Origin of the sequence: Aeromonas sp. R5-3 (assembly GCF_040908225.1) — a bacterium.
Lineage (GTDB): Bacteria > Pseudomonadota > Gammaproteobacteria > Enterobacterales > Aeromonadaceae > Aeromonas > Aeromonas dhakensis.
The window spans coordinates 1-55,245 of record NZ_JBFODH010000010.1 but is presented as its reverse complement, the minus strand read 5'-3'; the positions used below and the strand labels follow the sequence as shown (position 1 = coordinate 55,245).

Here is a 55,245-nt window from a genome sequence, read left to right as displayed (position 1 = left end):
CCGCAGCAGCGCCACCCCCATCGCCATCATCGAACGCGGCACCACGGCGCGGCAGCGCGTGCTGACCGGCACCTTGGTTGAGCTGGCCGAACTGGCCGCCCAGGCGGTGAGCCCCTCCCTTATCGTCATCGGCGAGGTGGTTGCCCTGCGCAAACAGCTGGCCTGGTTTGGCGAGACGGCGCAGGGGCAGGGGGCCGACAGCGGCCACGAGCTCAAACTGGTGAGCCTGGCCTGAGGCCAAGACACAAATCGATTTGACGGTGTTGCCATGGCGGCACCGACCTGAACCAAGACCGCGCACCGACCAGGCGCGTCAGCAATGAACCGAGGACCCAGACATGGACCGTGAAAGATTGACCCATTTGCAGCAGCTGGAAGCCGAGAGCATCCATATCATCCGCGAGGTGGCTGCCGAATTTGAAAACCCGGTGATGATGTACTCCATCGGCAAGGACTCCTCCGTCATGCTGCACCTGGCCCGCAAGGCCTTCTATCCGGGCAAGATCCCCTTCCCCTTGCTGCATGTCGACACCGACTGGAAGTTCAAGGAGATGATCAAGTTCCGCGACGAGACCGCCAAAAAGTACGGGCTGGATCTCATCGTCCACAAGAACCCGGACGGCCTCGCCATGGGCATCAACCCCTTCGTGCACGGCAGCGGCAAGCACACCGACATCATGAAGACCGAGGGGCTCAAGCAGGCGCTCAACAAATACGGCTTCGACGCCGCCTTCGGTGGGGCCCGCCGCGACGAGGAGAAATCCCGTGCCAAGGAGCGGGTCTACTCCTTCCGCGACAAGTCCCACCGCTGGGATCCCAAGAACCAGCGCCCGGAGCTGTGGCGCGTCTACAACAGCCAGGTCAACAAGGGTGAGAGCATCCGGGTCTTCCCGCTCTCCAACTGGACCGAGCTGGATATCTGGCAATACATCTATCTCGAGAACATCGACATAGTGCCGCTCTATTTCGCCGCCCATCGCCCGGTGGTGGAGCGCAATGGCATCAAGATCATGGTGGATGACGATCGCATGCCCATCGGCCCGGAAGACGAAGTGAAGCAGGAGCTGGTGCGCTTCCGCACCCTCGGCTGCTACCCGCTGACCGGGGCCATCGAATCCGCTGCCACCACCCTGCCGGAGATCATCGAAGAGATGCTGATCACCACCTCGAGCGAGCGGCAGGGGCGGCTCATCGACCACGATCAGGCCGGCTCCATGGAGCAGAAGAAGCGTCAGGGCTATTTCTAAAAAAATGTTCTAAGGAATCGCAACATGAACAACCACATTCAGACCGCCATCAGCGAACAGGGCATTGAAGCCTACCTGCACGCCCAGCAACACAAGAGCCTGCTGCGCTTTCTCACCTGCGGCAGCGTGGACGACGGCAAGAGCACCCTCATCGGCCGCCTGCTGCACGACTCCCAGCAGATCTATGAAGATCAGCTCAAAGCGCTGGAGTCCGACAGCCAGAAGCTCGGCACCACCGGCGAGAAGCTGGATCTGGCGCTGCTGGTGGACGGCCTGCAGGCGGAGCGCGAGCAGGGCATCACCATCGACGTGGCCTACCGCTATTTCTCCACCGCCAAGCGCAAATTTATCATCTCGGACACTCCGGGCCATGAGCAGTACACCCGCAACATGGCCACCGGCGCCTCCACCTGCGATCTGGCCATCATATTGATCGACGCCCGCAAGGGTGTGCTGGATCAGACCCGTCGCCACAGCTTTATCGCGAGCCTGCTCGGCATCAAGCAGTTCGTGGTAGCGGTCAACAAGATGGACCTGGTGGAGTTCAGCCAGGAGGTGTTCGAGCGCATCAGTGCCGATTACCGCGAATTCGCCAAGAAGCTCAGCGTCGACACCATCCACATCGTGCCGGTCTCGGCGCTGGACGGTGACAACGTGGTGAACCCAAGCGACAAGCTGGCCTGGTACGAAGGCGAAACCCTGCTCTCCCTGCTTGAAACCGCCGAGGTGGAACGCGAGCTGGAGCGCCATCCGGTGCGGCTGCCGGTGCAGTACGTGAACCGCCCGAACCTCGATTTTCGCGGCTTCGCAGGCACGCTGGCCTCCGGCATCCTGCGGGTGGGCGACAAGCTGGCGGTGCTGCCGTCCGGCAAAGAGAGCACTGTGACTCGCATCGTCACCTTCGACGGGGATCTGGAGTACGCCCTGCCGGGTCAGGCCATCACGGTCACCTTCGCGGACGAGATCGACATCAGCCGGGGCGACCTGCTGGTGGATGCGGCGAAAAAGCCCCAGGTGACCCAGAACGTGCTGGCTCACATCGTCTGGATGGGGGAGGAGTCCCTGCAACCGGGCCGGGTCTATGACGTCAAGCTGGCCACCAAGAAGAGTCGCGGCCAGGTGGAGGCCATCCGCCACCGCATCGAGATCAACAAGCTGGACCAGCTGGATGCGAGCGAACTCAAGCTCAACGAGATCGGCCTGTGCGAGCTGAGCCTGACCGACCCGGTGGCGTTCGACCCGTATCAGGAGATCCGCGATACCGGCAGCTTCATCCTGATCGACCGGCTGACCAATGTCACCGTGGGCGCGGGCATGATAGTGGAAGGGCTGGCGACCAAGGTTGTGGCAGGGCAATACAGCGAGTTCGAAGTCGAGCTCAACGCCCTGGTGCGCAAGCACTTCCCCCACTGGCAGGCGCTGACCATCAGCAACGATTCCGGCAAGGAGTAAGCCCATGACCTGGCAACAATCCCTGGTGCTGGGTCTGCTGGCTGCCCTCGTCGCCCTGCTGATCCAGGGCAAACTCCGGCCGGCGCTGCTCTTCTCGGGCGCCGTGCTCATCACCTACCTGAGCGGCCTGGCGGACATCAACGCCGTGGTGGCGGGCTACACCAACAGCGCCCTGCTGACCCTGGTGCTGTTGCTGCTGGTCTCCCTGGCGGTGGAAAAGACCCGGGTCATGAGCTGGTTCGCCAACCTGGTGGGCACCGGCTCCTTCAACAAGGTGCTGGTGAAGGTGTGGTTCTCCACCGCCTTCCTGTCGGCGTTCGTCAACAACACCGCCGTGGTGGCCTCCATGCTGGGGGCGGTCAAACGCAACCCCAACCATGCGCCCTCCCGGCTGCTGTTGCCCATGTGCTTCGCGGCGACCTTTGGCGGCGTGCTGACCCTGATCGGCACCTCCACCAACCTCATCGTCAACAGCTTCCTCATCAAGATGGGGGCCAAGCCGCTCGGCATGTTCGACTTCTTTATGGTGGGGGCGGGGACCCTGCTGACCGGCCTCATCGCCGTGCTGCTGTTTGCCCGCCACCTGCCGGAGCAGGATACCGAGATGAGCCGGGAATCCGGCTACTTTCTCGAGGCCAAGGTAGGACCCGGCTCGCCCATGGCCGGGCGCAGCGTCAAGGAGAACGGCCTGCGCAGCCTGAAAAGCCTCTATCTTGCCGAGATCATTCGTGGCAACCAGGTGATCTGCCCGGTGCAGCCGGAACACGAGCTGCACGAGGGAGACATGCTGCTGTTTTGCGGCGACGTGGAGAGCGTCGGCGTGTTGCAGGAGCTCAAGGGGCTGGATCTCTACGGCCAGCACCGGCTCAACGGCCAGCACCTGGTGGAGGTGATCGTCAGCCACAGCTCGCGCCTGGTGGGCCAGACCATCAAGGACGCCGAGTTTCGCACCCACTTCGATGCGGTGGTACTGGCGGTGCGCCGGGGCGAGACCCAGCTCACCGGCGGCCTCGGCCAGATTGAACTGCACGCAGGGGACACATTGCTGCTGGCCCCCGGCCCCAAGTTTGCGGGCAACAAGTCCCTCTCCCGCGAGTTCGTGGTGGTGAGCGGGCTGGAGGCCTCCACCCGGCTCGATGCCACGCGCAGCGCCGCCGTGGTGGCGGGGTTCCTCGGGGTGCTGACCCTGTCGGTGCTCGATCTGGTGCCGCTGTTCAAGGGGCTGCTGGTGATGCTGGTGGTGCTGCTGTTCTCCCGCATCCTGACCCTGGACGAGATCCGCCGCCGCTTTCCGCTGGATATCTGGCTGGTGGTGGGCGGGGCGCTGGCCATCGCCGATCAGCTGGAGCAGAGCGGGCTGGCCAAGCTCATCGCCGACTGGCTGATGGGGGAGTTCAACGGCGCTAGCCCCATCATCGCCTTTATCGGCATCTACCTGTTTACCCTGGTGCTGACCGAGCTGATGAGCAACAACGCCGCTGCGGCGCTGGCCTTCCCCATGGGTTACCAGCTGGCGCTCAGCATGGATGTTTCGACCATGCCGTTCATTCTGGCGGTGCTGTTCGGGGCGAGCTCCAGCTTTATCCTGCCCTACGGCTACCAGACCAATTTGATGGTCTATGCCGCGGGCAACTACAAGATGCCGGACTACCTCAAGCTGGCCCTGCCGGTCTCCCTGGCCTACAGCATCGGGGTGATCGTCATGGTGCCCCTGTTGTTCCCGTTTTAAGGCGGTGCAACTGGGCTTTGCAGGGAAGTAGGAATACACGATGACCATGGCACCCGTCAGTGGCGAGTGGCCAGAGGCTGAGCTCCAGGGAGCCAGACCGTTTCAGCATTGAGGCGCGCGCGCCAAGCAAGGAGTGTGAATGAGCAATATCGTGTGGCATGCCCATGCCGTGGGCAAAGAGCGTAGGGCCGAGCAGAAGGGACAGAAGCCGCTGGTGATCTGGTTCACCGGGCTCTCCGGGGCGGGCAAATCCACTCTGGCGGGGGCGCTGGAGCAGGCGCTGGCCGCGCAAGGCAAGCATACCTATCTGCTGGATGGGGACAATGTGCGCCACGGCCTCTGTGGTGATCTCGGCTTCGATGACGCCGCCCGTCAGGAGAATATCCGCCGGGTCGGCGAGGTTGCGAAACTGATGGTGGATGCGGGACTTATCGTGCTCACCGCCTTTATCTCGCCGTTCCGTGCCGAGCGGGAGCTGGTGCGCAATCTCGTGGGTGAAGGGGAGTTTGTCGAAGTGTTCGTCGATGCGCCGCTGGCCGTCTGTGAAGAGCGCGATCCCAAGGGGCTCTACAAGAAGGCGCGAGCCGGGGAAATTCGCAACTTCACCGGTATCGACTCCGCTTACGAGGCCCCTGAGCAGCCGGAAATCCACCTGCTCAACGCCGGCAAGCCGGTGGAAGCGCTGGTGGAGGAGTTGCTTACTGCTCTAAGGCGGCGGGGATTGATCGACTGAGGTTGATTATCTGGACTGAATATTGATAAAACTAAGGGGGGGGGGGCATTTCCCCCCCCTTCTTAATTGTTTTTCTACAAAATTTATTATTGTAGTCATTCATAGTTATAGCGTCGCAGTTCTTCTAGCCGTTACGTATCGCTTCGATGCATTTTCATTATATTTTTGTTTAGAATCCAGTGATGAATGAAGGAATACTAAGCGGTGGATATGACCGAAAGGTTGAAATTAGTAAGACAAACCAAATGCAAGACAAGGACACTCCAACCAATATCGGTATTTTACTTACCGAATATCGTTTCATAATTAGCTTGCCAGTAAATGAGGTGCCTTTACAGCGCAATTTGTTTTCGACAATTTGTCCATAACGTGCATGATCATCATGAAAAAGGGAAAGTAATAGTCTACGTTCGTTATCTGATCTTACAATGTGACTAAGCATACTTTTCTCTATGCGTGATAACGTTGACTCCCAGTATTCTTGCCAAAACTTAGCACCGCTAGCCATTCCTGTTTGGTAAAGCGAAACAAGCAACCCCGCTAAACAAAGCATAAAACTAACAATAGGTTTTGAGTGTGCTGATTGTGCTAGACCAGCAAAAGCAACACCTTGAAAAATCATGAAGAAGTTGTTTCTTTGTACTAATTGAGATATTTCAAAGTTTCTGGTTTCTAAGGCTATTTTATAAAGGCTCTTTAGTGCATCTGTGTCAGTTGAGCCATTTGAAGAAAATGTTCCTTGCGTAAAGTGGTAGTTCTCTTGAGTATAGAAATTATTCTGTGTGAACTTCTGATCTGTTTTGTTTATATTCTCTGGCATAGAGACTCTCGCACTGAATTTTATTAAGTTTAAATATAAAAGAATGATGTTGGTGATAACTGTAGTATGTGTTTATTCCTTATATGTATTTATCTAATATTTTACTTTCTATAGGGTGTATGAGCATTTTTATTTCATTGTTTTTTGAACGACTTATGTTGTATACATCCTCGTATGTTTCACAACCCCTAAAGTAGTGTGATAATTTCTTTACTATCTCATTTGGTAGACCTGAGTCCCTAAGAATTATCTCATGGTTTTCAGTAGTTCCATACTCCAGTTTTGCGATTACCATATCAAGGGAGATCAAAGGTTGGTTTTTCTCAGATGCCACGAAATTATAAATATTGGAGAATGTTTTAAGATATTTTGGCCATGCGAATTCAAAGTACTTAGACATTAAGTCAAACACATATCTTATGCGAGAGTTGTCGTTGTTTCTGGCTTTCTGTACTGTATCTGAAGTTAATAATTCTTTAAACGACGGCGAACGATATATATAATACTTAGTTAGGTTGACTAATATTGACTTGCCAATATCATTGTTGAAGTTTCTTCCCTTGTCGCGATCTGTGAATAAGAATTCATAACAACAAAATAAAATATTGCCCAGGCAGATTTTTGTTGGTATTTTTTCTTTGAAAAAATAGTTATCCAGATTATTCACTTCTCTTAAATGTTGAATTAATTTTATTTGTCCATCGATTTTTACAAACCTATTTTCCTTTATTATTAGTGGGTCAATATGAAGCTCAGAAAGAGAGTGGTTATAAAAATCTAATTTATCTATCTTACTTGGTGGTACATCATCTTGTTCTAGTTGAATTAAAGTTTCCAATGCGGCATTTGAATTGTCAAGATACTCTATTTCAACTGATGTTTCTCCATCATCATCATCTTGAGTTTCGAGATGAAATACGCGACCTATAAAGTGTTGCATAAATCGTCCAGCTCGGCCTTCGATATTTTTTCTGTCTAATGTATTTAATGGATCGCCTGAGCCAATCTTCTTATCGTAAATGACGACATTTTTTGCTGCTGAATTAATGCCCTCCGTAAGTGATGTAGTACAGAACAGGTAATTTAATCCATATTCACTATTGTCATTGAATTCATCAATTATTAGGTCTTGGATATGTCGTGGCATTGCACCATGATGAAATGCTATACCTCGCTTTATACAAGAAATTAAGTCCCAGTTGGGAGATACTGAGTTTGAAAGATAATCAATGAGCTTTTGGTTATGTGGTTTTACTGGCGATGTCCCTAAAAATTTTATAGCGATCTCCTCTACGAGATGCTTCTGATATCTGTATATCAAAAACTTACCGTCAATAGACTCTTCCGTCACCAGTCTAAGTAAGTTCTTAAACTTATCTCCAATAATTCGAATAAAACTATTTTCTACAGAATGCACCCCCTTGTTTTTATTATTATCTAGGGCATAGTAATCTTTTTGAACTATCTCGGTAGAGTATTTTTTTAACTCTACGTTAAATTTATCTCTGAAGCTTTTACTAAAATTAGATATATATGGGCCTGCAAGGTAGAAATCCGAGTCTGTTTTAGCTAAACGATAAAGAATGTCTGAAAAAATTCTAAACCTATCATCGTCAAGTTTATAATCTACCTTATATATCTCATCCATTATAAAAAAGTCTATTTTAAAATCAGGGTTTTCTTCAAGAAATGCTGACATTCTCTCTGGCGTTAAAACTAAGATATAGCTTTTATGCTCATCAATTTTAACTCTTGAGGATTTTGAAATTGTATATCCTTCAACGCTTTTTCTTAGTTCTTGATATTGTTCAGAGAGTAGTGAAACTGTCGGCATTATAAATGCTATGTTTTTATAATTATTGTGTAGTATTATCTCTCTTACAATACGTGTTTTTCCGAAAGATGTTGGGGCGCTTACTACAAGTCGTCTATTTTTTTGAAATGCGTCAAAAATTTCTTTTTGAAGCTTGGTTAATGTTGTGTTAGTTTTTTGACTGGTATAAAAATTTCTTAAAATATTATCTTGTGGTGAAATATCAGGAAGATAGTTTGCGTTGTTTTTTTTCAAAAGGTTGTCGTAGAGAAAAACTCTAGATTTAACTATGCAGTCATGTAAAAGTTGCTGCACCATTCTGTCACTTGAATTATAATTTGCTATATGACATATGGCTGAAAGACATTGATTGTAATCTTGTTCGATTTTTGAATCAAGTTGGCGATATACATCAATTAACAATTTTTCGAGAGCGTCAATACTAACGTCACTCTTGCGTTTTATTTTTTCAATGCCAGTGGCTATTTGCTGGTTCATATATTAACTCCAATCAAAATTTCATGGCATTTTCAACAAGCTCAATGTTTTCCTTTAGATCTGAAACAGATTCCAAGGGTACAATAAAAAACACAATTTTAATATTTTTCTTGGTTGGCCAGGTTTTTTTATAAATTTTCTGGAAGTTTTCTTCTAGTTCGATGCCTATTTTATATTTGAATTCGTCAGACTCAATATCACTATTTATATTGTTAGAGAATTCTTTTATGCACTTGCTATCATATGTACACAAAACAGGAACCGCGATATCAACTTTATCTAATGACTTTCCACCGGTAACATAGCTTTTAAGTAGTTCATACTTTTCAGTATCAAGTCTTTTATTTAGCTCTATTTCACCACCAAGTAACCTCAGTTCAGACTTTATTCTTTCTGAGTCGGTTAAGTGTTCTTCTAGTGATGTGAACGCTGAATTGATTGCACCACTAATATTTTGATGAAATTTGGCTTCGCCAAGCCATAGTGTGACTTTGTCGTTGCTAATAGAGAAGTGTGCACAATCAAAACCTTTAATCTGTTCTCTAGTCGTTGATCTTAATCTGGCTTTTGTTACGAATTTGGGAATGTCATAAAAAATACTTAGGATCAAAAATAGTAACAGCTCACCATAATCCCCTTTAGATTTTCTATTTGCATCAGATATTCGAGTGAAGCTGCTTTTATTCCAATCTGATCTATCTATTGTTGCAATTTCATCTTCTGTTAGCGCAAAAAATGGAACTGCATCTCGAATAAGACCAACCAACTCGTTTTGACGATATCTTCCATCTTCATAATCAAGAGTAAAGGAAGCATCATTTTCACTTGCTGATTTAATATCAATTTCAACCTTGAAAATTTGATTTAGTATCCTTCTTTTGATAGATAGGTCCATTATTTTAAATAAACTCCTGTGATTTTATATTTTTCGCAAGGTAGTGATTAGGTTAAAAGACAGTGCTAATCAGATAATCGAGCCATGAATATAAGACTGCTCTCTTCTAATCGTCATGAAAAAATAACTTTAGAGTATCCACTAACTCATGGTGTATGAATGCATTCGCGAGAGCTATGATTTGTTATCCACAATGTGTACAGTGAAAAAAAGTCAATCAAATCTTAATTGTCACCCTTCTGAGTAACGTAAAGCATGTAGTGATTGCTTACTTGTCATCAGACAAAGCTACCGCCCCTGAATTTCAGCCTCCAGCTTGCTGCTTTTCCCTGCGGTGTGGCTCCGGTCTGGTCCATGGCTGACTCCGACAAGAGGGGATCTGATGGCCATGTTACCGAACGGAGCTGGTTAGGGAAGGGGGAGTGAGTGATTTCTCGGGCAAGATCAATAAATTGAGCTGCCATGGGGGGGCGGGCGATAGGGGTATCTCAGCGTCCGTACTTTCTCAATGCTCGCTGCGCATTTGGACGGGGGAATGAACTGGGGGGCGTTACTCTGTTGAGTGAGTTGCTGAGCTGAAGCCAAGGTAATGGCATCAAGGCCGGGCCAGTGATGGCATGTGCATCCCAGCCCGCTCAGATCCGCGTTTCCCACCAGAGATAAATGGGCCCGCTGTCGGTGACGACAGGGGCCTTTTTTGTTGTTAGCGCACGGTCTCGGGATCAGCGGGCCAGCACCACCTGGCCGGCAGGGCTGGGATTGGCGAGTGGTGGAGAGGCGGGTTGTTGCTGGAACTGGCGTACCAGCCGATCCAGGTCACTCAGTTGCCGCACCAGCTGGTTGATGCCGTGGACGGCATGCTGACTACCTTGGCTTGAGTCATCGGCCAGGGTCTTGATGCTGAGCACGTTGCGATCGATGTCGGCAGTGACCTGAGACTGCTCCTGCACGGCCTGGGCTATCTGGCTGCTGCCAGAGGCGACCTGCTGCAACATGCTGTTGATCTGCTGCAGTATGGTGCCGGTAGCGGAGGCCTTCTGCTGGCAGCTGGCGGAGAGATCCCCCCCCTTTTCCATCGCCTGCTCGGCGTTGGCCGCGCTGGTTTGCAGCAGGTTGATCATCTTCTGGATCTCGCCGGTGGAGGACTGGGTCTTGATGGCCAGGGATCTGATCTCGTCTGCCACCACCGAGAAACCACGGCCCGCCTCACCGGCACGGGCCGCCTCGATGGCCGCATTGAGGGCCAGCAGGTTGGTCTGGTTGGCGATGCTGTTGATGACATCCAGGATGCCGTCGATATCCCGGCATTGGGTCGCCAGGGTGTGGATCACCGTCTTGGAGGTGGCGATCTCGCCGTGCATCCCCTCGACCGCCCCTATGGTCTCCTGCACGCTGCGGTTGCCTTCCCGGAACAGGTCGGCGGTTTCATCCAGCAGGTCGGAGGCGGCGGTGGAGCTGTGGGACACCTCGCGGATCGACTCGGCCATCTGGGTGATGGCGGTGGCAACCTGATTGGTCTCGGCCTGTTGTTGTTGCAGGTTGCTGGTGATGGATTCGGCATTGCGCAGATCGCCCTCCGCCGAGTGCAGGATCCGGCTGCAGGTCTGCTGGGTGCGCGCCAGCACGGCGTTGAACTCGGCTTGATTCATCAGCATGGCGAGCTCGATGGCAGCGATGTTGTCGACCTTGTTGGTGTAGAGCAGCTGCATCAGCGGGTTGTCGAAGCGGCTGCGGGCCAGCTTGTCGAGCTTGCCGAGGCGACGGCTCAGGGCCTGGGTGATCATGGCCGCCAGCAGCAAAGGCAGCACGGCAAGGGCCAGCAGCCAGCCGGAGGCCTGCTCATACCCCAGCGCCATCATGGCCACCAGGCTCGGCAGCAGGCAGAGGGTGATTGCCTGCGTGTGGGAGAAGGCCGGCAGCCTGAGCGCCAGCGGCGCCTTGTCGGCGCGCAGCCCGGCATAGATGCGCTCGGCCCGCTGCTTGATCTCCTCGCTGGGGGCGGTACGCACCGATTGATACTCCACCACCTTGCCGTGGGCATCCTTGATCGGCGTGACGAAGGCGCTGACCCAGTAGTGATCGCCGTTCTTGCAGCGATTCTTCACCGGCCCCATCCAGCTCTTGCCGGCCCGGATATGGTGCCAGAGGTCGGCGAAGGCCTGCTTGGGCATGTCCGGGTGGCGCACCAGGTTGTGGTGCTCCCCCTGCAGCTCCTCCAGCGTGAAGCCGGCGATCTGGCAGAACTCCTCGTTGGCATAGGTGATACGGCTCTCCAGATCCGTGGTGGAGATGAGGTGCTGGTGTTCGGGATAGCGACGCTCATGCTGGGTGACAGGCTGATTGACTCTCATGGTGTGCTCCGAAACCGGGTTGTGGGGAAGGAGTCATCACCAATGCAAGGGCTGCACCAGAGGGGGCGAAAATCGTCGATCATGCGGCACTCATGCGGTACGGCGGGGGGTGATGGCCGGTTGTGAGCGGATCTGCGGGCGTGGGGCTGGCGAGTCAGAGGGGGGGGATTTGCATTTCAAGAACCGTTTTGGCAACGGTGGCGCCATTTCGCGAGCGGCGGCGGTAGGCGCAAAACAGCGGAGCCCTGACGGGCTCCGGAGGATCAGGGGGTCGGTTCGGCCGGGGCCGGCTCAGGCCCGGCGGGCGGGGTCAGCATCATGGTCTCGATCTGCAGCCCCTGCACCAGCACGGTTTTCAGATCCTGCAGGTACTCCTCCAGCGGCGGCTCCTGCAGCAGCTGGGCGAGCTCGTTGCCGACCGGGGTCAGCCGGTAGTAGAGCAGGGTGATGTTGGTCTGCTTGCGCTGCAGGCGCCAGCGCTGATCGCCGAACTCCAGCTCCACCCCGTCGGCGGGCAGCGGGCCGGATTCCAGCTCGCCGCGGTGCAGCAGGCCGAGCTCGAACAACTGCAGCAGGGCGTTGTAGGGGATGCGGTACTTGCCAAGGCCGAGCCGGGTCACCCGGGCGCGGCTGAGCAGGCTGGCCCCCTTGTGTAGCCCCAGCAGCAGCCGCTGCTCGTCGCTGCCCACGTAGTGGCAGGAGAGGGAGCAGATGCGCTGGAACAGCTGGGCCTCGCGCTGGGTCATCTCCTTGAGGGTGGTGAGCGCTCGGATGGAGAAGCGGCCCGGGGTAGCGATCTCGATGGCGAAGATGCGGCCCCACAGCTGCTGCATGGGCACCATGCTGATGTCTTCCGCCAGTTGCAGGAAGTGGGTCAGCCAGTCGCTGTCCATCTCGCCGCCGGCGGCGGTCTCTTCGCAGTGGCGGGAGGCCATCACCATGATGGATTCCAGGTTGCGCTGGCGGGCGGCCTGATCCGCCAGTTGGCGAAAAGCGGCGCGCTGCTCGAAGGTGCTGTCGCTGTTGCGGGTGAGCATGCCGTCGATGCCGCGGCTGCGGGCCAGGCGCAGGGTCTGCTCCTGGCTGCTCAGGATGGAACTCTCTTTCTTGGGCGGGGGCAGGTCAGCCATGCTGGCTCCGTGATCGCAAGGTCTAGCCTTGAATGTTACTCCAACCGGGATGGCGGGCAATCCCTCAGGCAGGGGCTGGCCGGGTTCTTGCCGTCGCGGATAACAAAACGGCCTCCCGTGGGAGGCCGTGTGTGCCTGGTTACTGCTCTTCGTAGACGCTGACTTCGACCGCCTCCAGCGAATAGGAGGCGGTGGCCATCTCGTGACTGGAGCTGACCGTGCGCATCTTGCCCTTCACCCAGATGGCGTCCCACAGGTCGTCCACCGGCGCCCCCTTGGGGTAGCTCACATAGACCACCTGGTTGGTGGGCGGGGGCGGCACATGGATGCAGGCGCCGAAGTAGGGCACCAGCAGGAAGGCGGTGATCTTCTTGGCATCCCCCTCCAGCGGTACCACGAAACCCGGGATACGCACCTCTTGGTTATCCAGCTTCTTGTTGACCCCGCCCACCGGCTGGGGCACGGAGGCAAGATTGCCATCGTGGCTCACCTGGGGTGGGGGCAGCAGTTTTTCACCTTCCGGAATGAGCACGTCCCAGTCGATGGTCTTGTAGTCGGCGGCCATGGCCGGCAGCGTCAGCAGGGCGGCCAGCAGCGCCACGATTTTCCACTTCATCATCTGTCCTTCTCGTTTTTTATGGGCGCCTGGCTAGACGCGAATGCTCATGCCATCGCTCAGGCTGTAGCGATAGGCGCGGGCGGCGGGCAACAGGCCTATCACCATGCCGGCCAGCCAGACCAGCCCCAGCAGTTGCCACTCGTGGGCGCTTGGCAGCCCCAGGCTCAATTGCAGGCCATAGTGACCGAGCAGCCAGGGGGTGGCAAGGGCTTGGCCCAGGTAGAGCGCGGCCACCCCGAGTGCGATGCCGGCGGTGGTGAGGGCCATCGCCTCCAGCGCCAGCAGCAGGAACAGATGAGAGGGGCCGGCGCCGAGGGAGCGCAAGATGGCGAGCTCCCGGCGCCGCTCGTTGAGGCCGGCCAGCAGGGTGGTCAGCATGCCGATGAGGCCTGCCACCACCACGAAGCCGGCGATCACCGACAGCGCCGTCTCCGCCACGCTCATCAGGCTCCACAGCTCCTGCAGGGCGGCCCCCGGCAGGATCGCCATCAGCGGCTCGCCCCGGTAGGTGTTGACGCTGCGCTGCAGCTGGAACGCCAGGATCCGGTTACTGAGTCCCACCATGAAGGCGGTGATGGTCTTGGGGGTGAGATCCTGTGCCAGTGCCTGCTCGGCGGTCACGTTCTTGCTGTGACGGCCGGTGTCCCAGCCCAGGTGGATCGCCTCGATACCGGCCAGCGGCACATGGATGGTGCGATCGATGGGGGTGCCGGTCGGTGCCAGGATCCCCACCACCTTGAACGGCAGGTTGTCGTGCTGGCTGAACGAGGTGTTGCCGGCGCCGTGGGCGATGACGATGGACTGCCCCAGGTGATAGCCGAGCTTCTCGGCCACCTGGGCGCCGAGCACCGCCTCGAACGGCGTGTCGAACGCTCTCCCTTCCCGCAGCTCCAGTGCCTGCTGCTGGCCATATTTGAGGTGGGTGAAGTAGTCGCCATTGGTGCCAAGCACTCGAAACCCCTTGTGGGAGTCACCAAGGGAAAGCGGGATGGTCCAGGCGATGCCGGGTTGTTGCTTGATGGCCTGATAGGCGTCCCAGCCCACGTTGTTGGTGGGATTGCCGATGCGAAACACCGAGTAGAGCAGCAGGTTCACCTGGCCGGAGCGGGCGCCGACGATGAGATCGGTGCCCGACACCGTGTTGGCGAAGCTCTCGCGGGCCTGATTGCGCACTCGCTCCACCCCGAGCAGCAGGGTGACGCTGATGGCGACGGCCAGCAGGGTGAGCCCGGCGGTGAGACGGCGGGCCCAGAGGCTTTGCAGGGCGAGTTTCAGCATGTTGCCCTCCTGTTCAGTTGTTGCAGGTTTTCCACCCGCGGAAAGAGCGGTTCGAGGTAGGGGTCGTGGCTGACGAAGATCAGGGTCGAGCCCTGCTTGTCGCACTCCTCGAACAACAGCTTGATGAAGGCGGCCCGGTTGTCGGTATCGAGGGCCGAGGTGGGCTCGTCGGCGATCACCAGCGGCGGTGAGCCGATCAGCGCGCGGGCGGCGGCCACCCGTTGCTGCTGGCCGATGCTGAGGGCATGGACGGGCCTGTGCAGCGCCTCCTCGGGCAGTTGCAATTCCCGCAGCAGGCGGCGTGCCTCCTCGGCCGGGCTGCCTTGCAGCCGGGCCCGCTTCTCGAGGGAGAAGGTGAGGGCGCTGGTGACGTTGTCCTGCACGGATAAAAACGGCAGCAGGTTGAACTGCTGGAAGATGTAACCCAGATTGGCCGCCCGGAAGTGGTCACGGGCCCGGCCAGAGAGCCGGGCCAGCGGTTGGCCCAGCACCTCCAGGGTGCCGTGGTTGGCGGTCTGGATCCCGGCCAGCAGGCCGAGCAGGGTCGACTTGCCCGAACCGGACGGTCCCTTGATGAACACCCGTTCCCCCTCGCCGATGGTGAGGGCGGGCAGATCGAGTACAACCTCGTGACCCGGCCAGGCAAAGGCCAGATCGCGGATCTCAACCACGGCATTTTTCATGGCGTTACCAGCTCAGTTTGTTGGCGGAGGGGGTCAGCTCGGCCGCGGTCTGGCCGCTGGGCAGGATGCCCTGCACGCTCAGCTTCTCCAGGCTCGGATAGACGCTGAACAGGGTGGCTTCCAGCCCGGTCAGTTTGGCTGGCTCCGCGCAGGTGTAGGTGTACATGGCACCCATGTCGGCGTGACCGGCATCGTCGTGCTGGTGTTCGTCGTGCTTGCCGTCAGACTTCTGGTGGTCATGGTCATGGTCATGGTCATGGTCATGGTCATGGTCATGGTCGTGATCTTCCTTGGCGGCCTGCAACGCCTGCTGGGTCAGCGTGCAGCCGGCGGCCGGGTCGAAGCGCAGCAGGGCATCGGGTTGCTTGAGCTGGGCCACGGCCTTGGCGTATTGCGCTTTCTCGTCATCGCTCTTGGCGGCGTGCTCGAAGCCCACCAGATCGGCGGCGGGGGCCTGCAGCTCGATCATCAGCTGGTTGCCGTCGAGCACCAGGTTGAGGTGGCCGTGGCCGTGTTCGTGGGCTCCGTGGCCGTGACTGTCGTGTTCATCGTGGTTTGCCTGCACGCCAAATGCGGCGGCCGCCAATAACAGGGTGACTGCTTTCATCGTTAATCCTTTGAAAAGTTTATTGAAAAATGGATTTAGCCGGATAAGCGATGAAGTGGTGGCGGTGCGCGAATGCGGCACTGGCCTGAGGGGGTGGCATGAGGTTTGGGCAAGGCGGCGTCAAGGAGCTTGCCGATGACGACCTGTGACGAGGGGACGATCTGGGTTGGGGTGAGTGCCAGCTTGCCATCCAGATGCAGGGCGCAGAGGACGCAGGCGTGGTTGTGGCCGGGCAGGTCGGCTTCCAGCGGATGTTGTGCCAGCACGGGTTGCAGCCACAACCAGCCCAGCAGCAGCAACCAGATTTTCAGCTTGGTACGACCCATAGACCCCTATCAAAGGGGCGCCATCAGCGCCCCTTTTCTCTGGCTTAGAGATGGGACTGGATGAGCCCCATCACGGTAGCGATATTGTTGGCATCGAGCTGACCGTCCTTGACGAACAGCACCTTGCCCTCTTTGTCCAGCAGGATGATGGCCGAGCTTTCCGGCGCCAGATCCCAGGCGTTGCGGGCCATGCCCTTGGCATCCAGCACCATGGCGGACCAAGGGAATTCCTTCTTGCTGTCTTCGGCACTGCTCTTCACAAAGCCGGAGGTACCCCAGATGGCGTCATTGCTGTTGATGATGGTGACGGTCTGGTACTTGTCGTGGGGCAGCTTGGCCGCCTTGATCGCTTCGATCATGGGGGCGTTGAGCTCCTTGGCGCTGGAACGACCGGCGATGTGCTGGATCAGAAAGACCTTGCCGGCCAGCACCTTGCTTTGCCAGGGCTGATAGCCGATCTCTTTCTCTTTCAGAACCAGTTCACCCTTGTCGCCGATGTTGACCAGCGGAACCTGGGCCGATTCCTTGATGTTGTGAGCCAGGGCCAGCGTTGGCAGCAGCGCCAGAGTAAGTACGAGATGTTTCATCCTGATGACACTCCTTTTGTTATGTTATAACGATTTTTGCATTGAGGGAATGGGGCCGAACTCATCCTAAACTGATCGGATCTGTTTAAAAAGTGTTAAATAAGAACCGGCATTGAGGCGTTTGACTGCCCGCCAGCACCGGGGCTGGCGGACAAAGGCGGCTAGGATGGCACGCAGTCGATAAAAATCAATTGCTTATCAACTGGTTTGAGGAGTCTGGCCGCGCTCTGCAGCCAGACTTGAGGAAGGGGATAGGCCTCAGTAGAGCGGCTCGCTCACCAGCGGGATCTTGGCCATGGTCATCTGCTGGGCCAGCAGGGGCGAGCCGGTCAGCAGTATGTGACGCTGATTGCCGATCACCACTGTATCCCCTTTCAAACCGCTGTCGGCGGTGATGGCCAGCCAGGCTGGCGAGACGCTGCCAATGCTGATGTTCGGATAGATGATGCTGAGCATGTACTGGGGGGCCAGCTCGGCCAAGAGGCTTGCCATCAGCAGCGCCTTCTCGTCGCTGTCCGCCTTGTTGTTCTGCAAGGCCTGCAGCGGCGGAGCGAAGTGGTCCATCTGTTCGGGCGGAGTGGGAATGCCACTCAGCCACTCCTGCAGCAGGCCGACACTGGTGGCGAGATCCTTGGCCAGGAACTGTTTCGCCAGGGGCCTCAGGTCGCCCTTGAACTGGTAGAACAGCTGGGAATAGTTAGGGCGCACGCAGGGCAGCTTGCGGTTGGCGGGGTGAACGCAGGGCACCACCCGCATTTGATAGAAGGCGTCGTCCTGATATTGCTGATAGGCCTGCCAGAACAGGGTCGACTCCATGCTGTCGTCGTGCAGGGTGAAGGCCTGCTCCAGATTGCGAAACTTGGTGGCGGTCTCAGGGCTGGTCTGGTTGATGAGGTTGATGCTGTTGTAGAGCCGCGGGCTGATGTAGGAGTAGAGGGTCTCCAGCGGATAGTTGAGGGAGGCATCGAGCAGGGTCATCTCGTGGCGACTGGCGGCGATGACTCGCTCGTCCGCGTTCAGTTGCAGATGCTTCTGCTGACCGTCGCTCGATTGCCACTGCCAGCTCAGGGTGACCTCGTTGGCCCCGGCCATGGACGCGAACACTAGACTCAACAACAGACCTTGTGCCAGTTTCATGATGTGCATCCTGCTCGGGGTGATAATAAACAACTAGGTGAGCTGGCCGATTTTGGATGAGTCTGGCATTTGTGATTTTGATAACAGATTGATCGGGCTTTTAATTTAATTCTGGAAATAAGTCATGCAGGAAACCGTCATGAAGCGAATCACACCCTTGTTGCTGCTGTTGGCCACGTTGCCGGCCGCGGCGGGGCCTGTCATCGTCAACCAGGGAATGTCCAGCGCGGATACCTTTGCCCTGCGCGACAAGCTGGCGAAGGAACATGAGTGGCAGGAGTGGCTGCGCTTTCAGCAGGCCATCAAGTGGCTTGAGGTGCTGCCGGTGAACTGCGAGCTGATGAGCGATGCTGGTGGCAGTTATCGCTGCGGGGGGAATTACTACCGGCCCTATCAGCAGGATGGACGCGACATCTATATACAGGGGGATCCCAGCGGTGTGACGCCGGGTCAGCCCCAGCAACAGCCCACGAAAAAGGCGCCCTGAGGCGCCTTTTTCACGAAGGTTACGCTTACTTGGCAGCGTAACGCTCGGCAGAGCTCTTGATCTCTGCTTCGGCAGCGGCCTTGTCGCCCCAGCCTTCAACCTTGACCCACTTGCCCGCTTCCAGCTCTTTGTAGCGCTCGAAGAAGTGCTGGATCTGGGCGCGCAGCAGCTCGGGCAGATCGTTCACATCCTGGATGTGGTCGTACTGCTTGGTCAGCTTGGAGTGCGGAACGGCCACGATCTTGGCGTCTTCGCCAGATTCGTCGGTCATCTTCAGCACGCCAACCGGGCGGCAGCGAATGACGGAGCCGGCCAGCAGCGGGTAGGGAGTCGGAACCAGCACGTCAACCGGATCACCATCCAGAGACAGGGTGGCGTTCACGTAGCCGTAGTTGCACGGATAGAACATCGGGGTAGACATGAAGCGATCAACGAAGATGGCACCGCTGTCCTTGTCGACTTCGTATTTGATCGGGTCGGCGTTCTGCGGGATTTCGATGATGACGTAGATGTCGTCGGGCAGGCTCTTGCCAGCCGGTACCAGATTCAGGCTCATGACGTTTCCTTTGAGTGTTGGAGTCAAGTTTGCAGGCCGATATTATAGCGATGTCGCGTCAAATGACCATATTTCAGGGCCACTGCGACAGAGTTGGTGGATACCGTGCAGCTTGGGTCTGCCAAATTGCCGTCACCTTGTTAGAATGCGCACTTCCCTTTACTGCGAAAGGAAGCGGTATGCATATTCACATTCTCGGGATCTGCGGCACCTTCATGGGTGGTCTGGCGGTGTTGGCAAAACAGCTTGGTTATCGGGTCACCGGCTCTGACGCCAACGTCTATCCCCCCATGAGTACCCAGCTCGAGCAACAGGGCATCGAACTGACCGAAGGCTACGATCCTTCCCAGCTCGATCCGGCGCCGGATCTGGTGGTAGTCGGCAACGCCATGAGCCGCGGCAACCCCTGTGTGGAGTATGTGCTGGACCGCAATCTGCCCTACATCTCCGGCCCCCAGTGGCTGCTGGAGCACGTGCTGCAGGATCGCTGGGTGCTGGCCGTCGCCGGCACCCACGGCAAGACCACCACCGCCAGCATGCTGGCCTGGGTACTGGAATACGCCAAGCTGGAGCCCGGTTTCCTCATCGGCGGCGTGCCCGGCAACTTCCCGGTCTCCGCCCGTCTCGGCTCGGCCCCCTTCTTTGTCATCGAGGCGGACGAGTATGACTGCGCCTTCTTCGACAAGCGCTCCAAGTTCGTCCACTACCACCCGCGTACCTTGGTGATGAACAACCTGGAATTCGACCACGCGGATATTTTCCCGGATCTGGCCGCCATCCAGCGCCAGTTCCACCACCTGATGCGCACCGTGCCGAGCAACGGTCGAGTGCTCTTCCCCAAGGGGGACGAGAACCTGGCCGCCGTGCGCAAGATGGGCTGCTGGAGCGAAGTGGAGCTGGTGGGTCAGGACGACGCAAAATGGAAGGCGGTCAAGCTGGCCGACGACGGCTCTGCCTTCGAGGTGTGGCTGGATGGGGTGAAGCAGGGCGAGGTGCACTGGGAGTGCATCGGCGAGCACAACGTCAACAACGGCCTGATGGCCATCGCCGCCGCCCGCCATGCCGGTGTCATGGTGGAGCACGGCATTGCGGCCCTCTGCCAGTTCAAGTCTCCCAAGCGGCGGATGGAGCTCAAGGGGGAAGTGGCCGGCATCAGCATCTATGACGACTTCGCCCACCACCCCACCGCCATTGAAACCACCCTCGGCGGCCTGCGTGCCAAGGTGGGCAAGGCCCGCATCCTGGCGGTGCTGGAGCCCCGCTCCAACACCATGAAGCTGGGAGTGCACAAGGAAGAGCTGGCTGGCTGCTTCGACGGCGCCGACGAGGTGTTCTTCTTCCAGCCGCCCAACATCGGCTGGGATCTCGGCGAGGTGACCGCCCACATGACCCGACCGGCCAAGGTGTTCAACGATCTGGAGACCCTGATCAACCGGCTGGTGGCCGAGTGCCGCGATGGCGATCATATTCTGATCATGAGCAACGGCGGCTTCGGCGGCATTCATGACAAGCTGATCGCCCGCCTCAAGGACTATCACGGCCAGCTATGAACAAAGCGATCACCCTGGCGCTGACCGGTGCCTCCGGCGCCCCCTATGCCCTGCGCCTGCTGGAATGCCTGGTGCAGGCGGACTATCGGGTTTATCTGCTCGCCTCCTCGGCGGCTCGTGTGGTGCTCAAGACCGAGCAGCAGCAGGAGTGGCCGGGCTCGCCAAAAGAGCTCTCTGCCTACCTCTGTCGCCAATATGGCGCCAAGGAGGGGCAGATCGTCGCCTGTGGCAAGGAGGAGTGGTTCTCGCCGGTGGCTTCGGGCTCGGCGGCGCCCAAGCAGATGGTGGTCTGCCCCTGCTCCATGGGCACCGTCTCGGCCATTGCCAACGGCACCTCCGACAACCTGCTGGAGCGGGCGGCGGACGTGGTGATCAAGGAGCGTGGCCAGCTCATTCTGGTGCCCCGCGAGAGCCCCTTCTCGGCGATCCACCTGGAGAACATGCTGAAACTGGCCCGCCTTGGCGTGACCATCATGCCGGCGGCGCCGGGCTTTTATCATGAGCCGAAAAGCATCGCGGATCTGGTGGACTTCATGGTGGCGCGGATCCTCGATCATCTGGGGATCGAGCACGCGCTGACCCGCCGCTGGGGCTACGCCAAAGGGTGAGATGAGCGAATAGCGGACAAACAAAAGCGGCGCCGACCTGAACAGTTCGGCGCCGCTTTTTTGCTGGAGCGGATCAGGCTGCCTGGATGGGGGCGGTTACGTACTTGAACAGAAAATCGGTCACCTCTTCCCGGCTCGGGCGTTGTGGCTGATTGATCATCTGCATCATGACGTAGCCGAAGCCGGTCAGGGAGCGGGCCAGATCCTGCGCCGACAGCACACTCTGGATCTCGCCGGCATCCATGGCGCGTTGCAGGTGAGGTGCAATGCGTTCCAGAGCCTTGTCCAGCAGCTTGGCGTAACGGGGCCAGACCTCTTCCCGCACCGATGAGCTCCACTCCAGCCAGATGCTGGCGTGGTCAGGCTGATCGTAGGCGGCGTCAACAAACAGCTTCACGTGGCGGCGAATGCTGTCGCTGACCGGGCCCTGGCCGGAGTAGGCCTGTTTCAGCATTTGATGCACGAAACGTTCGATCTCGGCCAACACTTCATCCACCAGCTCTTCACGGGTGTTGAAATAGTTGAACACGGTAGCAACCGAGACCTTGGCCTGTTCTGCGATTTCGGCGTGACCCGCACGGCCGATGCCGCGACGGGAGAACACCTCGATGGCACATTCCATCAATTGATTGCGTCGGGCCTCCGGCGAAAGCCGGGTTCGACGTCTAATTTCTGCGCGTGGTTCCATAGTTTTTTCATCTAATAGTTATTGATTATGGTGTTTATAGTATTGTCACCGATAATGCCCGAGGGCCTGCTAACTCTATCAATTAAAATAAGCCGATAAAAGCATCACGTATGCCTGACGCCCTCCGGCTTGAATGGTAGAATCATCGGTTTTGACGTTAATGAACGGCCAAATTTGCTTTGGCCATTATGGAGTAAGTGATGAAACACACTGTCGAGGTGATGATCTCCGAGGCTGAAGTCGCCGCCCGGATCGCCAAATTGGGTGAAGAGATCACCGCCCGTTACCAGGGCTCTGATGAAGTGGTCATGATCGGCCTGCTGCGCGGCTCCTGCGTCTTCCTGGCCGACCTGTGCCGCCAGACCCAGCTGCCCATCACCCTGGATTTTATGACCGCCTCCAGCTATGGCTCCGGCATGCACAGCACCCGTGACGTGCGCATCCTCAAAGACCTGGATGACGACATCAAAGGGAAGGACGTGGTGATCGTCGAAGACATCATCGACACCGGCTACACCCTCAACAAGGTGCGCGAGATCCTCTCCCTGCGCGAGCCGAAATCCCTGGCCATCTGCACCCTGCTGGACAAGCCGTCCCGCCGTGAAGTACAGGTGCCGGTGGACTGGATCGGTTTCTCCATTCCGGATGAATTCGTGGTGGGCTGCGGCATCGATTATGCCCAGAAGTACCGCAATCTGCCGTTCATCGGCAAGGTAATACCGCAAGAGTAAGCAAGGTTCAGGAATATGACGGGCAAGGTGGCAGAGCGCCATTTTCTGTCTGCAGGCGGCCTTGGCCGCCTTTTCTGTCTCGAGATGGGATGAGCCATCACAGGGGTTGCAATGAACGCACTGGAAATCAGCGGCCTGAAGAAGACCTATCAGGGGGGCGTCGAAGCCCTTAAAGGCATTGATCTCACTGTCAAACAGGGGGATTTCTTCGCCCTGCTCGGCCCCAACGGGGCGGGCAAGTCCACCACCATCGGCATCATCAGCTCGCTGGTGAACAAGAGTGCCGGCAAGGTGAAGGTGTTCGGCTACGACATCGACACCCACCTGGAAGAGGCCAAGGCCCAGCTCGGGCTGGTGCCGCAGGAGTTCAACTTCAGCCAGTTCGAGAAGGTGATCCAGATCGTCACCCATCAGGCCGGCTTCTATGGCGTGCCGCGGGCCGAGGCCAAGATCCGCGCCGAGAAGTACCTGCGCCAGCTCGACCTGTGGGACAAGCGCGACATGCCGGCCCGCACCCTCTCCGGCGGCATGAAGCGCCGGCTGATGATCGCCCGCGCCCTGATGCATGAGCCCAAGCTGCTGATCCTGGACGAGCCGACCGCCGGGGTGGATATCGAGATCCGTCGCTCCATGTGGAATTTCCTCAAGGATCTCAACGAGCAGGGCGTCACCATCATACTCACCACCCACTATCTGGAAGAGGCGGAGATGCTGTGTCGCAACATCGGCATCATCGACAAGGGGCGCCTCATCGAGAACACCAGCATGAAGAAGCTGCTGGGCAAGCTGGGCCGCGAGACCTTCATGCTGGATCTGGCGCCGGGCTCCGCCGTGCCGAACCTGCCCGAGTTCAACGGCCGCATGCAGGACGAACGCACCCTGGAGGTGGATCTGGACAAGAGCCAGTCCCTCAACAGCCTGTTCGATCAGCTGTCGAGCCAGCAGGTGCAGGTACTGAGCATGCGCAACAAGGCCAACCGGCTGGAAGAGCTGTTTGTCAGCCTGGTCGAGGAGGGGAGAAAAGCATGAACCTGACCACTTACTACATCGCCTTCAAGAGCATTCTGGCCAAGGAGATCAGCCGCTTCACCCGGATCTGGATCCAGACCCTGGTGCCGCCCGCCATCACCATGAGCCTCTACTTCGTCATCTTCGGCAACCTCATCGGCGGCCGCATCGGCGACATGGGGGGCTTCAGCTACATGGAGTTCATCGTGCCCGGCCTCATCATGATGTCGGTCATCACCAACTCCTACTCCAACGTCGCCTCCTCCTTCTTCAGCGCCAAGTTCCAGCGCAACGTGGAGGAGCTGCTGGTGGCGCCTGTGCCCAACTACGTCATCATCGCCGGCTACGTCGGCGGTGGCGTGGCGCGCGGCCTCTGCGTCGGCCTCATCGTCACCCTGGTGTCGCTGTTCTTCGTGCCGCTGCAGATCCACCACCTGTTCAGCGTCTGCTTCACCGTGCTGCTGACCGCCATCCTCTTCTCGCTGGGCGGCCTCATCAACGCGGTGTTTGCCAAGACCTTCGACGACATCAGCATCATCCCCACCTTCGTGCTGACGCCGCTCACCTACCTGGGCGGGGTGTTCTACTCCATCAGCCTGTTGCCGCCTTTCTGGCAGGGGGTCTCCCAGGTGAACCCGATCATCTACATGGTGAACGCGTTCCGTTACGGCTTCCTCGGGATCTCCGACGTGCCACTCGGCACCGCCTATCTCATCATCATCGGCTTCATCGTGGCTCTCTACGGTCTGGCCTGGTGGCTCATCTCCCGCGGCACCGGGCTGCGCCACTGATGCAATGCAACGGGCACCCTGGGGTGCCCGTTTCTTTGTTGCCTCTTTTACCTCTCCTGCGCTGGCCCCATTTCGAACAGGGCCAATAACCACCCTCTTATCAAGGTTTTATCTGGCACCTTGTGATCCACTGCAATTTTCAGATTACCCCCAAAGGTATAATTTCCGCGGTTGGAAGGTCTGCAAAATGGGCCCTCCGTCTCTTTCTCTCCTCACCAGGGCAGGATCGCCTATGTCACTGATCACCGAGTTGCCAGCCATTTTTGACAGTTTTTCAGATGCCCGCCGGCAGGGCTTTCTGGCCGTGATGGCACTCAAGGAGCGACAGATCCCCCTGGTCGGCACCTACTGCACCTTCATGCCACAGGAGGTGGCCATGGCCGCCGGCGCCGTGGTGGTATCGCTCTGCTCCACCAGCGACGAGACCATAGAGGAGGCCGAGAAAGACTTGCCCCGCAACCTCTGCCCGCTGATCAAGAGCAGCTACGGGTTCGGCAAGACCGACAAGTGCCCCTACTTCTACTTCTCCGATCTGGTGGTGGGGGAAACCACCTGCGACGGCAAGAAGAAGATGTACGAGTACATGGCCGAGTTCAAACCGGTGCACGTGATGCAGCTGCCCAACCGCGCCGATGACGAGGCCTCCCGCACCCTGTGGCGCAGCGAAATCGTCCGCTTCAAGGCGTTGCTGGAGCAGCAGTTTGGCCAGCCCATCGGCGAGCAGGCATTGCGCGACGCCATCGTGCTGAAGAACCGCGAGCGCCGTGCGCTGGCGGACTTCTATCGGCTGGGTCAGCTCAACCCACCGGCGCTGAGTGGCACCGATATCCTCAAGGTGGTCTATGGCGCCACCTTCCGCTTCGACAAGGAGCAGCTCATCAGCGAGCTGCAGGAGATGACCCGCCGCATCAAGGCCGACTATGCCGACGGCAAGCGGCTCGATGCCCGTCCGCGCATCCTCATCACCGGCTGCCCCATCGGCGGCGCCGCTGACAAGGTGGTGCGCCTTATCGAGGAGCACGGTGGCTGGGTGGTGGGTTACGAGAACTGCACCGGCGCCAAGGCGACCGAGCAGTGCGTGAGCGAGGAGGGTGACCCGTTCGATGCGCTGACCGACAAGTATCTGGCCATCGGCTGCTCCTGCATCTCCCCCAACCACCAGCGCATGAATCTGCTGAGCCAGATGCTGGAGGAGTATCAGGCGGACGGGGTGATCGACGTGATCCTGCAGGCCTGTCACACCTATGCGGTGGAGTCGCTCGCCATCAAGCGCCACGTGCGCGATCGCCACGGCATCCCCTACATGGCGGTGGAGACCGACTACTCCAGCGCCGACAAGGGACAGCTGGCCACCCGGCTGGCGGCCTTTATCGAGATGCTGTGAGGAGGCGCCGTGTCACTCACCATCGGGATTGACTCCGGCTCCACCGCGACCAAGGGGATCCTGTTCGACCACAGGGAGGGCGGGCGTATCGTCCGCCGCTTTCTGGTGCCGACCCCCTTTCGTCCGCTGGCCGCCATCGAGCAAGGCTGGGAGACGCTCTCGGCCGGGCTGCCAGAGCGCCCCCATCTGACCCTGACCGGTTATGGCCGCGATCTGGCTTCATTCGCCGATCGGCGGGTCACCGAGATCTCCTGCCATGGGCTGGGGGCGCGCCTGCTCTGTCCGTCGGTGCACACCGTCATCGACATCGGCGGCCAGGACAGCAAGGTGATCCAGCTCGATGGCGACGGCAACCTCACCGACTTTCTGATGAACGACAAGTGCGCCGCCGGTACCGGCCGCTTTCTCGAGGTGATCACCCGCACCCTGGGGGCGCGGGTCGAACAGCTCGACGAGCTGCTGGAAGGGGCAGAGCCCCATGACATCAGCAGCATGTGCACCGTGTTTGCAGAATCGGAGGCGATCAGCCTGCGCTCGGCGGGCATTCCGGCCGAGTCGATCCTGGCCGGCATCGTCCGCTCCATGGCCAGGCGCAGTGCCAACTTCATCGGCCGCCTCGGCGCCAGACCGAGCGTGCTCTTTACCGGCGGCGTCAGCCACTGCGCCACCTTCCGCCACTATCTGGCGCAAGGATTGGGTTGCGACGTGGCCACCCACCCGGACGCCCAGTTTGCCGGCGCGCTGGGGGCGGCCCTGTTCGGTGCGCGTGCCCGCACGGGAGGCAAATCATGAACGCAGAGTTCCTCTACCTGTTCCACTCCACCCTCGGCACGGTCAGGCTGCGCAAGCGGCTGGAGCAGCAGCCCCACCCGTTTCGGGTCTGCGACGTACCGCGCCGGCTCAGCGCCGGCTGCGGTCTCGCCATCCGCCTGCACTGTCCGCCCGAGGAGTGGCAGCAGTGGTGCCAGAGTGGCGAAACCGCCGCAGTCTTTCGCTGTGACGAAGACGGTGAGTATTGCGAACTGGCCCGCTATCCCAGCACCTGAAGAGCAGAGGGGCTCCCGTGCGGTAGCCCCTCTTGTTCATTGTCATTAGCGGACCGTTATACCTTGATGGCATGCTCCTTGAGCAACCGGGCGGTGAGCTCAAGTTTCTCATTGCGCTCAATTGTCCGCTCCGGCACGGTGACGATCCCATGCTCATCGACCCGCTCAAGCCCGAAGGTGTCATCGATGGCCTGGGCCATGGCGCTGCGGCCTGCGGCGATATCGGGATCGATAAGGCTCTCCTGCATCCTGATCCGGTTTGCACTGGTTGCCAGTTGCAACTCGTCAAGCTGTGACGTGAGTGTATCGATCCGGCTCTCGACTCGCTGAGCCAGCTCGAAGAGGCGGTGGTCGTTGCCGGAAGCCATCGCCAGCCCCTCAAGCATCTCCCCTTTGCGCTGATCAAAGGCATTCACCGCGCGGGCCGCCAGCTCCAGTGCATAGGCTTTGGTCGCCATGGCGTTGACGCTGCCTTCCCAGCCCACATCAGATCCTATCCCCAGCGTCACGCCGAGGGAGGTATGGAGTTTAGCCCCCTGAGGTCCGATTGCCGCGGTAGCTCCGGCCGATGCCCCGACGCCAACATTGGCTGATGCTCGCACCTTGGCCGAGAGACTATAGGCATCGGCATACTGGCTCTTGAGCAGATTGAGCTGGGCACTGCCTTCCGCCTTGAGGCCGGCAAAAGCCGAAGCATTGGCTGTGGCGCTCAGGATCGGGCCCGCCGGCGTCATAATTGCCGCCGCTCCCGCCTCCAGCTTGGCATTGATCCCAGCCTCGGCAGTACCTGCCAACTTGAGGTTGAGCAGATTGCCCACTGTCCAGCTGGCTTCGGCCGAGAGACCCAGCTTGCTTACCAGCTCGGCACTGGCGCCGATGCGTAGCAGGTTCACATCATGAGGGCCAGGCTTGTAGCGATCACCGTCGGTTTCACTCAGGATGCGGGTGGCTGGGTTGAATGCCAACGAACCTTCCGCCTTGCCCACCACCAGCTCGGCCTTGGCACTCGCCTTGTTCTCCTGGGTCAGTGCTACCTTGCCGCTAAACTCACCCACAGGGGTATCACGGCTACCTTCCCACTTGCCGATCTCGATTTTGGCGAAGGCTTCGACCAGTGCACTGGCGCTTACCAGACCAAGCCCGCTGAAGGCTTTCTGGCTTATTGGCTCGCCCGGTTTAAGCTCCTTGCCAGCAGTCTCTAGCGGGCTCTTGATCTCGGCTCGCCCACCGGTCTGGTAGTGCTTTTCTGACTTACCCTCTCTCTGCCAGAGTGCTTTATCCTGAGCCTCGCGTTCAAGCCAGGGCTCATCCAGGCCATCGACCAATGCCGTCAGCAGCTCGGTTCGAAGCAGGCCTATCTCTCCCTGTTGACTCACTTTCTGCTCCATACTGAGGGCCAACACCTCCTTGAGGTGGGTCAGCTCCAGCAACTGGCTGTGAGTCAGCAGGATATCGCGACCATTTTCCTCGGCGGTGGCCTGCGGCTTGAGCGTCAGCTCGGCAGGGAAGCGATCCCGCAAGAGGCCGCAGAAGCACTTCCACTCATGGCTGTCGACGACCTCTTCCCGAGTGGGAGCCCGCTCCAGCCGCCGTGCCGTCATGGTCTCGCTCACTCCGTACATCAGGTCGAGCCCCCTTTGCAGCTCGTGATGGAACAGATCGTGTGCCCCCTCCTTTTGCAGGCCGGCGAGTTCACTGCACCACTGGCGGATCTTCTGGTTGCTTTCAATGGGTTGATTGACCAATCCCTGTGCGTTACAGAGCCAGGACAGTTGGAACGCAGGGGCGTTTCCTGTTTGTCCCAACGCCTGCCGACGGGCGGCAATGTCGGCCACCAGTTGTTTCAGCACGGGATCCTGCTGGCGGGAGCGGTTTTTGCCTGAATCGATCCAGAACTGTAGCGCCTGCTCGATCTTGGTCAGCCCGGCCAACGAAGGTGTCTTTCCATTCTGGTACTGGCGTACGGCTTGTTTGACCGCTTTGAGTTCATGGCTCTGCATGTGGCCGATCCCGCGACGGATACCACGTTCGAACTCACGGTTGCCGGCATCCAGCAGTCGCAATCGGATGTTGCCAAGGTGCGCCGTTGCTGGCTGGGCTGGTTCGCCCCCGTTGGGCAGGGTGCGAGCAGCATTCAAATCCTGTGGTGCAATTCTCATCTCGGGCATAGCAGTGATCCTGACTTGGAAAGGGGGATATCTTCAGCCTACGCCTGCCCGACATTCTCCCCTGTCACTCTCGGCCCCCCTTTTTTAGGATTCGGACAGCCCCTTTAAAGATGCCTGCCAGCTCACAATTCCGGCATATCTTGCCCCTCAGCCGACACTAACCTAAAAAAAGCTGGCCTTAGGTGATAAGCAGCGACTTGCCGACCAAATAGGGTGTCCTTCTCTCCCCTAATCTGAGATTCATTCATGTATCACACTCTCATCTCCACCCTTTTTACCGAACTGGGTTTGCCCTTGCCTGCCAGCGGCCAGTCCGTCACCACCCTCGCCATCAACGAAGAGCTGGTATTGACGCTGGCAGAGGATGAGGGACATCTGGTGATCTATCTGTTGTTGCCGGGCCACGCCATGCCCAATGCTCCCCTGCTCAATCATCTTGGTGACGAACCGGCCTTTCTACTGGACCAGACCAAACAGGGTGAAACCCTTATATGGACCCGCGAGTGGCTCGATCACCTGACTTTGGAGAGCCTGCTGACATTGCTGGAGCGTGCAGTCGAGCTTGCCGCCGAGTTGCTGGCCCACCAGTACGATCGGGGGCAGTCTCAGGAGGCTGAACCGGCAGCCAGGCAAGCTGGCAACATCCGGGTGTAACCACTGCCTTACCGGTTCGCAGTCAGCAACAATCGGATTTGTCGTGGTTCCTGAGCCAGGTCATTGCGACCCCATCGGTGGTTGATAGAATATGCGCCTATCCATAAAGAGGTGGTCTTTGGCCGTGTATCTGCGGGTGTTGGCCAGGTTGGCGCTGGGGGGATTCTTCGTCGCCTCCGCCGGGTTCAAGCTGGTGGCGCCGGAGCTGTTCGCCGAGCAGATCGGCGCCTTCGGCCTGCTCTGGTCGCCGTTCATTCCCCTTGCCGTCTGGGGGCTTATCGGGCTGGAGTTCTGTGCCGGGCTTGCGGTGATCGCCAACCGGCGTTGGGGGCTCTGGTTGGTGGTGGCCCTCTTGGCCCTGTTTATTCCGGTGTTGGGCTATGGCATCGCCATCGGGCTCGACATCTCTTGCGGCTGTCTTGGCAGGGCTGATCTCGGCTCGCTGCCACAGGCGCTCTTGCGGGATCTGCTGCTGTTGACGCTTGCGGGCGCCTTGCTGCGAACCTCCCGCCCCGTTTTGACCGTTCCAAAGGAGCAGTGACATGATGAGATTGCAATCCCGCACCCTGATGGCCTCGCTGATTGCGGCCAGCTTTGCCCTCGGTGGCTGTGGCGACAACCAGTTCGAGCAGGAGACCAAACTGGAGCAGGCGGCGGTACAGCTCTCCCAGGAGACCCAGCAGGGGGGCTACCAGCTGCTGACCGTGGCCGAGCTGAAGACCCGGATGGACAAAGGTGAGGCGCTGGTGATCATCGACACCATGCCATTCGAGGACTCCTACAAGAAGGAGCATATTCCGGGGGCCAGGAATTTTGCCTTCGTGAAGGAGGCTAGGTCCGGCGATGACTGGAGCCAGATCGTCGAGGGGAGTGGCACGCCCGAGCAGCTGCTGGCCCTGCTGGGGGACGACAAGACCCGTCCGGTGGTGTTCTACTGCGGCTTCGTCAAGTGCGGCCGCAGCCACAACGGGGCCGCCTGGGCGGTCACCCAGGGTTATCAGCAGGTCTATCGGGTGCCGGGCGGCATCTTCGCCTGGAAAGGGGCGGGTTACCCGGTCAGCGCCGAATAGGCCGGAAACGCCCAGATACAACAAAGCCCGCACATGCGGGCTTTGTTGTCAGTGGTGCAACTGCTCAGGGGCGGGCCAGCGTCACCACCCGGTTGTCGATAAGGCGGGCCTTGCCGAGATACGCCGCCATCAGGATCACCAGCTGCTCGCTCTCATCGGTGGCCGCTTCCAGGGTGGCTGCATCGACGATGTCGATGGCATCGGTCCGAAAACCGGCCTTGTCCAGACGCTGGCTGGCCTGGGCCACCAGGGAGGGCAGGTGGTGGTCACCTGCTTCAATCTGCTCGGCGATCCAGTTCATGGTGCGCGCCAGCTCAGGGGCCAGGGCCCGTTCGGCGGCGGTCAGGTAGCCGTTGCGCGAGGAGAGTGCCAGCCCGTCTTCGGCCCGCACGGTGGGCACGCCGACGATCTCGATGGGCATTGCCATGTCGGCCACCATCTTGCGAATGAGCGCCAGCTGCTGGTAATCCTTCTGGCCGAAGCAGGCCACGTCAGGCTGCACCAGATTGAACAGCTTGGTGACCACGGTGCTGACGCCGCGGAAGTGACCCGGACGCAGCGCCCCTTCCAGCAGCGTGGAGAGGCCCGGTACCTCGACGAAGGTCTGGCTGGCCAGCCCCTGCGGATACATGATCTCCGGGGTCGGCGTGAACACCATATCGACACCGGCCGCCTCCAGCGCAGCGCAATCCTGCTCCAGGGTGCGCGGGTAGTTGGCGAGATCCTCGGCCTTGTCGAACTGCATCGGGTTGACGAAGATGCTGACCACCACCTTCTCGGCGTGGCTGTGCGCCTCCTGCACCAGGGTAAGGTGGCCCTGGTGCAGGTTGCCCATGGTGGGCACGAATGCGATGGCGCGCCCTTCACGGCGCCATTGGCCGATCTGTTCACGCAGAGCGGCGGGATTGTTAACGACCAACATCAACTGTTCACCTTCGAAAAGATCAAAGAGAGGCGGGCAGGAGCCCGTGCGGATAAGCGCGAAGTGTCAACGCGCGGCATCATCATCGGCGGTTACCTTGGGATGAATCATCAAAAGAGGGGGCTCACTCTGCCCCGGAGGGCGAAACGGGGGCGCAGGCCCCCGCTCTCGTCACGGCATCACATCAGTTGAAGCAGTGCTCCGGGCCCGGGAAGGTCCCTTCGCTCACCTGCTTCACATAGAGCCGGATGGCGGCGCGCATGTCGCCGGTCTCGGCCAGGAAGTTCTTGGTGAACTTGGGCACATAACCGGAGGTGATGCCGAAGGCATCGTGCATCACCAGGATCTGGCCGTCGGTGGCCGGGCCGGCACCTATGCCGATCACCGGAATGCGCAGCGCCTTGCTGATGCGCTCGGCCAGCGAAGTGGGCACGCATTCGAGCACCAGCAGCTGGATGCCGGCGGCCTGCAGCTCGAGGGCCTGACGGTAGATCTCCTGGGCCTGGAACTCGTCGCGCCCCTGCACCTTGAAGCCGCCAAACACGTGCACGGATTGCGGGGTGAGGCCGAGGTGGCCGCACACCGGCACGCCGTTGCGGGTCAGATGGCGGATGGAGTCGCACAGCCAGTCACCCCCTTCCATCTTCACCATGCGGGCGCCGGCCGCCATCAGGCGGGCGGCATTCTGATAGGTCTGCTCTGGGGTGGCATAGCTCATGAACGGCATATCGCTCACCACCAGGGCATTGGTCGTGCCGCGCACCACGCAACGGGTGTGATAGACCATCTCGTCCATGTTGACCGCCAGGGTATCCTGGCCACCCTGCAGCACCATGCCCAGCGAATCGCCGATGAGCAGCACGTGAGCGCCCTCGTCGTCGAACAGCTTGGCAAAGGTGGCATCATAGGCGGTGATGGCGGTGATTCGTTGGCCTTCCTGCTTCATCTTCAGCAGGTTGGTGGTGGTGATCTTGCTCATAGAGGCTCCTGTTCGTCTGCACTTGCGGCAATGATGGCAAGACCATTGCGCGGGCAGCGGGCAACCAGTTGTGCGAGCGGCGTGCCGCAGGGCAGCACCAGAGCGGGCGCGATTTCGGCCAGGGGCAGCAGCACGAACTCCCGCTCCTGCATGCCGTAATGGGGAACGATGAGGCGCTCAGAGTTGATCACCTGATCGCCATAGAGCAGCAGATCGAGATCCAGGGTTCTCGGCCCCCACCGCTCATCCTTGCGCACACGTCCTTGTTCCAGCTCGATTTTTTGCAGTTGATCCAGCAGCGCCAGCGGCGCCAGCCGGGTGTTGAGCCGGGCCACGGCATTGACGTAGTCCGGTTGATCAGCAGGGCCCATGGGGCGGCTGCTGTAAAGCGACGAGGCCTGCACCAGCACGGAATCCGGCAGGGTTGCCAGCGCGGCGATGGCGCGGCGAGCCTGGCCGACGGGGTCGGCCAGGTTGGAGCCGATGGCGACGAAGACCTCGGTCATCACGTCAGTTGTCACTCTGCCGCTTTCGGTTTGCGACGACGGGGGCGACGACGGTTGCGGCTGTTGCTGCTGCGTTTCTCGCCATCGTTGCTGCGGGCCGCACCGCTGGCCGGGCGGCGAGTTGCCTCCCGTTGCAGCTGCGGGCGCACGTCCGGGTTGGATTCCACGTAGCGTTCCCACCAGCTGGCCAGCTCGCCGAGGCCGCGTTCGACCCGGTTGCGCAGCAGCAGGAAGTCGAACGCCGCACGGAACTTGGGGTGTTCCATGGCGCGCTCGGGGTGGCGGCCCTGACGGCGGGTCAGCCGCTGCTGCAGGGCCCAGATGTCGCGCACATCTGTGGTGAAACGGCGGGGGACGGCGATGATCCGCACCTGGTTGTCCAGCACCTCGTTGATCGCCAGCATGAAGGCGTCATACCAGGGCAGGCCGCTCTCGTTCTCCAGCACCCGGCCGCGGGCCTCGACGCAGCCCCACAGCAGGGTGGCGTAGAGGAAGGCGGGGGTAACGCGCTTCTCTTCACGAACGCGAGTGTCGGTATCGATCAGCGCCTGCTCGATGAACTGTTCGTAGGGCGAGTTGCCGTGCGGGGTGAACAGCGCGGCTACCTGCGGGAACAGCTGCTGGAACAGGCCGTACTCGCGCAGCAGCTTGTAGGTGGCCAGGGCATCGCCGGCCAGGAACAGCTTGAGGGTCTCCTCAAACAGGCGGGCCGCCGGAATATCCTGCAGCAGCGGCGCCAGCTCCTTGATGGGGGCGGCGGTGCGCGGGCTGATGGTCATGTCCAGCTTGGCGGCGAAGCGCACGGCGCGCAGCATCCGCACCGGATCTTCCCGGTAGCGGGTCTCGGGGTCGCCGATGAGTTCCAGCTTGCGTTCGGCCAGGTCTTCCAGCCCGCCCTCGAAATCGTGCAGGGTGAAATCCTTGGCGCTGTAGTAGAGGGCGTTGACGGTAAAGTCGCGACGCTCGGCATCCTCTTCGATGGTGCCGTAGACGTTGTCGCGCAGCAGCATCCCTTCATCGGACTGGGCCGACACATGTTTGCTGGTATTGACCTGATGGTGGTGACCGCGGAAGGTGGCCACTTCGATCACGTCACGACCAAAGACGATGTGGGCCAGCCGGAAACGGCGGCCGATCAGGCGGCAGTTGCTGAACAGTGACTTGATCTGCTCCGGCGTCGCATCGGTGGCGATGTCGAAATCCTTGGGCGTCTTCCCGAGCAGCAGATCCCGTACCCCGCCGCCGACCAGGTAGGCTTCGTAGCCACCCTTGTTCAGGCGATAGAGCACCTTGAGTGCATTCTCGCTGATCTCTTTGCGCGAAATCGGGTGCTGGTCACGGCTTAAGGTACGACGTTGCCCGGCGACACGGGCCGGAATGGGGGACTCCACCGACTGCTCGCCGTCTTCCTTGCCGAGCACCTTGCGGCAAAAGTTTGCGATCTGGGAAAAAATGGTACACCTCGTTATGACTTCAAATTGACGGGAGGCCAAAAAAATAGCGGCCTATCATAGCTCACGCCTAACCAAATGAAAAACCGTGCTGGCAATTGATCCCGTTTGAATCAGTGTTGCCGCAAAAAATAGCGGTCTATTCAATAGCTCATGCCTAACCAGATGAAAAACCGTGCTGGCAATTGATCTCGTTTGACTCGGATTATCCCGGCTAAATCATCGCAAACCGCGCTGATTCACACCCAAATCCCCCCTGAACTGCCTATTCGTTTACGCCAGCTGTCAGCGTAATCTTCTCGCTGGCAGGCACCCGGGCCAGCTGCCAGTGGGCGATGCCCCAGTCGATGATCTCGTCGACCCGGCTCGCCATCAGTTCGGGGGGCGGACATTGACCTAGGAAGTACAGTGCTCGCCACAGGGCCGGGCGCACCTCGTCCTGTGCCAGCGCGGGTGCGTGATTCTGTTTGGAGAGCTTGTTGCCGTCGGCCTGCACCGCCAGCGGCAGATGCACCCAGGCGGGCACGGGGGCGCCCAGGGTCTGGTAGAGGGCAATCTGGCGCACCGTCGGCTCCAGCAGGTCGGCGCCGCGCACTATCTCGGTGATGCCGCAGTCCATATCGTCCACCACCACCGCCAGGTTGTAGGCGTAGAGGCCATCGCGCCGGCGCACGATGAAATCCTCCTCGGCCAGCGCCGCCGGTACCGCGATATGACCCTGCAGGCCATCCTCGAAGTCGTAGACCGGGTGATGCTGGCGCAGGCGGGCGGCGCAGCCCTCTGCGCTCAGTCCGAGGGTGCGGCAGTGGCCGTTGTAAAAACCGCCGCTCGCCATGATTTCGCGCCGGGTACAGCGGCACCAGTAGAGATCGCCGGCCCGGTAGAGCTGCTCGATGATCTCGTCGTAGCGGGCGTGACGCCGGCTCTGGTACATCACCTCGCCATCCCACCCGAGGCCATGGGCCTCAAGGGTCTTGAGGATAAGGTCGGCGGCCCCTGCCATCTCCCGCGGCGGATCGATATCTTCGATGCGCACCAGCCAGCGCCCCTGCTGTGCCCTGGCCTGCAAAAAGCTGCCGAGCGCCGCAATCAGGGAACCGAAGTGGAGCGGACCCGAAGGGGAGGGGGCAAAGCGGCCTATATAAGGGAGGGGCGGGGATGACGGGGTGGCATTCACGGACATGGTCATTCGGATAAAAAAGGCATTGAGGCAGCATTCTGGGACGACCCGGCCAAAAGCTCAATAAAAAAGGGAGCCCGCGAGCTCCCTTTTTTGTGTCATGCCAGAGGTCGGTATTAACCGGCCATCTGTTTTTCCTTGATCTCGGCCAGCGTCTTGCAGTCAACGCAGAGGTCGGCAGTCGGACGGGCTTCCAGACGGCGGATGCCGATCTCGATGCCGCAGTGTTCGCAGTAACCGAAGTCGTCGTCTTCGAGCAGCAGCAAGGTCTTCTCGATCTTCTTGATCAGTTTGCGCTCGCGGTCGCGGGTACGCAGTTCCAGCGCGAACTCTTCTTCCTGCGCGGCGCGATCCACTGGATCCGGAAAGTTGGCAGCCTCATCCTTCATGTGGTCAACGGTGCGGTCAACTTCCTGCATCAGTTGGTTGCGCCAGGCTCCCAGGATCTTGCGAAAATGTGCCTTTTGTTGGTCATTCATGTACTCCTCACCCGGTTTTTCCTGGTAAGGCGCCACACCCGCAATGGCCAGGGGGCCCAGAGATTTCCTGTTTTCGCCTGTTGGCATGCCCTGTCTCCTAATTCAGCACGCTACCCGTGCCATCCATAAATTGAGGGCGACATCTATAGCAGAAGGGTAACTTGGAGGCAAACAAGCCGTACCAATAATGTTACCCACTCCAACATTTATTCGCTGCCCTCGGGTAGCAGGTGACAAGATTCAAACGGGATAAAATCTTGTGCCACCATGCTCTGCACCCCAACATGGGGTCGATAGCATAAAATTTCAACCCCTGCCGCAATTGCTTGCTCAATAAGCAGACTATAGTGCGGATCTATATGCGCTGCCGGGCGCATTCTCACGATTCCGGAGTGCAAAACCATAAATAACAGCACGGCTCTGTGCCCTGCCGTCTTCATGGCCATTAATTCACGCAAGTGCTTGGCGCCACGGGTAGTTACCGCATCGGGGAAGTAGCCCATGCCGGGCTGCTCCCGCTCATCGAGCAGGGTCACCGATTTCACCTCGATGTAACAGGCCGGCCGGTGGTCATCTTCCAGCAGCAGATCGATGCGACTGTTCTCTTCGCCGTATTTCACCTCGGTGCGCAGCCTGGCATAGCCGCGCAGCGGGGCGAGGGCATCCTGCTCGATCAGCTCCCGGGCCAGCTGGTTGGCGCGGGCCGTGTTGACGCAGATGAAGTGACCGGCCGGGCTCTCGGCGATCTCCCAGCTGTGGGGCAGCTTGCGCTTGGGGTTGCTTGATGTGGAGTACCAGACCCGGGTACCCGGCTCGGCGCAGCCGGTCATGGCGCCGGTATTGGCGCAGTGGATGGTGATCACCTCGCCGTTGTCGAGCCGCACGTCGGTCAGGAAGCGCTTGTAGCGGGCGACCAGCTGCCCGGATTGCAGGGGGGGATCGAAGATCATGGTATGGCTCTCTTAATCGATGAGTCTGGGCATGGCAGCCGGTCAGGATGCCATCTTCTCTCTGGCCCGCAGCGGCCAGCAGGCGAGGGGCTGGTAGCGCACCCCGTCCGGGGTCGAGAGGGATTGATAGAGGCAGAATCGGTCGGCCCGCAGCACAAAGTCGGGGGCGGGCAGCAGCGCCGGCGGTTCGCTCGCCTTGCGCGACAGGGTGACGTGGGGGCGATAGCCCTGCTCGCCGTTGCCAAGCCCCAGCTTCTCGCCATGGCGACGCAGCGCCCTGGCCAGCACGGTCAGCTCGTTGGGCCACTCTCTCGGGCCAATCCAGGCGGCCTTGGCACGGCCGAACCAGCCGGTTTCATTGAGCGCTATGGTGAGCGGCGGACAGTGCTGGCGCTCGACGGCGGCCATCAGCTGTGCGGTGGTGGCCTCGTTCGCTTCGCCGAGGAAGGCCAGCGTCAGGTGGAGGTTGGCGGTGGGGACCGGCTGGCCCGGCCAGGGCAGTTGATCGCGCCAGGCGACGATATCGGCGGCCAGCGCCTCGGTGGGCAGGGCAAAGAAGAGTTTGGCCATTCGGGTGAGGGTGCCTCTTTGATGCGGACGGGTGGCCCATTCTATGGCAGCCGTCCGCTCCTGTCTCGCCGGCCGACATCCACTCACGGTGGCCGGGCAGGCTGTGGCAGAATAGGCGCCGTTTTACGGCTTGCAACAAGAAGGTGCTGATCCCTTTGTCTTCTCTCCCCATAGTGTCGGTGCTGCCTGCACTCTTTGCCGCCATCGACAACCATGCCAGCGTGATCCTGCAGGCGCCCCCCGGCGCGGGCAAATCGACCCTGCTGCCGCTGGAACTGGTGCGCCAGCACCGGCTGCCCGGTCGCATCATCATGCTGGAACCCAGACGCCTGGCGGCGCGCAACATTGCGGGTTTTCTGGCACGCCAGCTCGGGGAGAGGGTAGGCGAGCGCATTGGCCTGCGGGTACGTGGCGAGAGCCGCACCAGCAGCCAGACCCGGCTCGAAATCGTCACCGAGGGGGTGCTGACCCGGATGCTGCAGCAGGATCCCGAGCTCACCGGCGTCTCCCTGGTCATCTTCGATGAGTTCCACGAGCGCAGCCTGCACGCCGATACCGCGCTGGCCTTCGCCATCGAGAGCCAGCAGGGGCTGCGCGATGACCTCAAGCTCTTGGTGATGTCTGCCACCCTGGACGGCATGGCGCTGGAGACCCTGCTGCCGGAGGCCCCGGTGGTGCGCTCCGAGGGGCGCGGTTTTCCCATCGACTACCACTACCGCCCCGCCAATCGCCAGCAGTGGCTGGAGCCCCAGGTCGGCGCCGTGGTGCTGGAGGCGCTGGCCGCCCACGCCGGCAGCCTGCTGGTGTTCCTGCCGGGCCAGGGGGAGCTCGAGCGGCTGGCGCAGTGGCTGGAAGGGCGGCTGCCGGACGAGGTGACCCTCGCCCCCCTCTACGGCCGCCTCGACATGGCGGCCCAGCAGGCGGCCATCGAGCCGGCGCCTGCTGGGCGCCGTAAGCTGGTGCTCACCACCAATGTGGCGGAGACCTCGCTCACCATCGAGGGGATCTCAGTGGTGGTCGACAGCGGGCTGGAGCGACGCGCCTCCTTCGACATCAAGAGCGGTGTCACCCGGCTGGAGACCCGTCCCATTGCCAAAGCCTCCGCCACCCAGCGGGCGGGTCGTGCCGGTCGTCTCGGCCCCGGTGTCTGCTACCGGCTCTGGAGCAGCGAAGTGCAGGAGCGCCTCGCCGAGCAGAGCCCGCCCGACATCCTCACCCAGGAGCTTACCGGCCTGCTGCTGGACGCCGCCCAGTGGGGGGCCAAGGTCGAAGAGCTGCCGCTGCTGGACATGCCGCCGGCCGCCGCCGTGGCCAGCGCCCAGCGACTGCTGGTGAGCCTCGGCGCCATGAAGCCGGAGGGTGAGCAACAACTTACCCCGGCCGGGCGCGCCATGGCGGCCTTCGGTACCCATCCCCGGCTTGCCCGCATGCTGCTGCGTGCCCGCGCGCTGGAGGCCGAGGGTCTGACAGGGATTGTCGCCGATGCGGCTTTCCTGGTGGCGCTGCTGGAAGAAGATCTGCGAGGATCGGAGCGCCTCTCTGTGCTGTTCCACCGCCGTCAGGGGGCCCTGCGCCAGAGTGCGGCCCGCTGGTTCGAGCGGCTCGGCGCTCGCCCCGCCAGTGCGCAGGGGCAATGGCTGGGGCTGCTGTGCGCTCTCGCCTGGCCCGATCGCATCGGCAAGCTGCGCAGCGGCAGCCGTTATCAGCTCAGTGGCGGGGTGAGCTGCGATCTGGTAGAAGGTCACCCCTGTCAGGGGCAGGGGGCGCTCATTGCCATCGAGATGGGCCAGAACGAGCGTGGCAGCCGCATCTTCATCGCCGAGCCGGTGGAGCTGGATGAGCTGGTGCGCCAGTTGCCTGAGCTGGTGAGCGAGCGCCAGTGGTTCGACTGGGACGAGCGCGAGGAGCGGGTGCGGGCCGAACGCCAGCAGGTGATCGGCGAGCTGGTGCTGAGCCAGCGACCGCTGACGGAACTCTCTGATGAACAGAAGGGGCGCTGCCTGCTGCAGGGGATCCGGCGCAAGGGGCTGCATGTGCTGCCTTGGGATGACACCAGCGAGGGGCTGCTGGCCCGCTTGCGTTGCGCCGCCGACTGGCTGCCCGACGAAGGGTGGCCAGCCATGGATGAGGCGAGCCTGCTTGCCACGCTCGAACAGTGGCTGCTGCCGGCGGTGAGCGGCATGACCCGGCTGGAGCAGTTGAAAAAGCTCGACCTTGCCGACATCCTGCGCCAGTCTCTGCCCTGGCCCCTGCCAAGACGGCTGGACGAGGCGCTGCCCGGCCACTTCACCGCGCCGACCGGCAGTCGGGTGCGGATCCGCTATCAGCCGGGTCAGGCGCCGGTGATCCCGGTGCGCATCCAGGAGATGTTCGGTCAGGCCACGACTCCGTGCGTGGCTGACGGCCGGGTGGCGCTGGTGGTGGAGCTGCTCTCTCCGGCCCAGCGGCCGCTGCAGATCACCGCCGATCTGGCCGCCTTCTGGGCCGGCTCCTATGAGCTGGTGAAAAAAGAGATGAAGGGACGCTACCCCCGCCACTACTGGCCGGACAACCCGCTGAAAGCGATGCCGACCAGAGTCACCAAGAAGAAGATGGGGTTGTAGGTTGCTGCCGGGCATGGCGAAGCCCAACGCCAGCAGACGCCCCTCACCCTGACGCTCTCCCAGAGAGAGGGAACCGATCGAGCTGGGTGTTTGCGCCTTTTTCCTTTCCCTTTTCAAAGAGATGGGAGAAGGGTTGGGAATGAGGGGGCAGCCATTTGTCTGGCGAAATGAAACTCAGGAGCCCGGTTCGATTGGTCAGGCCCGATCGGACGTTCGCGAATGCGACAACATAAGTAGAAAGAGAAGCAAAGAGGATTTATGGCAACGCAACGACGCAAGCGCACTCCCAAGAAGGCGGCGCCCAAACGCACCATCTGGCGCACGCTGTTCTGGCTGGGTTTCAAGCTCTCCCTGGTGGGAGCGGCCTTCATGGTGGTGTTTGGCATCTACCTGGATACCAAGGTGCGTGAACGCTTCGACGGCGAGAAGTGGCAGTTGCCAGTGATGGTCTACAGCCGGCCGCTGGAGCTCTATCCCAGCCAGCGCCTCTCCCAGACCCAGATGCTGCGCGAGCTCAACATGCTGAGCTACAAGCAGGTGCGCCAGCCCCACTCCCCGGGCGAGTATGCGGTGAGCGGCAACCGCATCGAGCTTGTTCGCCGGCCGTTTGCCTTCCATGACGGGGCAGATGCCGCCCGCGGCCTGCGCCTCACCTTCAACGGCGCGCGGCTGGAGGGGATCCAGTCGCTGGAGAATCAGCGTCAGCTCGGTTACGCCCAGATGGACCCTGTGCTGCTCGATCGCCTCAACACCGAAGATCGGGAGGATCGCCTGCTGGTGCGCCTCGCCGAGGTGCCGGACAGCCTGCTGGTGACCCTGCTCACCACCGAGGATCGGGACTTCTACCAGCACGGCGGCGTCTCGCCGGTGGCCATCATGCGCGCCATGGCGGCCAACCTGCTGGCGGGGCGCACCGTGCAGGGCGGCAGTACCCTGACCCAGCAGCTGGCCAAGAACTTCTTCCTGACCCGGGAACGCAGCCTGTGGCGCAAGGCCCAGGAAGCCTACATGGCGGTGCTCATCGACTATCGCTACAGCAAGGACGAGATCCTGGAGGCCTACCTCAACGAGGTCTATCTGGGGCAGAACTTCTCCCAGGGGGTCTATGGCTTCGGGCTCGCCTCCTACTTCTACTTCGGCATTCCGGTCAACGAGCTGGACATCGATCAGGTGGCCCTGCTGGTGGGTATGGTGAAGGGCCCCTCCTATTACGATCCCTGGCGCTTCCCGGAGCGGGCCAAGGCGCGCCGTGATCTGGTGCTCAAGCTGCTGATGGATCACGGCAGTTTGCAGCCGGCCGAGTATGAACTGGCCAGCAAGCAGCCGCTCGGCATCATTACCCGCGGCCAGATGAGTTATGGCCGCACCCCGGCCTTCATGGGGCTGCTCAAGCGGGAGATCCAGAGCCGCTTCGGCCCGGATCTGCTCAAACAGTCCGGCCTCAAGATCTTCACCAGTCTGGATCCCATCGCCCAGCATGCCGCCGAGCAGGCGGTGGAGTCGGGTCTGGCCACCATCGAGAAGCAGCGTGGCAAGAAGAAGCTGGAGGCGGCCATGGTGGTCTCCGACTGGCACAAGGGCGAGGTGGTGGCCATGGTGGGTGGCCGGGATCCGCGCTACGCCGGCTTCAACCGGGCGCTGGATGCTCGTCGCCAGATAGGCTCCCTGGTCAAGCCCGCGGTCTACCTGACCGGCCTCTCCAACGGCCTGACTTTGGGCACGCCGCTCAAGGATCAGCCGATCCGCATTCGCGGCAAGGATGGCCAGATCTGGACCCCGCAAAACTACGACCGCAAGTTCCGCCAGAGCGTGCCGCTGATGGATGCGCTGGCCAGCTCCCTCAACGTGCCGACCGTCAACCTGGGTCTGCAGGTGGGGCTGGACAAGGTGGTGGACACCCTGCACAAGCTGGGGGTGGAGCAGGAGATCCAGCCCTATCCGTCCCTGGTGCTGGGGGCGGTGGCCCTCTCGCCGATGGAGGTGAACCAGATGTACCTGCCCATCGCCAACCAAGGGCTGACCCAGCCGCTGTCGGCGATCCGGGCCGTTGTCAACAGCGACGGCAGCAAGCTCTATCAGCATGATGAGGCGGCCAAGCGGGTGACCGACGAGCAGGCCAGCTGGCTGACCCTGTTCGCCATGACCAAGACGGTGAGCCAGGGCACGGCGCGGGCGCTCGGTGCCAAGTTCCCCGGCGCCACCATGGCGGCCAAGACCGGCACCACCAACGAGCTGCGCGACTCCTGGTTCACCGGCCTCGACAACAATGAGCTGGTCAGCATCTGGGTCGGTCGCGATGACAACACCCCGGCTGGCCTGACAGGTGCCAGCGGTGCCCTGCAGCTGTTCAGCGGCTACATGAGCCAGCGCGGGGTCAACAGCCTGGCCATGAACATGCCACAGGGGGTGAGCTGGGCCAGCTTCTCCCGCGCCAGCGGCGCCCGGGTTGCCAGCGACTGCCCTGGCAGTCTGCAGGTGCCGGCCAAGCTGGCCGGGTTGCCCGAGCCCATGAGCTGTGCCACTCCGGTGTCCAGCCCGGTCAATGCGCTGGACAACTGGTTCAACGGTTTCTTCAACTGACCGCGGCGGGCAGCCCAGGCTGCCCGCCTGCCCGGAGTGCTCATGTCACATCCTCTGTTCGATGCCATCCACCACGTGGCTATCATTGCCAGCGACTATGCGCGCTCGCGCCACTTCTACCACCAGGTGCTGGGGCTGCCCATCATCGCCGAGACGCTGCGGGCCGAGCGCCAGTCGTGGAAGCTGGATCTGGCACTGCCGGACGGCAGCCAGCTGGAGCTGTTCAGCTTCCCGGCGCCGCCCCCGCGCCCCTCCCGGCCGGAGGCGTGCGGCTTGCGCCACCTGGCCTTTCGGGTCTCGGAGCTCGACCGGGTCATCTCCCATCTGCAGGGCCATGGCGTCGAGGTGGAGCCGGTGCGGGTGGACGAGCTGACCGGCCGCCGTTTTACCTTCTTCGCCGACCCCGACGGCCTGCCGCTGGAGCTTTACGAAGCCTGGTGACGAGACGCTCGCCGTCATGAAGACATGCCCAAAAACAAGCAGCCGCCCGGTGTACCGGGCGGCTGCTTTTCATGGATGCAATCTCGGGATCAGGCGGTGGTGAGCAGGGTGACCGCGACGGCCATCACCAGCATGCCGACCCAGCCGATGGGCTTGAGCCGCTCGCCAAACAGCAGCAGGCCGCCGAGGGCGGTGCCCAGAATGCCGATGGCGCCCCAGGTGGCATAGGCCACGGCCAGATCGATCTGGCCGGTGCTGACCGCTTCCGACAGCAGGGTGAAGGCACACAGCACCAGCAGGATACCGAGGAATCCCCACCCCTTGTGACGAAAACCGACCGAACGGTTGATCGCCATGTTGGCGCCGATATCCAGCAAGGCCGCGCCCAGCACTATCATCAGCGGATGCATACGGCCTCCTCGTTGGCACGGGGTGTGCGAGCGGCCGGTTCATCGTGGCGCTCGCCCATCGTCACCAGAACAATCCCCACTATGGCCAGCGCCAGTCCGATCAACTCCTGAGCATTCAGCTGGTAGTCGAGGAACAGCACGGAGACGACGGTGATCAGCGCGATCCCCAGCCCCTCCCAGAGCGCGAAGGCAATGCCAATGGAGATTGTTTTGGCGGCTTTGGCCAACAACAGGTAGGAGAAGGAGATGAGCAGCCACATGGGCAGGTAGTTGAGCCAGCCGGCTTCGTTCTCCGGGATCATGGCCATGCTGGAGGTGCCGGCGACCTCGGTCAGGATGGCGCCCGTCAGGAAGATGCGGGCCAGGAGCATGCGATTGAATAACATAAAATGTCCTTTTGTTGCTGCGACGGGGCCATGATAGCCGCCACCCGGCGGGAGGCTGGAATCGCTGAGCGTCGGCAATTCAGACGCTGACGGTTTGCCTTGGCAGAAGCGGGCGAGGTAAGGTGAATATCGGATACCCAGCTCTCGACCCGGATCATGAAGCTCTACCAGATACAACTCTTTGTGGAATCAGCCAGTAGTGGCTCCATCGCCAACACGGCGCGCCGGCTTGGCAAGAGTCGCAGCGCGGTCAGTACGGCGATAGCGGCACTGGAGGTGGAGCTTGGCGTCGAACTTTTTGAACGAGGGGCCAACCAGAGTCGGTTGACCGAGATTGGCGAGCAGGTGCTGGACGACTGCAAGCGGCTGCTGCAGGCGGCCAACAGTCTCAAGCTCAAGTGCGAACATTACGCCTCCGGCGCCGAGGTGGCGCTGCGGGTGGCGCGGGATGACGCCATTCCCGAGGCGGTGTGGCGGGAGATGCTGGGTCAGCTGCGTCACCGGTTTCCCGGCACCAGCATCTCGCTGGTGCTGGCCTCGCCGCCTGAGCTGCCCGCGCTGGTGGAGGAGGGGTTTGTCGACGCCGCTTTCGGCCTCATCACCGAGGAGCAGGAGCGCAGCGGCCTCAACATCGAGGTGCTCAACCCGATCCGCACCCTGATGGTGGTGGCGCCGAGCCATCCGCTGGCCAGCCTGAAGCGGGTACTGCAGCAGGATCTGACCGGCCACACCCAGGTCACCCTCTCCTACGTGGATGAATTCTCGGTCAAGAGCCTGTTGCCCATCGGCGGCCACCACATCGGGTTGTCGAGTTTCGAGCTGATGCGCGATGCGGTGCTCGACGGCCTCGGCTGGGCCGTGCTGCCGTCGCCGCTGATCCAGAGTCAGCTGCGCCAAGGCTCCCTGCTCACCCTCAAGCACAAGTTCAGCCTGCAGTGGCGGGACTACGGCGTCTATCTGTCGGAAAATGCCTATCACGGCAGGGTGCTGGCCTGGCTGCGCAAGGCGATCCAGGCCTATCTCGAACCGTTCGAGTGAGTCATCTGTTCATGGATGGTGGCAGGCGGATCGCGCGGGGCTTGTGATCCATCGTGGCCTGATGGTACATACTGTCTGTACCCTCATGCAGCGCCTGGAGGCGTGAACGATATGAGCAGTGCCCAAGACAAGGACGAGATCTGGCTGGATGACGACATCATCGAGCTGGATGACGATGAGGCCGTGGTGACCAGGATGGCTAATCCCTGGCAGGTGCTGATCGTCGATGACGAACCGGACATTCATCATGCCACCCGGCTGGCACTCTCCAACATTCAGTACAAATCCCGCCCGCTAGCCCTGCTCAACGCCTACAGCGGTGCCGAGGCTGCCCGCATGCTGCAAGCCAACCCGCGCATCGCCCTGATCCTGCTCGACGTGGTAATGGAGACCGAGGACGCCGGCCTGCGGCTGGTACACCAGATCCGCAACGAGATGAAGAACGGCCTGGTCCGCATCGTGCTGCGCACCGGCCAGCCCGGGCAGGCTCCCGAGCAGCGGGTGATCCTCGATTACGACATCAACGACTACAAGACCAAGACCGAGCTGACGGTGCAGAAGCTCTACACCACCGTCATCGCCTCCCTGCGCTCCTACGAGACCCTCTGCGCCATCGACAAGAGCCGGCAGGGGCTCGGCAAGATCCTGGAGGGGGCGGGGGATCTCTATCACCTGCATTCGCTCAGGGAGTTTGCCTCCGGCGTGCTCAAGCAGATCAGCGCCATTCTCGACGTGGGCACCGAAGGTGCCATCTGCGCCGAACGCCGGCCCGGCTCGCAGGAGCTGGAGATCCTGGCCGCTACCGGTGACTATGAATCCCTGCTGAGCGACGTGCCGCTCACTGCCTTCCCAGCCCTGCACGACTCTGTGATGAGTGCGCTGGCCAATCGCTGCAACCGCTTCGAGCATCCCCAGGATGCGCTCTACATCGCCGCCCAGAACGGGCGCGAGTTCGTGCTCAACTTCACCCCCACTCAGCCGCTCGACCCGCTCGAGTGCGATCTGCTGGACGTGTTTTGCCAGCGGATCTCGGCGGCATACGACAACCTCTATCTTTACAACCAGCTGCTGCGCGCCCAGGAGGCCACCGTGGTGGCGCTGGCGGCGCTGGCGGAGTTTCGCGATTCGGATACCGGCGATCACGTGCTGCGGGTGCAGAAGCTCTCCGACGCCATCGTGGCCGAGCTGCAACAGGCGGGGGCCTATCCCGACGAGCTGACCCCCGGCTTCGTCGACATGATCGGCATGGCCAGCATACTGCACGACGTGGGCAAGGTGGGCACGCCGGACCACATCCTGCACAAGCCTGGCCGGTTCGAGCCGGACGAGCGGGCCATCATGGAGCAGCATGCGGACATAGGCGCCAGCATATTGCACAAGGCGGGGGAGATGGTGGAGGGAACCAGCTATCTGTCGCTGGGGGCCGAGATCGCCCGCGGCCATCATGAGCACTTCGATGGCAAGGGTTACCCGGAGCAGCTGGCCGGCGAGCAGATCCCGCTGTCGGCCCGCATCGTGGCGGTGGTCGACGTGTTCGACGCCCTGCTCAGCAAACGCCCCTACAAGGAGCCCTGGTCGCTGGCCCAGACCATGGAGTACATCATGTCGCGCTCAGGCAGTCAGTTCGATCCCGAGGTGGTGAAGGCGCTCAACCGGCTGGTCAGCGAATCGCGCTTGCCCTACGAGCTGTAGGGGAGAGCAAGAGACAACAAGGGGGCCGCGGGCCCCCTTGTTGTTGGCGGGGACTGGCTGAGGGATCAGCGCTGGCCGTAGCGTACCCTGGGCTGGCGCTGGCGAAACGGCAGCAGCAGGAGGCCGAGCAGCAGATCGCCGACAAGGGCCGCGAGCAAGCCCGCCGCCATGCCGCAGACGATGGCGGCCTGCTTGAGCGGTACCACGTAGCTGTAGTTTTGCAGGGTATCTTGCCAGAGCTGGGGCTCGGCACGCAGCAGCAGGTGGGAGAGCTGCCGGTACCAGGAGGCATCCTTGTAGACGCTCTCCTGCTGCAGGGTCTGACGCTGGCTGACCAGCAGTTGCAGGCTGGCCGCATCCTTGGCGAAGACCGGATCCGGGTTGGTGCGGTAGTGGTTGACCAGGGCCGTCAGATCGCCGTCGAAGTGCTGGTCTGCCGTCTCCTGAAAGGGGGCAAGGCTGAGGCTGGCCTGTTGTAGACGGGCATCCAGCCGCTGGTAGTAGAGGTCGATCAGACCCGGGATCTGCACACCGGCCAGCAGGCCAAGGGCAAACAGCATCATCCTGAGGTAGCTGCGCATATTGCTGTTCATCTCGCGAAAGGGAAGAGCTCCATACTAGCCGCAAGGTCGGGGACGGCCAAGCCCGCCATCTGGATCGGAACATTCCAGGGATGGCTTAAACGGAACCTGTTTTGCCGCGCTGTTTTCCCCATGAACTTTGCTTCCTCCCTCATTTGTGTGATTCACGTCACGCTTCTTATGTTCTAAAATACGGCCCCATTTTTCGGGGAGGAGAGTCCTTATGCGCAAATTTATACCCTGTTATCTGTTGGGTGGTCTCATCGCCGTCAGCTGGGCCGCTCTGCCTGAGCACGGCCCCTGGGATCAGTGGGATCTCGTCGTCTTCCATCTGGTCAATGGCTGGCTGGGTCAGGCCCAATGGTGGGCCGATCTGGTGGCGGTGACCAACAACCGGTTGTTCGATCTGGCGGTGCTCTCCTGCATGGGGCTTATCCTCTCCCGCTGCTTCTGGCGTGCGGACGAGCAGGGGCGTCGCCGGTTGGTGGCCATGGGGTGTGTCATGTTGCTGGGGGCCCTGGTGATCAACCAGTTTGGTCATCTGCTGCCGGTCAGCCGGCCCAGTCCGACCCTGATGGTGGCTGATGCACTGCGGGTCACCCAGCTCAGCGGGATCCCGACCAAGGATTCGTCCAGCGACAGCTTCCCCGGCGATCACGCCCTGTTCCTGATGATCTTCGCCGGTTTTGCCCTGCGCTATCTGCCACGCTGGGCCGGGGTGACGGCGCTGCTGATGGTGCCGCTGTTCTCGGCGCCCCGCATCCTCTCCGGTGCCCACTGGCTGACGGATGTCTATGTCGGCGCCCTCTCCTTGACCCTGCTCTGTCTGCCGCTGTTGCTGTCGACCGGATTGTCGGATGCGCTGATCGGCTGGATCGCCCGGCGGCTGCCACGCCTGCCGGGCTGGCAGTGGCTGGCGGGCAAAACGCCGGCGAGTCAGCAATAAAAAAGAAGGTCGGTGCATACCGGCCTTCTTTTTGTCTACTTCCCGCCGGTGACTGTGGTCGTCGCGAAATGACCATGACTACCACCGGCGGCCCCAGGCCTGCTGGCCCTCATAGAGAAGTATTAGCAGATTCGTTCGGGCGTGCCTAACAAGAGTTTCTCCAAGGAATCGTTTGCAAGGGATGAATGCTTGATCAGGGCCAAGATTTTTTATTTTTGCTGCCTTAGAATCGCCGCCCGTTGCTGGAGAACTCTGTATGTTAATTAATCTTTTGCGCCTGATATTCATCATCTGTGCGCTGGCGTTCATCTTCATGCTGGTACGGGCCTGGTGGCACAAGCGGCAGCAGGGTGCGCTGGAGTCGACCCCCTTCTGGCCGGTGGCGGCCATCGGTTTTGTCGCCAATTTTCTCGATACCCTGGGGGTCGGCAGCTTCGCGGTGAAGACCGCCTGCTACAAGCAGTTCAAGCTGATCGACGATCGGCTGCTGCCGGGCACCCTCAACGGCCAGTGCGTGTTGCCGACGGTCACCCAGTCGCTGATCTTCATCGGCGCCGTGCAGGTAGATCCGCTCACCCTCATCGGCATGATGGTGGCCGCCGCTGCCGGCGCGGCCTGGGGGGCGCGCCACGTCGCCTCGTTCGATCGCCAGACCATCCGGCTGGTGATGGCGGTCTCCCTGCTGGTGGTGGCCGGCCTCATCTTCGCCGGCCTGTTGGGGCTGTTCCCCCTCGGTGGCGACGCCATGGGGCTGACCGGTTACAAGCTCGGGATAGCGCTCGCCGGCAACTTCCTCTTCGGTGTGCTGATGAACGTGGGCATAGGCCTGTTCGCCCCCTGCATGACCCTGGTCTATCTGCTCGGCATGAACCCGCTGGCGGCCTTCCCCATCATGATGGGCTCCACTGCCGTGCTCAGCGTCTTCTCGGCGGGCACCTTCATCCGCAAGGGGGCCTTCGACGCCAAGGCTGTGCTGGCGGTGGCCATCTTCGGTCCGGTCGGCGTGGTGCTGGCGGCCATGCTGGTCAAATCCATGGACATGGCGATGCTCAAATGGCTGGTGGCCTTCATCGTCATCTATACCTCCTGGACCATGTACGCTTCCTGGCGGGCGGCGCGGCGGGCGCCACAACCCCGGCTGGCAGGCGTCACTGGTTAGCGAGTGCGGCGCGTGCCGGTGCTGGCCGCGGAGTATTGAAGTGGTTGCAGGCCTTTGGCGCTATCTATACCTCCTGGACCATGCCCGCTTCTTGGCGGGCGGCGCGACGGGCGCCACAACCCCGGCTGGCAACGGTCGCAGGCTGGCCTGCACCAGCGCCGCCTCGGCCCTTGCCCCCAGAAACACATAGAGCCCGAGGGCCAGTAGCAGCCCCACGGCGCACCCCATCACCCCCACCGCCGGCCAGAGCAGTTCGCTCTGGCCGAGCGAACCCTTGAACAGCAACAACAGCCCCTCGATGGATACCGCGATCAGAATGGCGGCGATGAAACGGGTAATGGTGCGGCGAATGGCGCTGTGGCGAAAGATGTCCTTATGCAGCAGCACCTCCTCTTCCAGAATGGTCTTGCCCAAGTCGAATACTGCCAGCGCCAGGGTCAGAAAGATGATGGCGCTGAAGGCCCCCAGCCGGTTCTGCTGCTCCCCGCACAGCAGCAGGTAGAGCTGCTCCAGCCCGTGCCAGATAAGCGTCGCGACGATCAGAAACAGCGCCAGACTCAGCACCACATAAACCCCCTTGAACCAGGGCATGGCCCGGCGCCGCTCCCTGTCCCCCATCAGCCAGGCGATAAGTTGGTTCAGGCAGAGGGTCAGTTCACGGCCATGACCTCTCACTATCAGATGCAAACGGGCTTGCGGCGCCGGCACTGGCGGCAGGATCCCGAGCGGTTCCCGGCTGAGGGCCTGATGCAGGATAAAGGGGTAATCCTTGAGTGAATCGGGTGGCGCCGTCAACAGCCCCAGCAGCAGGGGGGCCAGTTCGGCTTCGTACTCCTGATAGCGTCGCAACACATCGATGGGGCTCATTTCCGCCATACCTACCTCGCTCACAAAGGGTGGGTCTTGCTGACGGCTGCAAATTGTAGGCCTGCTTTATGACAACGACTGTGGTGGGGGTTGCACCGTTTGGTGACAAATCACGGTTGCCGACGGGCAGATTGCACCGGCAGCGGGCATGGCGAGGGGAGGATGAAAAAGGGCCCGTGAAGGGCCCTTGTGCGACAGATGGCGACGGCTTAGCCGGCCAGCTTGGCGAAGCTGCGTTCGGCGGCAGCCAGGGTGTGTTCGATCTCCTTGTCGCCGTGGGCCAGCGACAGGAAACCCGCCTCGTAGGCGCTCGGCGCCAGATAGACGCCCTCTTCCAGCATCAGGTGATAGAAGCGCTTGAAGCGCTCCATGTCGCAGCGGGTCACCTGCTCATAGCGGGTGATCTCGGTCTCGTCGGTAAAGAAGAAGCCGAACATGCCGCCCACGTAGTTGATGGCGAGCGGGATGCCGTGTTTGGCGGCGGCGGCTTTGAGCCCTTCGGCAACCCGGGCGGTCTTGTCGCTCAGCTGCTCATAGAGGCCCGGCTCCAGCAGCAGATCCAGCATGGTGAGGCCGGCGGCCATGGCCACCGGGTTGCCGGAGAGAGTGCCTGCCTGATAGACCGGGCCGGTCGGAGCGATGTGCTGCATCACCTTCTTCTTGCCGCCAAAGGCGCCGACCGGCATGCCGGCACCGATGATCTTGCCGAGGGTGGTGAGATCCGGGTCGATGCTGTAGTGGCCTTGGGCGCCGCGCAGGGAGACGCGAAAACCCGTCATCACCTCATCCAGGATCAGCAGGGCGCCAAACTCGTCACAGATGGCGCGCAGCCCTTCCAGAAAACCAGGTACCGGCGGGATGCAGTTCATGTTGCCGGCCACCGGCTCGACGATGATGCAGGCGATCTCGCTGCCGTACTGGCTGAAGGCCTCGCGTACCGAGTCCAGATCGTTATAGACACAGGTGAGAGTGTGCTTGGCAAAGTCGGCCGGCACGCCCGGGCTGTTGGGCTGACCCAGGGTGAGGGCGCCGGAGCCGGCCTTGACCAGCAGGGAGTCGGCGTGGCCGTGGTAGCAGCCTTCGAACTTGACGATCTTGTCGCGGCCGGTGTAGCCGCGGGCCAGCCGTATGGCGCTCATGGTGGCCTCGGTGCCGGAGTTGACCATCCGCACCTGCTCCATGGAGGGGACGATCTGGCGTACCTTCTCGGCCATCAGCACTTCGATCTCGGTGGGTGCGCCGTAGCTCAGCCCTTTCTCGACGGCCTTGATGACGGCAGCCTTGATGGCCGGGTGGTTGTGACCCAGCAGCATGGGGCCCCAGGAACCGATGTAATCCACGTAGGCCTGGCCGTCCACGTCATAGAGGTAGGCGCCATCGGCGTGATCGATGAAGCGGGGTGTGCCGCCGACCCCATTGAAGGCGCGGACCGGTGAGTTGACGCCGCCCGGAATGGTCTGGCGGGCCTGTTCAAACAGCTGATCTGATTTTGACATGGATCATCCTTAATGGGATTTTGGTCGTCACACAGGTGCAGGTGGCTGATTGCGGCTCGGCAGTCGGGGGGAGCTGGAGTATGCTTGCGCTCTTGACTCCCTGGCCAAGGACTGCCCCGTGTTAAATGAAACGGGCCGACTATAGCAGAAAGGCCCGGTGCTGGGCAGCAGGCTGGATGTCGTTACCTCCGTCAGCAAACGAATGTGGTTTTTTTCATGTCGCAACAAGCTTTCTCTTCTGCCGAACCGCTCTCGCCTCCCCGTGGCCCCGTCCTGCGGCGGATCATTCATCAAGACAAGATGCCTCTGCTGGTGCTGCTGTTGGCGGCACTGGTCGGTACCCTGGCCGGGCTGGTCTGTGGACTGTTCGAGTCCGGCGTCCACTGGCTGGCGCAGCAGCGTGTCGATCTGCTGGCCGATCGCCCCTGGTGGCAGCTCGGTCTGCTCGGCTTCGGTTTCAGCGCCCTGCTGGGGATGATCGGCTATTTCCTGACCCACACCTTTGCGCCGGAGGCGGGGGGCTCCGGCATTCCCGAGATCGAGGGCGCCATGGACGAGCTGCGGCCGGTGCGCTGGTGGCGGGTGTTGCCGGTCAAGTTTTTCGGCGGTATCTGCACCCTGAGCTCCGGCATGGTGCTGGGGCGGGAGGGGCCCTCGGTGCAGATCGGCGGCAACCTCGGCAAGATGGTGGCGGATATCTTTCGGCTGCCCAAGGAGCATGGCCACGCCCTGCTGGCGGCCGGTGCGGCTGGCGGTCTGGCCGCCGCCTTCAATGCGCCGCTGGCGGGGATCCTGTTCGTGATGGAGGAGATGCGACCGCAGTTTCGCTACTCCTTTCTGGCCATCAAGGCGGTGGGTATCTCCGCCATCATGGCGACCCTGATGCTGCAGAACATGAAGGGGCAGGGGGCCGTGATCAGCTTGCCTCACTACGACGCCCCGGCCCTCAAGGCGCTCTGGCTGTTCCTCTTCATGGGGGCCGCTTTCGGCGTGCTGGGGTTCGTCTTCAACAAGCTGGTGCTGGCCTGTCAGGATGGTTATCTGGCTCTGCATCAAAACAAGCGCCATCGCTTCGTGGCCATCGGCATGCTGGTGGCAGGCACCTTCGGCGTGCTGTCGCTGTTCGCCCCGGCGGTGACCGGCGGTGGCACCGAACTTATCCCTCACCTGATGGGCGGGGAGTATGCGATGGCCACCCTGTTCCTCATCTTTTCCATCCGGTTGGTGGCCACTCTGATCTGTTTCTGCTCCGGCGCGCCGGGTGGGGTATTTGCGCCGACCCTGGCCCTTGGCACCCTGTTCGGGGTGGTGTTCGGTCACCTGTTCCACTCGGCCTTCCCCGAACTTGGCATCGAACCGGGCGCCTTTGCCATCGCCGGTATGGGGGCGCTGTTTGCCGCCACCGTACGTGCACCCATCACCGGCATAGTGCTGGTGACCGAGATGACCGACAACTATCAGCTGATCCTGCCCATGATGATCACCACGGTCGGTGCGACCCTGGTGGCCCAGTGGTTGGGAGGCCGCCCCATCTATTCCCAGATCCTGGAGCGAACTTTACGGCTCGCGGCGCGTCAAAAGCGGGGAGAAAGCGGCGCCAGTGCCGGTTAACTCTTTGTCTGCCGGCCTGAATCTGCTTGTGTCGCGTATAGTGAAGGGAGCGTGGCCGCAGTATGCGCAGTAACAAAAGAGGCCTTATGTCCCAGATAATGAAGTGGTTGGCAGTGCTGATGGTGGGGGCGCTCATCGGCTATTTCGTCGGTAATCGCCAGGAGCTGGCTCAGAGCAGTCTGTTGACGGTTCAGCAGGAGACGCTGGAGCGCCAGGCCAAGGCCATTGGCCAGCTCAAGAGCGAGCTCGGTATCAAGGAGACCCTGCTGGCTACCCAGAAGGCGGCGTTCGAGCAGTTGCAGCAGGCGCTCAAGGATCAGGAAGCCCAGGTGCAGGAGCAGAAGCGCCAGCTGGCTTTCTTCGAGCGGATCATGCGTCCCACCGGCGAGCAGGTGGGGGTGGTGATCGACAACCTCACCCTGCAGGAGACCAGTATCCCTGGCCGTTATCACTATCGGCTGGCGCTGACCCAGCCCGCCAAGAAGCGCGAGCTGTTCCGCGGTCAGGTACAGATAAAGGTGGAAGGAAGCCAGGGTGACAAGCCCAGAACCCTCGGCAGCCGTGAGCTGGGCATGAAGGTAGGAGAGGGGCGCTATGCACTGCGTTACTTCCAGCTGCTGGAAGGTAACTGGCAGTTGCCGGAAGGCTTTGTACCAGACCGGGTACGGATCACCATCGGCAAGGATGGCCGGCAACCGGCCCAGGAGCTGCTGGCCGAATGGGGCGAGGTGATCAAGCCGCTGGTGGTCGCTCCACCGGCACCTGTGCCGGCCGTACAGTAAGAAGCTTGGTGAATACTTGAACTGAATGGTCGGGTATTGGATAATTTCGCGGTTTCCATGTTTGTGGATTTAACGGTTGTGAGGTCAGTAATGAGTGCAGTAGCAGAAGCCCCGTTGCCCATCCAGATGACGGATGCGGCAGCCAACAAGGTGAAGACCCTGATCACCGAAGAAGAAAATCCCGAGCTCAAGCTGCGGGTGTACATCACGGGCGGTGGCTGCTCCGGTTTCCAGTATGGTTTCACCTTCGATGAGAAGATCAACGAAGGGGATACCGTGGTCGAGAAGAGCGGGGTCACCATGGTGATCGATCCCATGAGCCTGCAGTATCTGGTTGGCGGCAGTGTGGATTACACCGAAGGTCTGGAAGGCTCCCGCTTCACCGTGACCAACCCCAACGCCACTACCACCTGTGGCTGTGGTTCCAGCTTCTCTATCTGATATATAGAGATACCGCGTGATATCGAAGGGCCCCAAGGGGCCCTTTTCGTTTCTGCATCTGTGCCGTCTTGGCATGTCTGTAGTGGGATGGCCATACCAGGCGGTAACGCTAAATAGCCGGAGTGGGCCTCTTTTGGGTTATTGCTGGAGTGCTTTTTATCCTGATTGGTGGTTAGTTAAACACTTGAACGTCTTTTTCAAAAAAATACGGAGTTTTCGCTTGTCAGCGAGAATCATATCCCTATAATGCGCCTCCATCAGCACGGCGCAGTGCGCGTCTGGTCAGCCTTGCAAAGCAAGCTGGTGAGGGTTATAGTTTCAGACCCTGCTCTTTAACAATTTGAATCAAGCAATCTGTGTGGGCACTCACAGCATCGAGCATCAAAAACAATTTTTGATTTTCAATGTCTGATGAAGTGACCAAAGCAACTTTCAAGTTGCAGCAGTTAATTCAGCAATTCATTGAGCCGCTTTTCGAAGCAACCAAACTTAAATTGAAGAGTTTGATCATGGCTCAGATTGAACGCTG

55 protein-coding genes (1 of these 55 only partly in view) are annotated in these 55,245 nt (G+C 60.4%); 27 read left to right on the top strand and 28 right to left on the bottom strand.

Annotation, left to right across the window (positions count from 1 at the left end; all coding sequences use genetic code 11):
• The 5 genes from cysG to cysC all read left to right on the top strand — a co-directional run.
• Positions 1-235: the final stretch of a siroheme synthase CysG gene (gene cysG, locus AB5Y95_RS04940; RefSeq protein ID WP_368159756.1), read on the top strand. It extends 1,190 nt beyond the left edge of the window; only the last 235 of its 1,425 coding nucleotides appear in the window; the start codon falls outside the window, past its left edge; the stop codon is at positions 233-235.
• 103 nt (positions 236-338) lie between these two features.
• Positions 339-1,247, top strand: coding sequence for a sulfate adenylyltransferase subunit CysD (gene cysD, locus AB5Y95_RS04935; RefSeq protein WP_368159754.1), 909 nt, complete (start codon positions 339-341; stop codon positions 1,245-1,247).
• Between the two features lie 24 nt (positions 1,248-1,271).
• Entirely contained in the window at positions 1,272-2,699 is a 1,428-nt protein-coding gene (gene cysN / locus AB5Y95_RS04930; RefSeq protein ID WP_368159751.1) for a sulfate adenylyltransferase subunit CysN, read from the top strand.
• A gap of 4 nt (positions 2,700-2,703) precedes the next feature.
• Positions 2,704-4,428: an SLC13 family permease gene (locus tag AB5Y95_RS04925; RefSeq protein WP_043171269.1), complete on the top strand. Its 1,725-nt coding sequence runs from the start codon at positions 2,704-2,706 to the stop codon at positions 4,426-4,428.
• 139 nt (positions 4,429-4,567) lie between these two features.
• Positions 4,568-5,161 (top strand): adenylyl-sulfate kinase, encoded by a 594-nt coding sequence (gene cysC, locus AB5Y95_RS04920; RefSeq protein ID WP_368159749.1) that lies wholly within the window; start codon positions 4,568-4,570, stop codon positions 5,159-5,161.
• A gap of 169 nt (positions 5,162-5,330) precedes the next feature.
• On the opposite strand, the gene AB5Y95_RS04915 is transcribed toward cysC, so the two are convergent.
• The 12 genes from AB5Y95_RS04915 to AB5Y95_RS04860 form a co-directional block, all read right to left on the bottom strand.
• The gene (locus tag AB5Y95_RS04915) at positions 5,331-5,981 is read right to left on the bottom strand and encodes a hypothetical protein (protein WP_319906681.1); all 651 of its coding nucleotides are present in this window, start codon (positions 5,979-5,981) and stop codon (positions 5,331-5,333) included.
• A 79-nt stretch (positions 5,982-6,060) separates the two neighbouring features.
• Positions 6,061-8,292 carry a DEAD/DEAH box helicase gene (locus AB5Y95_RS04910; protein ID WP_368159746.1) on the bottom strand — a complete coding sequence of 744 codons (2,232 nt, stop codon included), beginning with the start codon at positions 8,290-8,292 and terminating at the stop codon, positions 6,061-6,063.
• A 13-nt stretch (positions 8,293-8,305) separates the two neighbouring features.
• On the bottom strand, positions 8,306-9,187 hold the full coding sequence (locus tag AB5Y95_RS04905) for a DUF1837 domain-containing protein (protein WP_368159743.1): 882 nt from the start codon (positions 9,185-9,187) through the stop codon (positions 8,306-8,308).
• Between the two features lie 722 nt (positions 9,188-9,909).
• Positions 9,910-11,538 (bottom strand): PAS domain-containing methyl-accepting chemotaxis protein, encoded by a 1,629-nt coding sequence (locus AB5Y95_RS04900; RefSeq protein WP_368159741.1) that lies wholly within the window; start codon positions 11,536-11,538, stop codon positions 9,910-9,912.
• Positions 11,539-11,801: 263 nt separating this feature from the next.
• The gene (locus AB5Y95_RS04895; protein WP_017781524.1) at positions 11,802-12,668 is read right to left on the bottom strand and encodes a TIGR03899 family protein; all 867 of its coding nucleotides are present in this window, start codon (positions 12,666-12,668) and stop codon (positions 11,802-11,804) included.
• 139 nt (positions 12,669-12,807) lie between these two features.
• The gene (locus tag AB5Y95_RS04890) at positions 12,808-13,287 is read right to left on the bottom strand and encodes a DUF3299 domain-containing protein (RefSeq protein ID WP_017787621.1); all 480 of its coding nucleotides are present in this window, start codon (positions 13,285-13,287) and stop codon (positions 12,808-12,810) included.
• 30 nt (positions 13,288-13,317) lie between these two features.
• Complete coding sequence (locus tag AB5Y95_RS04885) at positions 13,318-14,565, bottom strand: ABC transporter permease (RefSeq protein WP_017781523.1); 1,248 nt, start codon at positions 14,563-14,565, stop codon at positions 13,318-13,320.
• A complete protein-coding gene (locus AB5Y95_RS04880) occupies positions 14,559-15,248 on the bottom strand; it encodes an ABC transporter ATP-binding protein (protein ID WP_368159737.1) in 690 nt (229 codons plus the stop codon). Before AB5Y95_RS04880 ends, AB5Y95_RS04885 begins: the two co-directional genes overlap by 7 nt.
• 4 nt (positions 15,249-15,252) lie before the next feature.
• On the bottom strand, positions 15,253-15,855 hold the full coding sequence (locus AB5Y95_RS04875) for a DUF2796 domain-containing protein (RefSeq protein ID WP_042007052.1): 603 nt from the start codon (positions 15,853-15,855) through the stop codon (positions 15,253-15,255).
• A gap of 35 nt (positions 15,856-15,890) precedes the next feature.
• Positions 15,891-16,181 carry a hypothetical protein gene (locus AB5Y95_RS04870; protein ID WP_368159734.1) on the bottom strand — a complete coding sequence of 97 codons (291 nt, stop codon included), beginning with the start codon at positions 16,179-16,181 and terminating at the stop codon, positions 15,891-15,893.
• A gap of 44 nt (positions 16,182-16,225) precedes the next feature.
• Positions 16,226-16,768 (bottom strand): YtfJ family protein, encoded by a 543-nt coding sequence (locus tag AB5Y95_RS04865; RefSeq protein ID WP_368159732.1) that lies wholly within the window; start codon positions 16,766-16,768, stop codon positions 16,226-16,228.
• Positions 16,769-17,026: 258 nt separating this feature from the next.
• A complete protein-coding gene (locus AB5Y95_RS04860) occupies positions 17,027-17,905 on the bottom strand; it encodes a hypothetical protein (RefSeq protein ID WP_005304657.1) in 879 nt (292 codons plus the stop codon).
• Between the two features lie 124 nt (positions 17,906-18,029).
• Between AB5Y95_RS04860 and AB5Y95_RS04855 the strand changes: the two genes are divergently transcribed.
• Positions 18,030-18,392, top strand: a complete 363-nt coding sequence (locus AB5Y95_RS04855; protein ID WP_017780517.1) for a hypothetical protein — start codon at positions 18,030-18,032, stop codon at positions 18,390-18,392.
• Between the two features lie 25 nt (positions 18,393-18,417).
• Here the strand turns inward: AB5Y95_RS04855 and ppa are convergent, their stop codons facing one another.
• The gene (gene ppa / locus AB5Y95_RS04850) at positions 18,418-18,948 is read right to left on the bottom strand and encodes an inorganic diphosphatase (RefSeq protein ID WP_005304649.1); all 531 of its coding nucleotides are present in this window, start codon (positions 18,946-18,948) and stop codon (positions 18,418-18,420) included.
• Between the two features lie 179 nt (positions 18,949-19,127).
• Here ppa and mpl point away from each other — a divergent pair, with 179 nt between their 5' ends.
• Both mpl and AB5Y95_RS04840 read left to right on the top strand, forming a co-directional pair.
• On the top strand, positions 19,128-20,498 hold the full coding sequence (gene mpl, locus AB5Y95_RS04845; protein WP_005304646.1) for a UDP-N-acetylmuramate:L-alanyl-gamma-D-glutamyl-meso-diaminopimelate ligase: 1,371 nt from the start codon (positions 19,128-19,130) through the stop codon (positions 20,496-20,498).
• A complete protein-coding gene (locus AB5Y95_RS04840; protein ID WP_005304643.1) occupies positions 20,495-21,106 on the top strand; it encodes a flavin prenyltransferase UbiX in 612 nt (203 codons plus the stop codon). The genes mpl and AB5Y95_RS04840 overlap by 4 nt, the downstream gene beginning before the upstream one ends.
• Before the next feature lie 73 nt (positions 21,107-21,179).
• On the opposite strand, the gene AB5Y95_RS04835 is transcribed toward AB5Y95_RS04840, so the two are convergent.
• The gene (locus tag AB5Y95_RS04835) at positions 21,180-21,794 is read right to left on the bottom strand and encodes a TetR/AcrR family transcriptional regulator (RefSeq protein WP_368159729.1); all 615 of its coding nucleotides are present in this window, start codon (positions 21,792-21,794) and stop codon (positions 21,180-21,182) included.
• Positions 21,795-21,994: 200 nt separating this feature from the next.
• On the opposite strand from AB5Y95_RS04835, the gene hpt reads away from it, so the two are divergent.
• The 6 genes from hpt to AB5Y95_RS04805 all read left to right on the top strand — a co-directional run bounded on the left by hpt (position 21,995) and on the right by AB5Y95_RS04805 (position 26,754).
• The gene (hpt, locus tag AB5Y95_RS04830) at positions 21,995-22,525 is read left to right on the top strand and encodes a hypoxanthine phosphoribosyltransferase (RefSeq protein ID WP_005304637.1); all 531 of its coding nucleotides are present in this window, start codon (positions 21,995-21,997) and stop codon (positions 22,523-22,525) included.
• 111 nt (positions 22,526-22,636) lie between these two features.
• Positions 22,637-23,554 (top strand): ABC transporter ATP-binding protein, encoded by a 918-nt coding sequence (locus tag AB5Y95_RS04825; protein WP_005304633.1) that lies wholly within the window; start codon positions 22,637-22,639, stop codon positions 23,552-23,554.
• A complete protein-coding gene (locus AB5Y95_RS04820) occupies positions 23,551-24,324 on the top strand; it encodes an ABC transporter permease (protein WP_005304632.1) in 774 nt (257 codons plus the stop codon). The genes AB5Y95_RS04825 and AB5Y95_RS04820 overlap by 4 nt, the downstream gene beginning before the upstream one ends.
• A gap of 232 nt (positions 24,325-24,556) precedes the next feature.
• The gene (locus tag AB5Y95_RS04815; RefSeq protein ID WP_368159726.1) at positions 24,557-25,708 is read left to right on the top strand and encodes a double-cubane-cluster-containing anaerobic reductase; all 1,152 of its coding nucleotides are present in this window, start codon (positions 24,557-24,559) and stop codon (positions 25,706-25,708) included.
• 9 nt (positions 25,709-25,717) lie between these two features.
• Positions 25,718-26,500: an acyl-CoA dehydratase activase gene (locus AB5Y95_RS04810; RefSeq protein WP_368159724.1), complete on the top strand. Its 783-nt coding sequence runs from the start codon at positions 25,718-25,720 to the stop codon at positions 26,498-26,500.
• Positions 26,497-26,754: a DUF3343 domain-containing protein gene (locus AB5Y95_RS04805; RefSeq protein ID WP_368159721.1), complete on the top strand. Its 258-nt coding sequence runs from the start codon at positions 26,497-26,499 to the stop codon at positions 26,752-26,754. The genes AB5Y95_RS04810 and AB5Y95_RS04805 overlap by 4 nt, the downstream gene beginning before the upstream one ends.
• A gap of 56 nt (positions 26,755-26,810) precedes the next feature.
• Here the strand turns inward: AB5Y95_RS04805 and AB5Y95_RS04800 are convergent, their stop codons facing one another.
• Positions 26,811-28,922: a hypothetical protein gene (locus AB5Y95_RS04800; protein ID WP_368159719.1), complete on the bottom strand. Its 2,112-nt coding sequence runs from the start codon at positions 28,920-28,922 to the stop codon at positions 26,811-26,813.
• A 246-nt stretch (positions 28,923-29,168) separates the two neighbouring features.
• Between AB5Y95_RS04800 and AB5Y95_RS04795 the strand changes: the two genes are divergently transcribed.
• The 3 genes from AB5Y95_RS04795 to AB5Y95_RS04785 all read left to right on the top strand — a co-directional run bounded on the left by AB5Y95_RS04795 (position 29,169) and on the right by AB5Y95_RS04785 (position 30,646).
• Positions 29,169-29,576 carry a CesT family type III secretion system chaperone gene (locus AB5Y95_RS04795; protein WP_368159716.1) on the top strand — a complete coding sequence of 136 codons (408 nt, stop codon included), beginning with the start codon at positions 29,169-29,171 and terminating at the stop codon, positions 29,574-29,576.
• 118 nt (positions 29,577-29,694) lie between these two features.
• Positions 29,695-30,117, top strand: a complete 423-nt coding sequence (locus tag AB5Y95_RS04790; RefSeq protein WP_368159714.1) for a MauE/DoxX family redox-associated membrane protein — start codon at positions 29,695-29,697, stop codon at positions 30,115-30,117.
• 1 nt (position 30,118) lies between these two features.
• Positions 30,119-30,646: a rhodanese-like domain-containing protein gene (locus AB5Y95_RS04785; protein ID WP_017780523.1), complete on the top strand. Its 528-nt coding sequence runs from the start codon at positions 30,119-30,121 to the stop codon at positions 30,644-30,646.
• A 64-nt stretch (positions 30,647-30,710) separates the two neighbouring features.
• Here the strand turns inward: AB5Y95_RS04785 and panC are convergent, their stop codons facing one another.
• The 8 genes from panC to thpR form a co-directional block, all read right to left on the bottom strand.
• Entirely contained in the window at positions 30,711-31,568 is an 858-nt protein-coding gene (panC, locus tag AB5Y95_RS04780; protein WP_368159711.1) for a pantoate--beta-alanine ligase, read from the bottom strand.
• 184 nt (positions 31,569-31,752) lie between these two features.
• Complete coding sequence (panB, locus tag AB5Y95_RS04775; RefSeq protein WP_005304470.1) at positions 31,753-32,547, bottom strand: 3-methyl-2-oxobutanoate hydroxymethyltransferase; 795 nt, start codon at positions 32,545-32,547, stop codon at positions 31,753-31,755.
• Entirely contained in the window at positions 32,544-33,053 is a 510-nt protein-coding gene (gene folK / locus AB5Y95_RS04770) for a 2-amino-4-hydroxy-6-hydroxymethyldihydropteridine diphosphokinase (protein ID WP_043171255.1), read from the bottom strand. Before folK ends, panB begins: the two co-directional genes overlap by 4 nt.
• An 11-nt stretch (positions 33,054-33,064) precedes the next feature.
• On the bottom strand, positions 33,065-34,546 hold the full coding sequence (pcnB, locus tag AB5Y95_RS04765; protein ID WP_201989937.1) for a polynucleotide adenylyltransferase PcnB: 1,482 nt from the start codon (positions 34,544-34,546) through the stop codon (positions 33,065-33,067).
• A gap of 223 nt (positions 34,547-34,769) precedes the next feature.
• Complete coding sequence (gluQRS, locus tag AB5Y95_RS04760) at positions 34,770-35,687, bottom strand: tRNA glutamyl-Q(34) synthetase GluQRS (protein WP_201989935.1); 918 nt, start codon at positions 35,685-35,687, stop codon at positions 34,770-34,772.
• A gap of 113 nt (positions 35,688-35,800) precedes the next feature.
• Positions 35,801-36,250, bottom strand: a complete 450-nt coding sequence (dksA, locus tag AB5Y95_RS04755; RefSeq protein ID WP_005304459.1) for an RNA polymerase-binding protein DksA — start codon at positions 36,248-36,250, stop codon at positions 35,801-35,803.
• A 119-nt stretch (positions 36,251-36,369) separates the two neighbouring features.
• Complete coding sequence (gene sfsA / locus AB5Y95_RS04750) at positions 36,370-37,113, bottom strand: DNA/RNA nuclease SfsA (RefSeq protein WP_368159707.1); 744 nt, start codon at positions 37,111-37,113, stop codon at positions 36,370-36,372.
• 42 nt (positions 37,114-37,155) lie between these two features.
• Positions 37,156-37,683, bottom strand: a complete 528-nt coding sequence (gene thpR, locus AB5Y95_RS04745; protein WP_368159704.1) for an RNA 2',3'-cyclic phosphodiesterase — start codon at positions 37,681-37,683, stop codon at positions 37,156-37,158.
• Between the two features lie 155 nt (positions 37,684-37,838).
• Between thpR and hrpB the strand changes: the two genes are divergently transcribed.
• From hrpB to AB5Y95_RS04730, 3 genes are all read left to right on the top strand, one after another.
• Entirely contained in the window at positions 37,839-40,286 is a 2,448-nt protein-coding gene (gene hrpB, locus AB5Y95_RS04740) for an ATP-dependent helicase HrpB (RefSeq protein ID WP_368159702.1), read from the top strand.
• A gap of 258 nt (positions 40,287-40,544) precedes the next feature.
• Complete coding sequence (mrcB, locus tag AB5Y95_RS04735) at positions 40,545-42,866, top strand: penicillin-binding protein 1B (RefSeq protein ID WP_368159700.1); 2,322 nt, start codon at positions 40,545-40,547, stop codon at positions 42,864-42,866.
• A 42-nt stretch (positions 42,867-42,908) separates the two neighbouring features.
• A complete protein-coding gene (locus tag AB5Y95_RS04730) occupies positions 42,909-43,307 on the top strand; it encodes a VOC family protein (RefSeq protein ID WP_099359925.1) in 399 nt (132 codons plus the stop codon).
• 89 nt (positions 43,308-43,396) lie between these two features.
• Here AB5Y95_RS04730 and AB5Y95_RS04725 read toward each other — a convergent pair whose 3' ends face one another.
• Positions 43,397-43,717 (bottom strand): SMR family transporter, encoded by a 321-nt coding sequence (locus tag AB5Y95_RS04725; RefSeq protein WP_017766311.1) that lies wholly within the window; start codon positions 43,715-43,717, stop codon positions 43,397-43,399.
• The gene (locus AB5Y95_RS04720) at positions 43,705-44,103 is read right to left on the bottom strand and encodes an SMR family transporter (protein WP_139753705.1); all 399 of its coding nucleotides are present in this window, start codon (positions 44,101-44,103) and stop codon (positions 43,705-43,707) included. The genes AB5Y95_RS04725 and AB5Y95_RS04720 overlap by 13 nt, the downstream gene beginning before the upstream one ends.
• A gap of 156 nt (positions 44,104-44,259) precedes the next feature.
• Here AB5Y95_RS04720 and AB5Y95_RS04715 point away from each other — a divergent pair, with 156 nt between their 5' ends.
• Both AB5Y95_RS04715 and AB5Y95_RS04710 read left to right on the top strand, forming a co-directional pair.
• Positions 44,260-45,141, top strand: coding sequence for a LysR family transcriptional regulator (locus AB5Y95_RS04715; protein ID WP_005304434.1), 882 nt, complete (start codon positions 44,260-44,262; stop codon positions 45,139-45,141).
• A gap of 111 nt (positions 45,142-45,252) precedes the next feature.
• Complete coding sequence (locus AB5Y95_RS04710; RefSeq protein WP_010636269.1) at positions 45,253-46,833, top strand: response regulator; 1,581 nt, start codon at positions 45,253-45,255, stop codon at positions 46,831-46,833.
• Positions 46,834-46,898: 65 nt separating this feature from the next.
• On the opposite strand, the gene AB5Y95_RS04705 is transcribed toward AB5Y95_RS04710, so the two are convergent.
• Positions 46,899-47,426 (bottom strand): DUF2937 family protein, encoded by a 528-nt coding sequence (locus tag AB5Y95_RS04705; RefSeq protein WP_065017874.1) that lies wholly within the window; start codon positions 47,424-47,426, stop codon positions 46,899-46,901.
• A gap of 211 nt (positions 47,427-47,637) precedes the next feature.
• Between AB5Y95_RS04705 and AB5Y95_RS04700 the strand changes: the two genes are divergently transcribed.
• Complete coding sequence (locus AB5Y95_RS04700; RefSeq protein WP_368159696.1) at positions 47,638-48,360, top strand: phosphatase PAP2 family protein; 723 nt, start codon at positions 47,638-47,640, stop codon at positions 48,358-48,360.
• A gap of 256 nt (positions 48,361-48,616) precedes the next feature.
• Complete coding sequence (locus AB5Y95_RS04695) at positions 48,617-49,519, top strand: sulfite exporter TauE/SafE family protein (protein ID WP_017766317.1); 903 nt, start codon at positions 48,617-48,619, stop codon at positions 49,517-49,519.
• A gap of 60 nt (positions 49,520-49,579) precedes the next feature.
• Here the strand turns inward: AB5Y95_RS04695 and AB5Y95_RS04690 are convergent, their stop codons facing one another.
• Together AB5Y95_RS04690 and hemL are read right to left on the bottom strand one after the other, a co-directional pair.
• The gene (locus tag AB5Y95_RS04690) at positions 49,580-50,395 is read right to left on the bottom strand and encodes a hypothetical protein (RefSeq protein ID WP_208201537.1); all 816 of its coding nucleotides are present in this window, start codon (positions 50,393-50,395) and stop codon (positions 49,580-49,582) included.
• A gap of 200 nt (positions 50,396-50,595) precedes the next feature.
• A complete protein-coding gene (hemL, locus tag AB5Y95_RS04685) occupies positions 50,596-51,882 on the bottom strand; it encodes a glutamate-1-semialdehyde 2,1-aminomutase (protein ID WP_368159693.1) in 1,287 nt (428 codons plus the stop codon).
• Positions 51,883-52,098: 216 nt separating this feature from the next.
• Between hemL and clcA the strand changes: the two genes are divergently transcribed.
• The 3 genes from clcA (at position 52,099) to erpA (ending at position 54,716) form a co-directional block, all read left to right on the top strand.
• The gene (gene clcA, locus AB5Y95_RS04680) at positions 52,099-53,493 is read left to right on the top strand and encodes a H(+)/Cl(-) exchange transporter ClcA (RefSeq protein ID WP_017781498.1); all 1,395 of its coding nucleotides are present in this window, start codon (positions 52,099-52,101) and stop codon (positions 53,491-53,493) included.
• Positions 53,494-53,579: 86 nt separating this feature from the next.
• Positions 53,580-54,275 carry a DUF6776 family protein gene (locus AB5Y95_RS04675; protein ID WP_065017877.1) on the top strand — a complete coding sequence of 232 codons (696 nt, stop codon included), beginning with the start codon at positions 53,580-53,582 and terminating at the stop codon, positions 54,273-54,275.
• 90 nt (positions 54,276-54,365) lie between these two features.
• Positions 54,366-54,716, top strand: a complete 351-nt coding sequence (gene erpA, locus AB5Y95_RS04670; RefSeq protein WP_005304404.1) for an iron-sulfur cluster insertion protein ErpA — start codon at positions 54,366-54,368, stop codon at positions 54,714-54,716.
• Positions 54,717-55,245: the final 529 nt, after the last annotated feature.

What these genes read in the sequence shown, in the direction of transcription:
- cysD (WP_368159754.1), top strand. Translation starts at nt 339, where the DNA reads ATGGACCGTGAAAGATTGACCCATTTGCAGCAGCTGGAAGCCGAGAGC.
- cysN (WP_368159751.1), top strand. Translation starts at nt 1,272, where the DNA reads ATGAACAACCACATTCAGACCGCCATCAGCGAACAGGGCATTGAAGCC.
- AB5Y95_RS04925 (WP_043171269.1), top strand. Translation starts at nt 2,704, where the DNA reads ATGACCTGGCAACAATCCCTGGTGCTGGGTCTGCTGGCTGCCCTCGTC.
- cysC (WP_368159749.1), top strand. Translation starts at nt 4,568, where the DNA reads ATGAGCAATATCGTGTGGCATGCCCATGCCGTGGGCAAAGAGCGTAGG.
- AB5Y95_RS04915 (WP_319906681.1), bottom strand. Translation starts at nt 5,981, where the DNA reads ATGCCAGAGAATATAAACAAAACAGATCAGAAGTTCACACAGAATAAT.
- AB5Y95_RS04910 (WP_368159746.1), bottom strand. Translation starts at nt 8,292, where the DNA reads ATGAACCAGCAAATAGCCACTGGCATTGAAAAAATAAAACGCAAGAGT.
- AB5Y95_RS04905 (WP_368159743.1), bottom strand. Translation starts at nt 9,187, where the DNA reads ATGGACCTATCTATCAAAAGAAGGATACTAAATCAAATTTTCAAGGTT.
- AB5Y95_RS04900 (WP_368159741.1), bottom strand. Translation starts at nt 11,538, where the DNA reads ATGAGAGTCAATCAGCCTGTCACCCAGCATGAGCGTCGCTATCCCGAA.
- AB5Y95_RS04895 (WP_017781524.1), bottom strand. Translation starts at nt 12,668, where the DNA reads ATGGCTGACCTGCCCCCGCCCAAGAAAGAGAGTTCCATCCTGAGCAGC.
- AB5Y95_RS04890 (WP_017787621.1), bottom strand. Translation starts at nt 13,287, where the DNA reads ATGATGAAGTGGAAAATCGTGGCGCTGCTGGCCGCCCTGCTGACGCTG.
- AB5Y95_RS04885 (WP_017781523.1), bottom strand. Translation starts at nt 14,565, where the DNA reads ATGCTGAAACTCGCCCTGCAAAGCCTCTGGGCCCGCCGTCTCACCGCC.
- AB5Y95_RS04880 (WP_368159737.1), bottom strand. Translation starts at nt 15,248, where the DNA reads ATGAAAAATGCCGTGGTTGAGATCCGCGATCTGGCCTTTGCCTGGCCG.
- AB5Y95_RS04875 (WP_042007052.1), bottom strand. Translation starts at nt 15,855, where the DNA reads ATGAAAGCAGTCACCCTGTTATTGGCGGCCGCCGCATTTGGCGTGCAG.
- AB5Y95_RS04870 (WP_368159734.1), bottom strand. Translation starts at nt 16,181, where the DNA reads ATGGGTCGTACCAAGCTGAAAATCTGGTTGCTGCTGCTGGGCTGGTTG.
- AB5Y95_RS04865 (WP_368159732.1), bottom strand. Translation starts at nt 16,768, where the DNA reads ATGAAACATCTCGTACTTACTCTGGCGCTGCTGCCAACGCTGGCCCTG.
- AB5Y95_RS04860 (WP_005304657.1), bottom strand. Translation starts at nt 17,905, where the DNA reads ATGAAACTGGCACAAGGTCTGTTGTTGAGTCTAGTGTTCGCGTCCATG.
- AB5Y95_RS04855 (WP_017780517.1), top strand. Translation starts at nt 18,030, where the DNA reads ATGCAGGAAACCGTCATGAAGCGAATCACACCCTTGTTGCTGCTGTTG.
- ppa (WP_005304649.1), bottom strand. Translation starts at nt 18,948, where the DNA reads ATGAGCCTGAATCTGGTACCGGCTGGCAAGAGCCTGCCCGACGACATC.
- mpl (WP_005304646.1), top strand. Translation starts at nt 19,128, where the DNA reads ATGCATATTCACATTCTCGGGATCTGCGGCACCTTCATGGGTGGTCTG.
- AB5Y95_RS04840 (WP_005304643.1), top strand. Translation starts at nt 20,495, where the DNA reads ATGAACAAAGCGATCACCCTGGCGCTGACCGGTGCCTCCGGCGCCCCC.
- AB5Y95_RS04835 (WP_368159729.1), bottom strand. Translation starts at nt 21,794, where the DNA reads ATGGAACCACGCGCAGAAATTAGACGTCGAACCCGGCTTTCGCCGGAG.
- hpt (WP_005304637.1), top strand. Translation starts at nt 21,995, where the DNA reads ATGAAACACACTGTCGAGGTGATGATCTCCGAGGCTGAAGTCGCCGCC.
- AB5Y95_RS04825 (WP_005304633.1), top strand. Translation starts at nt 22,637, where the DNA reads ATGAACGCACTGGAAATCAGCGGCCTGAAGAAGACCTATCAGGGGGGC.
- AB5Y95_RS04820 (WP_005304632.1), top strand. Translation starts at nt 23,551, where the DNA reads ATGAACCTGACCACTTACTACATCGCCTTCAAGAGCATTCTGGCCAAG.
- AB5Y95_RS04815 (WP_368159726.1), top strand. Translation starts at nt 24,557, where the DNA reads ATGTCACTGATCACCGAGTTGCCAGCCATTTTTGACAGTTTTTCAGAT.
- AB5Y95_RS04805 (WP_368159721.1), top strand. Translation starts at nt 26,497, where the DNA reads ATGAACGCAGAGTTCCTCTACCTGTTCCACTCCACCCTCGGCACGGTC.
- AB5Y95_RS04800 (WP_368159719.1), bottom strand. Translation starts at nt 28,922, where the DNA reads ATGCCCGAGATGAGAATTGCACCACAGGATTTGAATGCTGCTCGCACC.
- AB5Y95_RS04795 (WP_368159716.1), top strand. Translation starts at nt 29,169, where the DNA reads ATGTATCACACTCTCATCTCCACCCTTTTTACCGAACTGGGTTTGCCC.
- AB5Y95_RS04785 (WP_017780523.1), top strand. Translation starts at nt 30,119, where the DNA reads ATGATGAGATTGCAATCCCGCACCCTGATGGCCTCGCTGATTGCGGCC.
- panC (WP_368159711.1), bottom strand. Translation starts at nt 31,568, where the DNA reads ATGTTGGTCGTTAACAATCCCGCCGCTCTGCGTGAACAGATCGGCCAA.
- panB (WP_005304470.1), bottom strand. Translation starts at nt 32,547, where the DNA reads ATGAGCAAGATCACCACCACCAACCTGCTGAAGATGAAGCAGGAAGGC.
- folK (WP_043171255.1), bottom strand. Translation starts at nt 33,053, where the DNA reads ATGACCGAGGTCTTCGTCGCCATCGGCTCCAACCTGGCCGACCCCGTC.
- gluQRS (WP_201989935.1), bottom strand. Translation starts at nt 35,687, where the DNA reads ATGTCCGTGAATGCCACCCCGTCATCCCCGCCCCTCCCTTATATAGGC.
- dksA (WP_005304459.1), bottom strand. Translation starts at nt 36,250, where the DNA reads ATGCCAACAGGCGAAAACAGGAAATCTCTGGGCCCCCTGGCCATTGCG.
- sfsA (WP_368159707.1), bottom strand. Translation starts at nt 37,113, where the DNA reads ATGATCTTCGATCCCCCCCTGCAATCCGGGCAGCTGGTCGCCCGCTAC.
- thpR (WP_368159704.1), bottom strand. Translation starts at nt 37,683, where the DNA reads ATGGCCAAACTCTTCTTTGCCCTGCCCACCGAGGCGCTGGCCGCCGAT.
- mrcB (WP_368159700.1), top strand. Translation starts at nt 40,545, where the DNA reads ATGGCAACGCAACGACGCAAGCGCACTCCCAAGAAGGCGGCGCCCAAA.
- AB5Y95_RS04730 (WP_099359925.1), top strand. Translation starts at nt 42,909, where the DNA reads ATGTCACATCCTCTGTTCGATGCCATCCACCACGTGGCTATCATTGCC.
- AB5Y95_RS04725 (WP_017766311.1), bottom strand. Translation starts at nt 43,717, where the DNA reads ATGCATCCGCTGATGATAGTGCTGGGCGCGGCCTTGCTGGATATCGGC.
- AB5Y95_RS04720 (WP_139753705.1), bottom strand. Translation starts at nt 44,103, where the DNA reads ATGTTATTCAATCGCATGCTCCTGGCCCGCATCTTCCTGACGGGCGCC.
- AB5Y95_RS04715 (WP_005304434.1), top strand. Translation starts at nt 44,260, where the DNA reads ATGAAGCTCTACCAGATACAACTCTTTGTGGAATCAGCCAGTAGTGGC.
- AB5Y95_RS04710 (WP_010636269.1), top strand. Translation starts at nt 45,253, where the DNA reads ATGAGCAGTGCCCAAGACAAGGACGAGATCTGGCTGGATGACGACATC.
- AB5Y95_RS04705 (WP_065017874.1), bottom strand. Translation starts at nt 47,426, where the DNA reads ATGAACAGCAATATGCGCAGCTACCTCAGGATGATGCTGTTTGCCCTT.
- AB5Y95_RS04700 (WP_368159696.1), top strand. Translation starts at nt 47,638, where the DNA reads ATGCGCAAATTTATACCCTGTTATCTGTTGGGTGGTCTCATCGCCGTC.
- AB5Y95_RS04695 (WP_017766317.1), top strand. Translation starts at nt 48,617, where the DNA reads ATGTTAATTAATCTTTTGCGCCTGATATTCATCATCTGTGCGCTGGCG.
- AB5Y95_RS04690 (WP_208201537.1), bottom strand. Translation starts at nt 50,395, where the DNA reads ATGGCGGAAATGAGCCCCATCGATGTGTTGCGACGCTATCAGGAGTAC.
- hemL (WP_368159693.1), bottom strand. Translation starts at nt 51,882, where the DNA reads ATGTCAAAATCAGATCAGCTGTTTGAACAGGCCCGCCAGACCATTCCG.
- clcA (WP_017781498.1), top strand. Translation starts at nt 52,099, where the DNA reads ATGTCGCAACAAGCTTTCTCTTCTGCCGAACCGCTCTCGCCTCCCCGT.
- AB5Y95_RS04675 (WP_065017877.1), top strand. Translation starts at nt 53,580, where the DNA reads ATGTCCCAGATAATGAAGTGGTTGGCAGTGCTGATGGTGGGGGCGCTC.
- erpA (WP_005304404.1), top strand. Translation starts at nt 54,366, where the DNA reads ATGAGTGCAGTAGCAGAAGCCCCGTTGCCCATCCAGATGACGGATGCG.